Source organism: Streptomyces sp. NPDC048650 (genome assembly GCF_043199095.1).
GTDB lineage: Bacteria > Actinomycetota > Actinomycetes > Streptomycetales > Streptomycetaceae > Streptomyces.
This window is the reverse complement of sequence record NZ_JBICVM010000012.1, coordinates 111,990-166,337: the sequence shown is the minus strand read 5'-3', so window position 1 is coordinate 166,337 and position 54,348 is coordinate 111,990. Positions and strand designations below refer to the sequence as shown.

At 70.0% G+C, this 54,348-nt stretch carries 59 protein-coding genes and 1 pseudogene (1 of these 60 cut by a window edge); 23 read left to right on the top strand and 37 right to left on the bottom strand.

Annotation, left to right across the window (positions count from 1 at the left end):
• From ACGFML_RS29265 to ACGFML_RS29235, 7 genes are all read right to left on the bottom strand, one after another.
• Positions 1–856, bottom strand: the 5' portion of a protein-coding gene (locus ACGFML_RS29265; protein WP_393548600.1) for a class I SAM-dependent methyltransferase. The gene continues 23 nt to the left of window position 1, outside the view; only the first 856 of its 879 coding nucleotides appear in the window; it begins with the start codon at positions 854–856; its stop codon lies off the left edge, out of view.
• A 411-nt stretch (positions 857–1,267) separates the two neighbouring features.
• Complete coding sequence (locus ACGFML_RS29260; protein ID WP_393548599.1) at positions 1,268–1,534, bottom strand: hypothetical protein; 267 nt, start codon at positions 1,532–1,534, stop codon at positions 1,268–1,270.
• Between the two features lie 503 nt (positions 1,535–2,037).
• Positions 2,038–2,412, bottom strand: a complete 375-nt coding sequence (locus ACGFML_RS29255; protein WP_393548598.1) for a hypothetical protein — start codon at positions 2,410–2,412, stop codon at positions 2,038–2,040.
• Between the two features lie 305 nt (positions 2,413–2,717).
• Entirely contained in the window at positions 2,718–4,232 is a 1,515-nt protein-coding gene (locus tag ACGFML_RS29250; protein WP_393548597.1) for a DEAD/DEAH box helicase, read from the bottom strand.
• A gap of 342 nt (positions 4,233–4,574) precedes the next feature.
• Entirely contained in the window at positions 4,575–4,778 is a 204-nt protein-coding gene (locus ACGFML_RS29245; RefSeq protein ID WP_010985872.1) for a cold-shock protein, read from the bottom strand.
• A gap of 383 nt (positions 4,779–5,161) precedes the next feature.
• Positions 5,162–5,503 (bottom strand): MerR family transcriptional regulator, encoded by a 342-nt coding sequence (locus ACGFML_RS29240; protein WP_393548596.1) that lies wholly within the window; start codon positions 5,501–5,503, stop codon positions 5,162–5,164.
• 845 nt (positions 5,504–6,348) lie between these two features.
• Positions 6,349–7,740, bottom strand: coding sequence for a serine/threonine-protein kinase (locus ACGFML_RS29235; RefSeq protein WP_393548595.1), 1,392 nt, complete (start codon positions 7,738–7,740; stop codon positions 6,349–6,351).
• A 563-nt stretch (positions 7,741–8,303) separates the two neighbouring features.
• On the opposite strand from ACGFML_RS29235, the gene ACGFML_RS29230 reads away from it, so the two are divergent.
• The 4 genes from ACGFML_RS29230 to ACGFML_RS29215 all read left to right on the top strand — a co-directional run bounded on the left by ACGFML_RS29230 (position 8,304) and on the right by ACGFML_RS29215 (position 12,574).
• A complete protein-coding gene (locus ACGFML_RS29230; protein WP_393548594.1) occupies positions 8,304–9,263 on the top strand; it encodes an endonuclease/exonuclease/phosphatase family protein in 960 nt (319 codons plus the stop codon).
• Between the two features lie 494 nt (positions 9,264–9,757).
• Positions 9,758–10,453, top strand: a complete 696-nt coding sequence (locus ACGFML_RS29225) for an SDR family oxidoreductase (RefSeq protein ID WP_393548593.1) — start codon at positions 9,758–9,760, stop codon at positions 10,451–10,453.
• 379 nt (positions 10,454–10,832) lie between these two features.
• Entirely contained in the window at positions 10,833–11,813 is a 981-nt protein-coding gene (locus ACGFML_RS29220) for an alpha/beta fold hydrolase (RefSeq protein ID WP_393548592.1), read from the top strand.
• A gap of 218 nt (positions 11,814–12,031) precedes the next feature.
• The gene (locus ACGFML_RS29215; RefSeq protein ID WP_393548591.1) at positions 12,032–12,574 is read left to right on the top strand and encodes a GNAT family N-acetyltransferase; all 543 of its coding nucleotides are present in this window, start codon (positions 12,032–12,034) and stop codon (positions 12,572–12,574) included.
• Here the strand turns inward: ACGFML_RS29215 and ACGFML_RS29210 are convergent.
• The 9 genes from ACGFML_RS29210 to ACGFML_RS29170 form a co-directional block, all read right to left on the bottom strand.
• Entirely contained in the window at positions 12,490–13,242 is a 753-nt protein-coding gene (locus ACGFML_RS29210; protein ID WP_393548590.1) for a VC0807 family protein, read from the bottom strand. The two genes, ACGFML_RS29215 and ACGFML_RS29210, sit on opposite strands and share 85 nt — an antisense overlap.
• 224 nt (positions 13,243–13,466) lie before the next feature.
• Positions 13,467–13,703, bottom strand: coding sequence for a hypothetical protein (locus ACGFML_RS29205; RefSeq protein ID WP_393548589.1), 237 nt, complete (start codon positions 13,701–13,703; stop codon positions 13,467–13,469).
• A complete protein-coding gene (locus ACGFML_RS29200; protein ID WP_393548588.1) occupies positions 13,700–14,146 on the bottom strand; it encodes a hypothetical protein in 447 nt (148 codons plus the stop codon). Before ACGFML_RS29200 ends, ACGFML_RS29205 begins: the two co-directional genes overlap by 4 nt.
• Positions 14,147–14,318: 172 nt before the next feature.
• Positions 14,319–14,477, bottom strand: a complete 159-nt coding sequence (locus ACGFML_RS29195) for a hypothetical protein (protein WP_393548587.1) — start codon at positions 14,475–14,477, stop codon at positions 14,319–14,321.
• Positions 14,478–14,718: 241 nt separating this feature from the next.
• Positions 14,719–16,209 carry a sensor histidine kinase gene (locus ACGFML_RS29190; RefSeq protein WP_393548586.1) on the bottom strand — a complete coding sequence of 497 codons (1,491 nt, stop codon included), beginning with the start codon at positions 16,207–16,209 and terminating at the stop codon, positions 14,719–14,721.
• Complete coding sequence (locus tag ACGFML_RS29185; protein ID WP_393548655.1) at positions 16,206–16,934, bottom strand: response regulator transcription factor; 729 nt, start codon at positions 16,932–16,934, stop codon at positions 16,206–16,208. The genes ACGFML_RS29190 and ACGFML_RS29185 overlap by 4 nt, the downstream gene beginning before the upstream one ends.
• 240 nt (positions 16,935–17,174) lie before the next feature.
• The gene (locus ACGFML_RS29180; protein WP_393548585.1) at positions 17,175–17,720 is read right to left on the bottom strand and encodes a hypothetical protein; all 546 of its coding nucleotides are present in this window, start codon (positions 17,718–17,720) and stop codon (positions 17,175–17,177) included.
• A 163-nt stretch (positions 17,721–17,883) separates the two neighbouring features.
• Positions 17,884–18,354 carry a hypothetical protein gene (locus tag ACGFML_RS29175; protein WP_393548584.1) on the bottom strand — a complete coding sequence of 157 codons (471 nt, stop codon included), beginning with the start codon at positions 18,352–18,354 and terminating at the stop codon, positions 17,884–17,886.
• A 75-nt stretch (positions 18,355–18,429) separates the two neighbouring features.
• Positions 18,430–19,116 carry a hypothetical protein gene (locus ACGFML_RS29170; RefSeq protein ID WP_393548583.1) on the bottom strand — a complete coding sequence of 229 codons (687 nt, stop codon included), beginning with the start codon at positions 19,114–19,116 and terminating at the stop codon, positions 18,430–18,432.
• 808 nt (positions 19,117–19,924) lie between these two features.
• Here ACGFML_RS29170 and ACGFML_RS29165 point away from each other — a divergent pair.
• Both ACGFML_RS29165 and ACGFML_RS29160 read left to right on the top strand, forming a co-directional pair.
• Positions 19,925–20,872 (top strand): hypothetical protein, encoded by a 948-nt coding sequence (locus ACGFML_RS29165; RefSeq protein WP_393548654.1) that lies wholly within the window; start codon positions 19,925–19,927, stop codon positions 20,870–20,872.
• Positions 20,869–21,345 carry an ABA4-like family protein gene (locus tag ACGFML_RS29160; RefSeq protein ID WP_393548582.1) on the top strand — a complete coding sequence of 159 codons (477 nt, stop codon included), beginning with the start codon at positions 20,869–20,871 and terminating at the stop codon, positions 21,343–21,345. The genes ACGFML_RS29165 and ACGFML_RS29160 overlap by 4 nt, the downstream gene beginning before the upstream one ends.
• A 297-nt stretch (positions 21,346–21,642) precedes the next feature.
• Here ACGFML_RS29160 and ACGFML_RS29155 read toward each other — a convergent pair whose 3' ends face one another.
• Genes ACGFML_RS29155 through ACGFML_RS29140 form a run of 4 tightly spaced genes read right to left on the bottom strand, consistent with a single transcriptional unit; the run spans position 21,643 to position 24,016 of the window.
• A complete protein-coding gene (locus ACGFML_RS29155) occupies positions 21,643–21,864 on the bottom strand; it encodes a hypothetical protein (RefSeq protein ID WP_393548581.1) in 222 nt (73 codons plus the stop codon).
• A gap of 4 nt (positions 21,865–21,868) precedes the next feature.
• Complete coding sequence (locus tag ACGFML_RS29150) at positions 21,869–22,708, bottom strand: SDR family NAD(P)-dependent oxidoreductase (RefSeq protein ID WP_393548580.1); 840 nt, start codon at positions 22,706–22,708, stop codon at positions 21,869–21,871.
• Positions 22,705–23,394, bottom strand: a complete 690-nt coding sequence (locus ACGFML_RS29145) for a VC0807 family protein (RefSeq protein WP_393548579.1) — start codon at positions 23,392–23,394, stop codon at positions 22,705–22,707. The genes ACGFML_RS29150 and ACGFML_RS29145 overlap by 4 nt, the downstream gene beginning before the upstream one ends.
• Before the next feature lie 25 nt (positions 23,395–23,419).
• Positions 23,420–24,016 (bottom strand): TetR/AcrR family transcriptional regulator, encoded by a 597-nt coding sequence (locus ACGFML_RS29140; protein WP_393548578.1) that lies wholly within the window; start codon positions 24,014–24,016, stop codon positions 23,420–23,422.
• Positions 24,017–24,408: 392 nt separating this feature from the next.
• On the opposite strand from ACGFML_RS29140, the gene ACGFML_RS29135 reads away from it, so the two are divergent.
• A complete protein-coding gene (locus tag ACGFML_RS29135) occupies positions 24,409–25,050 on the top strand; it encodes a GNAT family N-acetyltransferase (RefSeq protein ID WP_393548653.1) in 642 nt (213 codons plus the stop codon).
• 252 nt (positions 25,051–25,302) lie between these two features.
• Here ACGFML_RS29135 and ACGFML_RS29130 read toward each other — a convergent pair whose 3' ends face one another.
• From ACGFML_RS29130 to ACGFML_RS29115, 4 genes are all read right to left on the bottom strand, one after another.
• Positions 25,303–25,857 (bottom strand): hypothetical protein, encoded by a 555-nt coding sequence (locus tag ACGFML_RS29130; protein WP_393548577.1) that lies wholly within the window; start codon positions 25,855–25,857, stop codon positions 25,303–25,305.
• A 103-nt stretch (positions 25,858–25,960) separates the two neighbouring features.
• Entirely contained in the window at positions 25,961–26,395 is a 435-nt protein-coding gene (locus tag ACGFML_RS29125) for a GNAT family N-acetyltransferase (RefSeq protein WP_393548576.1), read from the bottom strand.
• Between the two features lie 93 nt (positions 26,396–26,488).
• Positions 26,489–27,430, bottom strand: coding sequence for an aminoglycoside phosphotransferase family protein (locus ACGFML_RS29120; RefSeq protein WP_393548575.1), 942 nt, complete (start codon positions 27,428–27,430; stop codon positions 26,489–26,491).
• 681 nt (positions 27,431–28,111) lie between these two features.
• Positions 28,112–28,738 carry a TetR/AcrR family transcriptional regulator gene (locus ACGFML_RS29115; RefSeq protein ID WP_393548574.1) on the bottom strand — a complete coding sequence of 209 codons (627 nt, stop codon included), beginning with the start codon at positions 28,736–28,738 and terminating at the stop codon, positions 28,112–28,114.
• Positions 28,739–28,922: 184 nt separating this feature from the next.
• Here ACGFML_RS29115 and ACGFML_RS29110 point away from each other — a divergent pair, with 184 nt between their 5' ends.
• From ACGFML_RS29110 to ACGFML_RS29100, 3 genes and pseudogenes are all read left to right on the top strand, one after another.
• Positions 28,923–29,693, top strand: a complete 771-nt coding sequence (locus ACGFML_RS29110) for a ScbR family autoregulator-binding transcription factor (protein ID WP_393548573.1) — start codon at positions 28,923–28,925, stop codon at positions 29,691–29,693.
• Positions 29,694–30,461: 768 nt separating this feature from the next.
• Positions 30,462–31,693: pseudogene (locus ACGFML_RS29105) on the top strand (cytochrome P450).
• A 349-nt stretch (positions 31,694–32,042) separates the two neighbouring features.
• A complete protein-coding gene (locus ACGFML_RS29100) occupies positions 32,043–32,489 on the top strand; it encodes a hypothetical protein (protein ID WP_393548572.1) in 447 nt (148 codons plus the stop codon).
• Between the two features lie 52 nt (positions 32,490–32,541).
• Here the strand turns inward: ACGFML_RS29100 and ACGFML_RS29095 are convergent, their stop codons facing one another.
• From ACGFML_RS29095 to ACGFML_RS29080, 4 genes are all read right to left on the bottom strand, one after another.
• Positions 32,542–32,907, bottom strand: a complete 366-nt coding sequence (locus tag ACGFML_RS29095; RefSeq protein ID WP_393548571.1) for a hypothetical protein — start codon at positions 32,905–32,907, stop codon at positions 32,542–32,544.
• An 18-nt stretch (positions 32,908–32,925) separates the two neighbouring features.
• Positions 32,926–33,378: a sterol carrier protein domain-containing protein gene (locus tag ACGFML_RS29090; protein ID WP_393548570.1), complete on the bottom strand. Its 453-nt coding sequence runs from the start codon at positions 33,376–33,378 to the stop codon at positions 32,926–32,928.
• Between the two features lie 183 nt (positions 33,379–33,561).
• Positions 33,562–34,155, bottom strand: a complete 594-nt coding sequence (locus ACGFML_RS29085) for an NAD(P)H-dependent oxidoreductase (RefSeq protein WP_393548569.1) — start codon at positions 34,153–34,155, stop codon at positions 33,562–33,564.
• 365 nt (positions 34,156–34,520) lie between these two features.
• Complete coding sequence (locus ACGFML_RS29080; RefSeq protein ID WP_393548568.1) at positions 34,521–34,703, bottom strand: hypothetical protein; 183 nt, start codon at positions 34,701–34,703, stop codon at positions 34,521–34,523.
• Between ACGFML_RS29080 and ACGFML_RS29075 the strand changes: the two genes are divergently transcribed.
• The 3 genes from ACGFML_RS29075 (at position 34,702) to ACGFML_RS29065 (ending at position 35,802) form a co-directional block, all read left to right on the top strand.
• Positions 34,702–34,875 carry a hypothetical protein gene (locus tag ACGFML_RS29075; protein WP_393548567.1) on the top strand — a complete coding sequence of 58 codons (174 nt, stop codon included), beginning with the start codon at positions 34,702–34,704 and terminating at the stop codon, positions 34,873–34,875. The genes ACGFML_RS29080 and ACGFML_RS29075 overlap by 2 nt on opposite strands.
• The gene (locus tag ACGFML_RS29070) at positions 34,872–35,138 is read left to right on the top strand and encodes a DUF4190 domain-containing protein (RefSeq protein WP_393548566.1); all 267 of its coding nucleotides are present in this window, start codon (positions 34,872–34,874) and stop codon (positions 35,136–35,138) included. The genes ACGFML_RS29075 and ACGFML_RS29070 overlap by 4 nt, the downstream gene beginning before the upstream one ends.
• A 211-nt stretch (positions 35,139–35,349) precedes the next feature.
• Positions 35,350–35,802: a hypothetical protein gene (locus ACGFML_RS29065; RefSeq protein WP_393548565.1), complete on the top strand. Its 453-nt coding sequence runs from the start codon at positions 35,350–35,352 to the stop codon at positions 35,800–35,802.
• 827 nt (positions 35,803–36,629) lie between these two features.
• On the opposite strand, the gene ACGFML_RS29060 is transcribed toward ACGFML_RS29065, so the two are convergent.
• On the bottom strand, positions 36,630–36,824 hold the full coding sequence (locus ACGFML_RS29060; protein WP_393548564.1) for a S1 RNA-binding domain-containing protein: 195 nt from the start codon (positions 36,822–36,824) through the stop codon (positions 36,630–36,632).
• 737 nt (positions 36,825–37,561) lie between these two features.
• On the opposite strand from ACGFML_RS29060, the gene ACGFML_RS29055 reads away from it, so the two are divergent.
• A complete protein-coding gene (locus ACGFML_RS29055) occupies positions 37,562–38,077 on the top strand; it encodes a GNAT family N-acetyltransferase (RefSeq protein WP_393548652.1) in 516 nt (171 codons plus the stop codon).
• A gap of 18 nt (positions 38,078–38,095) precedes the next feature.
• Here the strand turns inward: ACGFML_RS29055 and ACGFML_RS29050 are convergent, their stop codons facing one another.
• Complete coding sequence (locus ACGFML_RS29050) at positions 38,096–39,160, bottom strand: NAD(+)/NADH kinase (RefSeq protein ID WP_393548563.1); 1,065 nt, start codon at positions 39,158–39,160, stop codon at positions 38,096–38,098.
• A 535-nt stretch (positions 39,161–39,695) separates the two neighbouring features.
• Between ACGFML_RS29050 and ACGFML_RS29045 the strand changes: the two genes are divergently transcribed.
• Positions 39,696–40,379, top strand: coding sequence for a hypothetical protein (locus ACGFML_RS29045; protein ID WP_393548562.1), 684 nt, complete (start codon positions 39,696–39,698; stop codon positions 40,377–40,379).
• 117 nt (positions 40,380–40,496) lie between these two features.
• On the opposite strand, the gene ACGFML_RS29040 is transcribed toward ACGFML_RS29045, so the two are convergent.
• Positions 40,497–41,330: an alpha/beta fold hydrolase gene (locus tag ACGFML_RS29040; protein ID WP_393548561.1), complete on the bottom strand. Its 834-nt coding sequence runs from the start codon at positions 41,328–41,330 to the stop codon at positions 40,497–40,499.
• A 91-nt stretch (positions 41,331–41,421) separates the two neighbouring features.
• Between ACGFML_RS29040 and ACGFML_RS29035 the strand changes: the two genes are divergently transcribed.
• Both ACGFML_RS29035 and ACGFML_RS29030 read left to right on the top strand, forming a co-directional pair.
• Entirely contained in the window at positions 41,422–41,985 is a 564-nt protein-coding gene (locus tag ACGFML_RS29035; RefSeq protein WP_393548560.1) for a CGNR zinc finger domain-containing protein, read from the top strand.
• 190 nt (positions 41,986–42,175) lie between these two features.
• Complete coding sequence (locus ACGFML_RS29030; protein WP_393548559.1) at positions 42,176–42,673, top strand: FBP domain-containing protein; 498 nt, start codon at positions 42,176–42,178, stop codon at positions 42,671–42,673.
• A gap of 293 nt (positions 42,674–42,966) precedes the next feature.
• Here the strand turns inward: ACGFML_RS29030 and ACGFML_RS29025 are convergent, their stop codons facing one another.
• A complete protein-coding gene (locus tag ACGFML_RS29025) occupies positions 42,967–43,584 on the bottom strand; it encodes a TetR/AcrR family transcriptional regulator (protein WP_393548558.1) in 618 nt (205 codons plus the stop codon).
• A gap of 310 nt (positions 43,585–43,894) precedes the next feature.
• Here ACGFML_RS29025 and ACGFML_RS29020 point away from each other — a divergent pair, with 310 nt between their 5' ends.
• The gene (locus ACGFML_RS29020) at positions 43,895–44,899 is read left to right on the top strand and encodes an alpha/beta fold hydrolase (RefSeq protein WP_393548557.1); all 1,005 of its coding nucleotides are present in this window, start codon (positions 43,895–43,897) and stop codon (positions 44,897–44,899) included.
• Positions 44,900–45,360: 461 nt separating this feature from the next.
• Here the strand turns inward: ACGFML_RS29020 and ACGFML_RS29015 are convergent, their stop codons facing one another.
• Both ACGFML_RS29015 and ACGFML_RS29010 read right to left on the bottom strand, forming a co-directional pair.
• On the bottom strand, positions 45,361–45,996 hold the full coding sequence (locus ACGFML_RS29015) for a DUF1524 domain-containing protein (RefSeq protein WP_393548556.1): 636 nt from the start codon (positions 45,994–45,996) through the stop codon (positions 45,361–45,363).
• A 393-nt stretch (positions 45,997–46,389) separates the two neighbouring features.
• A complete protein-coding gene (locus ACGFML_RS29010) occupies positions 46,390–46,950 on the bottom strand; it encodes an NUDIX domain-containing protein (protein WP_393548555.1) in 561 nt (186 codons plus the stop codon).
• Between the two features lie 191 nt (positions 46,951–47,141).
• Here ACGFML_RS29010 and ACGFML_RS29005 point away from each other — a divergent pair, with 191 nt between their 5' ends.
• A complete protein-coding gene (locus ACGFML_RS29005; RefSeq protein ID WP_393548554.1) occupies positions 47,142–48,737 on the top strand; it encodes a glycoside hydrolase family 5 protein in 1,596 nt (531 codons plus the stop codon).
• Positions 48,734–49,135 carry an SSI family serine proteinase inhibitor gene (locus ACGFML_RS29000; protein ID WP_393548553.1) on the top strand — a complete coding sequence of 134 codons (402 nt, stop codon included), beginning with the start codon at positions 48,734–48,736 and terminating at the stop codon, positions 49,133–49,135. Before ACGFML_RS29005 ends, ACGFML_RS29000 begins: the two co-directional genes overlap by 4 nt.
• Positions 49,136–49,567: 432 nt before the next feature.
• Here the strand turns inward: ACGFML_RS29000 and ACGFML_RS28995 are convergent, their stop codons facing one another.
• Entirely contained in the window at positions 49,568–50,173 is a 606-nt protein-coding gene (locus ACGFML_RS28995) for a TetR family transcriptional regulator (protein WP_393548552.1), read from the bottom strand.
• Between the two features lie 132 nt (positions 50,174–50,305).
• Between ACGFML_RS28995 and ACGFML_RS28990 the strand changes: the two genes are divergently transcribed.
• The 3 genes from ACGFML_RS28990 to ACGFML_RS28980 all read left to right on the top strand — a co-directional run bounded on the left by ACGFML_RS28990 (position 50,306) and on the right by ACGFML_RS28980 (position 52,868).
• Complete coding sequence (locus ACGFML_RS28990) at positions 50,306–50,995, top strand: nitroreductase (RefSeq protein WP_393548551.1); 690 nt, start codon at positions 50,306–50,308, stop codon at positions 50,993–50,995.
• A gap of 464 nt (positions 50,996–51,459) precedes the next feature.
• Complete coding sequence (locus ACGFML_RS28985) at positions 51,460–52,326, top strand: GNAT family N-acetyltransferase (protein ID WP_393548550.1); 867 nt, start codon at positions 51,460–51,462, stop codon at positions 52,324–52,326.
• Between the two features lie 107 nt (positions 52,327–52,433).
• On the top strand, positions 52,434–52,868 hold the full coding sequence (locus tag ACGFML_RS28980) for a hypothetical protein (protein ID WP_393548549.1): 435 nt from the start codon (positions 52,434–52,436) through the stop codon (positions 52,866–52,868).
• A gap of 151 nt (positions 52,869–53,019) precedes the next feature.
• On the opposite strand, the gene ACGFML_RS28975 is transcribed toward ACGFML_RS28980, so the two are convergent.
• Entirely contained in the window at positions 53,020–53,874 is an 855-nt protein-coding gene (locus tag ACGFML_RS28975; protein ID WP_393548548.1) for an NAD(P)H-binding protein, read from the bottom strand.
• Entirely contained in the window at positions 53,871–54,335 is a 465-nt protein-coding gene (locus ACGFML_RS28970) for a nuclear transport factor 2 family protein (protein ID WP_393548547.1), read from the bottom strand. Before ACGFML_RS28970 ends, ACGFML_RS28975 begins: the two co-directional genes overlap by 4 nt.
• Positions 54,336–54,348: the final 13 nt, after the last annotated feature.

Below are 54,348 nucleotides of genomic sequence, written 5' to 3'. Positions count from 1 at the left end.
AGTCCTCGTGGAGGGGGTCCGTGGACCGCCATCCCCAGGCCGTGATCATTCCGGGCGACAGGTCGGCACAGTCGGGCGAGTGGAGATACCGCACCGCCTCGTCGACCGCCACGTCGTCCACCAGCCCGGTGGCCACGATCGCCTGCCGCGCCCGGTCCCATGTTCCGGACCAGAAGCGGCTGATGGGGCTTCCGGGTGCCAGAGGCGGTACCTGGATTTCGGCGCCGACGGACCCGAGCCCAGCAGCGCGCAGCAGGTGTGGGTAGTCCAGGACCCAGGAGACGTCGGTGCCGATGCTCTCCCGCAGCCCTTGCCACATGGCCTGCATGACCCGGGTGTACGGCGTTGGGGGCGCCGTCGCGGTGGTCAGGTCGACGGCGTCGCTGAGCACCAGCACCCCTCCGGGGGACAGAAGTTCGGCGAGCTCGGTGATCAGTCGCCTCCGTGCGGGCAGGTGCATCAAAACGAACCGGGCGTGGACCAGATGGAACCGGCCGGGGCGGAAATCCGGAGCGGTGATGTCCGACTCCATGACAGCAAGGCCCGGCAGAGGGTGGGCAGCGAGGAAGCGTACGTCGCGGTCGACGGCGAGCACTGCCGCGACGCCGGCCTCGTGCAGTAGTCGCTTGGCGATGGTTCCGGTGCCGGCCCCCACGTCGAGGCAGCGCCAGCCCGGCCCGGCCCCCAGGTACCTCAGGCGGGCCATCGTCACGTCGTCGTAGGTGAGCGCGCCGAGATCGATGCGATCGTCTTCGCCGGTCTGCTCGGGCCGGAAGACGTCCTCCCCGTAATGGCCTGCTGCGGCGGAGAACGCCGGCGGCTGTTCACCGGGCCCGAGCTGGGCGCGTGCGCACATACGGCGCTCACCGCCTCCTTGCCTTGGAGGCATCATGCGAGCGGCGGGACGCCGCCCGTCGATTCGATGACCGCCGCTTCCTGCGACGGGACCCCTCCAGTATGGCCGGGGTAATCCACACCTTCCTGTCGTAGCCGTGGGTGCGGCCGAGGCTACGAACCGTTCGCAGCGGGCTACGGGCTACAGGTCCGCGGACGGGCGCCGGGAATACGGCCCTCCAGCGGGGCCCGGACGTCCCTGGACCGCCTGCTGGGCATGCACGGTATCCGCGAGTGAGGCGGTCGGTGCCGCCGAGCTGCGGACCGGGCCACAGGGATATGGGTTCCGTTCCGTTCCGTTCCATTCCGTTCCATTCACTTCGCTTCGTTTCGTTTCGCTTCGCTTGGGCATCCGCCAGGATTGTCGTTGTGGTCATGGGATGTCGCCGTGCCAGTCCCACCGTTGCGGGTCCGTCGGGCGGGGTGCATACACAGCTCGCCCACCGGCTCCGTGTGCACCGATCTCGGTGGCCAAGGCCGCACCGTCCTTCAGTTCGGCGCCGCTGCGGCCGGTGACATCGAGCAGCAGGCCGTCCAGCGGGCCGCCCACCAGTTCGCGGTAGCTGTGCCCCGGCTGGGGCCCGGGGTCGGGGTTGTCATGGTCCGCGCCGTAGACCCGGCCGCGCATCAGCTCGTCCATAGCGCTACCTTCGCAGCCACCACTGACAATCGCCCGCCCTCGACGCATGCCGAGCATCCTGTGACTGATGCCTTGGAGAAGCTCTCGCGGGCCAGGGAGTCGGCACGCAGCGCGTCCCCGTCCCCGGGCGCACGTCCGGCCTGCTCGGTCTCCACGAGGTTTCCCTCTCCCGGTCATAGCGGGCCCGGCCGGCGAGCGCGCGAAGTACGCGCATGCGTCTGCCACCGCGGTCGGCGAGGACCTCGACGACGTCGACGAGCCCCTGGACTCCGCCGACGCCACCGCTCACCGCGCCGCCTCTTGCGCAGCCCCGGCGTCCGCCGCGCGGTCCTCAACTTGGCCGGTAGGAAAGCCGCCAGGCTCGGGCTGCCTGCCTCGCCCCGAACCTGGCGGCAACGGAAGAGCGAAGGGGGCTCCCTCCGCTCATGGGAGCAAACCGTGGTGCGAGCGAGGCTCCGGCCCGGCCGAAATCGGCCTACAGCCGGCCGACCGGACCGGAGCGCTCACTGGTCGGAGTAGCTGAAGTCCCCGACCGTCCAGGCGCTCACGTCCTTGATGGCGATCCGGTACATCCCACCCGTTTCGGGGATGCCCATCGGGCCCTGCAGGATCCGGGCGACATGGAAGTGCAAGTAGGAGGGCGGATCGGTCCGCTGAGGGCCCGTATCTTCAGGCAGCGCCGCGAAAGTGCCGGCAAACGGTCCGAGTTGGTCAGAGGCCCTCAGGACCTCGGCCACTCGCTGACTCCACACCGTCGCGGGCACCAGCCGGCCCGTGATGACAGCCCCATGGACCACGACGGTGAGGGGCATCTGATTGGTTTGCTCCGACTCCACCTTGGCGGCGATGTCAACGAGCAGTTCATCAGGCTTCGACATGGACGCTGATTCTATAGGCCAGGCGCGTATCACGCCCGCGCCGGGCGGGGAGTCGTGCCGTTCCCTGGGAGAAGGGGAGTTGACGAGGGTGTGGCCGTTCTCGTCGCCCATGGGGCCCGGTCAGAGGCCCGCGTCAAACCTGGCGGAGCAGGCGCTCGACGCTGCCACCGATGACTACGGACGGGGCCCCAGGTCGACCATCCTGTGGTGGTCGACCTGGGGCCCCGAGGCGTCCATGGCATCACTCTGCGGTCATGCCTGTGCCGCCGACCGTTCATCGGCCTCCGGCCCGGCTCCGACCGCGGCTATGCGGCGGTGTTGTTGTTGGAGGACGGGGAGGAGCGGCGGCGCCCTCGGGCGGGGCGGCTCCGTCGTCCGCGGGTGGACGAGTCGGTGCGCTTGGGGCGTTCGGCGGCCGGGGCGGTGACGGTGACGGGTACGCCCGACGGCGCTTGGGCACCGGTGATACGGCTCAGTTCGGCCTCGCCCGAGCGGACCTTGGTCACCTGCGGTGTGATGCCGGCGTCGGCCATCAGACGGTTCATGCCGCGGCGCTGTTCGGGCAGGACCAGGGTGACGACGGTGCCGGACTCGCCGGCGCGGGCGGTGCGACCGCCCCGGTGCAGGTAGTCCTTGTGGTCGCTGGGCGGGTCGACGTTGACGACGAGGTCGAGGTTGTCGACGTGGATGCCACGGGCCGCGACGTTGGTGGCCACCAGGACCGTGACGTGGCCGGTCTTGAACTGGGCCAGGGTGCGGGTGCGCTGAGGCTGTGACTTGCCGCCGTGCAGGGCCGAGGCGCGTACACCGACGGCCAAGAGGTCCTTGGTCAGTCGGTCCACCGCGTGCTTGGTGTCCAGGAACATGATCACCTGTCCGTCACGGGCGGCGATCTCCGTAGTGGTGGCGTGCTTGTCGGCGCCGTGCACGTGCAGCACGTGGTGCTCCATCGTGGTGACCGCGCCTGCGGAGGGATCGACGGAGTGGACCACCGGATCGGTCAGATAGCGGCGGACCAGGAGGTCGACGTTCCGGTCCAGGGTGGCGGAGAACAGCAGGCGCTGCCCCTCGGGCCGTACCTGGTCGAGCAGTTGGGTGACCTGGGGCATGAAGCCCATGTCGGCCATCTGGTCCGCCTCGTCGAGAACGGTGATGGCGACCTGGTTCAGCCGGCAGTCGCCCCGGTCGACGAGGTCCTTCAGTCGGCCGGGGGTCGCGACGACGACCTCGGTCCCGCCGCGCAGCGCGCTCGCCTGACGGCCGATCGACATGCCGCCGACCACGGTGGTGAGCCGCAGCTGGAGCGACCGGGCGTAGGGGGTCAGCGCGTCGGTGACCTGCTGGGCCAGTTCCCGGGTGGGGACGAGGACGAGCGACAGCGGCTGCCGGGGCTCGGCTCGCTGCCCGGCGGTGCGGGCCAGCAGGGCGAGGCCGAAGGCGAGGGTCTTGCCCGAGCCCGTGCGTCCACGGCCCAGTACGTCCCGGCCGGCCAGCGAGTTCGGCAGTGTCGCCGCCTGGATCGGGAACGGCGCGGTCACGCCTTCGGAGCGGAGCACGGCCAGCAGGCGGTCGGGCAGGTCGAGCTCGGCGAACGCCTCGACGGCCGGCAGGGACGCGGTGCTGGAGACCGGCATCGCGAACTCCCCGTGGAGCGTGGCGGGACGACGGCCATGACCGCCCGATCGCCCGCCCGTGGCCGAACGGGACGGGCCGCCACGGCCCGTGCCCTGCGGGCGTCCGCGGCCCCCCCGACCGGAGCTGGCGGCGGCGCCGGAACGGGACCTGTAGGAGCTGTCGTTCGTGCGAGCAGTGCGGTTCATACAGAACCTTCCTCGATGCGGCACGTATCGAGGAATTACCCCCAGCAGCATGAGCCGCATGAGGATTCGCAAGACCGAGCCGAAGAAAAAGACCAACAAATCCGGGCCGACGCTGGCACTCGGTTTGTCTTGAAAAGAGCACCGGAATACGAGCCGAAAAGGACGGCATTCGGTATTCGGGCGCGAAGGCCGGGCCAGATTGTTGCCCGGTCAAAGAATGAGGCGATACGGCAGATACTGCTGCCGTTCACGAGCCCCGTCGAACCCGACGGGCGCAAGCAAGGTAACGAGCTGGGGCCCGCACCATGGGTGTGGGCCCCAGCTACGCGTTACGCGTCAGCGTCAGGCGGGAACGATGTTCTCGGCCTGCGGGCCCTTCTGGCCCTGCGTGACGTCGAAGTTCACCTTCTGGCCTTCCTGAAGCTCACGGAAGCCGGAGGTGGCGATGTTCGAGTAGTGGGCGAACACGTCAGCGCCGCCACCATCCTGCTCGATGAAGCCAAAACCCTTTTCCGCGTTGAACCACTTCACGGTGCCAGATGCCATATTGAATCTCCCTTGGGGGCAGTGCCCGGAGTCCGCACCTTGCGAACCCGGAGTCGCTGCGATGATTTCCCCTCCGGAAACCCGGAAATGAAAAGGGCACTCGTCGACGGAGTCGGTGAGCACCTGAAGTCTCTGGGAACCACAACTGCAACTGACGTCAGCCTAGCATGCGCCAAGACGACCAGCGCTATAGCTTTTCCGGCTTGCCCCTCCGGGCCAGAACCGCTCACCATCCATTTCTCGCATTTCTGCAACGGCGACAATAGATATCTGCGTCCGGCCGGCGGACGCCCCGTCGTCGAGCCTGCGGCGGGTACTTACTCGTCGGCGCCGCAGGCTCGGGCGGCAGTCAGGTTGCCGGGTCGCGCTCTTGCTGTTCCGGCTCAGGGGCCTTCGCCGGCGGTGGAGACTTCGCCCTCCCCGCGCATTTCCTCGTTGATGCGCTGAGCCTCTTCGAGCTGGTCCTCGAGGACGACGATGCGGCAGGCGGCCTCGACCGGGGTCCCCTGGTCGACAAGTTCGCGGGCCCGGACCGCGATGCGCAGCTGATAGCGGGAGTATCGGCGGTGACCCCCCTCCGAGCGCAGCGGGGCGATCAGGCGGTTCTCGCCGAGGGCGCGGAGGAAGGCAGGGGTGACGCCGATCATCTCGGCGGCCCGACCCATGGTGTAGGCGGGGTAGTCGTCGTCCTCGAGACGGTCGACGGGGGTACTGCGAGGGGGCATAGAACCTCTTCTTCCAGGGACGCATCGAGGGGCCCGGGCGCCTTACCGGCACCCGGGCCCCGAGCTTTCAACACCATCTGCCGACTGGCTTACGTCGGCCGTCTTTTTCCGCTGGTCCGCCTGGGAGGGCAGAGGAGCGGGGATCGCGAATGCGTGACCGGGGACCACCTTCCGTTCTGGGGCCTGCGGTACCCGAGCGGCTTCTACCTCGCCCGGGCGATCCTGATGGCGTCTGCTCCTTACCTCGTTCGTCAATCGGTCGTACTGCTGGATCCTGCGGGTACTGCGTGTGCGACCCCTGGGGCCGCTCGGCCCGGCAGCCAGCGAGGAGACCCATCACATCCGGCCCCGCCACTCCACTGCCGTTCCGCTCCTGCTTGAACTGCTTGCGCGGCAGTTCGTGTCTGCCGCGTCCTCCTGGACTTCTTGGCTACAAGGAAGACGCTAACCCCTGCCAAGCCCACATGTCTACTCGCGCCACGACAGATTTTCTCCTGCGTCGAACCTGGGGGTTCTGATCTGGGCATTCCCGGAAGAGCCCCCTGCGTGGTCCAGGTCCGGTGGCCTGACACACCACTTCCGTGGCGGTTCCGGCCGGTCCGAGCCGGCGCAGATGCACTTCGACCTGGAACCCGACCGCCGCCTGCGCGCAGGGCAGGCACGCCGGAGCCCGGCCCGCAGCGCGGGCCTCCCTTCGGCCAGGAGGCGAGAGGAGGGCAGGGGTGGGGACCGAGGGGTGGGGGCCTGCGTGGCAAAGCCGCAGCTCGAGCCCGTCGAGAGCCGCTTCGCCGATACCGTCCGCCGTCGCAGCGCACCTCCTGAGGGCATGTCCCCGCGCGGGTCGGTCAGCTTCCGCCGAGCGATGCGGCCCAGTGCTTCAGGCTCGTGAACCAGTGGCCGATCTGGTGGCTCATGGTCCCGCCGTGGGTCACCCAGTCGTGCAGAGGCGGAATCTTCCAGACGGCCACGCCCCCGAGGAGGATCAGCACGGCGAGTGCGAGCGCGGCTTTGAGGAGGATGCGGCGGGGGCGGTCGGCCTTCCCGGGGCGGGTCGGCGATGTGTGGTGATCAGCCCCTGCCTGGGAGGCCGACAGGGCAGCGCCGCAATGCGGGCAGTGCGGCGGAAGGCTGGAGGAATCGGGAAATCCCTCTTCGTCGTGCGCCTGCGGTCGGCCGTCACCCCATGCTGCCGTGGCACCTTTGCCGCCGGCCGTTGCGGGGCCGGCGGCGGTGTCGGTGTGCAGGAGCCGTTCCGCCCCCGCCGGCGCGGCGGCGCCGCGCAGGAGGGTGGGGTGCGGGTCCGGAGGCAGCAGCGTGGCGGCGTCAGCTGTCGACTCGCTCAGCAGGGCCGGTTCGTCGGACTCCGCGATGATGGCGCGCAGGGCGCGGGCGAGGCTTGCGGCGCTGGGGCGTTCGAGGGGGTCCTTGCGCAGGCAGTGCTCGACGGTTGTCCATACCGGTGGGGGGAACCCTGTGGGGCGTTGGGGTTCCTCGCTCTGGTGGCGGTGGAGTACCTCCAGGGCGGTGCCGCCGGCGAAGGGGGTGTGCCCTGCGATGAGTTCGTAGAGCAGGATTCCGGCACTGTAGACGTCGACGGCGGAGGTCGGCTGATGTCCCAGCGCGGTCTCGGGTGCGATGTACGAAGGCGTGCCGACGAACTCGTGAGTGCGGGTGAGGCCGGGGGCGTCGGCCAGCCGGGCGATGCCGAAGTCCGTGAGCATCGGCCGTATCTCGCCGGCGTCGTCCGTGTCCGTGTCCGTGTCCGTGTCCGTGTCCGTGTCCGTGTCGGCGAGCATGATGTTCGCGGGTTTGAGATCGCGGTGCAGCACGCCGTCGGCGTGGCTGGCGGCCAGGGCTTCCGCTATCTGCGCGGTGAGCCGGACCGCCCTGAGCGGATCCAGAGGGCCCTTTTCTCGCAGGTATCGATGCAGGTCGGGGCCGTCGATGAAGTCCATGACGAGAGCGAGCAGGTCGCCTTCGACGACCAGGTCGCGGGTGCGCACGATGTTGGCGTGGGTGAGACGACGAAGCGCGGAGTGCTCCTGCAGGAAGCGCAGCACCACGTCGGGGTCGCCGGCCAGCTCTTCCCTGAGCACCTTGATCGCGACTGTTGAGCTCGCCGCTTCATCGTCCGTGGGCCCCTCCTGCGCGTCGGTGGGGCGGGCTCGCCACACGGTGCCGGAAGCGCCGCGTCCGAGCGGCTCTTCCAGCAGGTATTTGCTGCCTACCGGTCGCATGTCGTCCGCTTTCTGGTCGTGGGGGCGGGGCGTCGCGGAGCGCCCGGGGAGGCCGGCCCTCACCGCGTTGTGAAGGGCCGGTCCAGCTGTTCGGGATCTGTGCACAGTGCACCTGCTTCGGCGACCGCTTCCAGTCCGAGTGAGGTGGCCCGTGGCGCAGTCTGCGAGCGCGGTGCCAGCCGGCACGGGGCATCGGCAGACCCGCCGCATCGGGGCCAAGTGACAGCATGACATGCCTTCTACCTGCAACAAAAGAAACGCGAGCTGCCCACCGACGCCGCGTTCCGCTTCCGGCCCGCAGGGCTCCCCGCCCATGGGGCCTGTTGCCGACGGCTGCGCCGTGCATGCACGGGTTCCACAACTTGTTCATACATGTTGCGTCGAGATATCAACTGTCACAGCCCTGCAACAGACCCCCGCGCCCGGCGCGGAAACCGGTTTAGGCCTTCGGCCTCCGGCAAGAGGCGGTGGACGGGAGCCTCATGGGCAGTGACACGACCATCGCCCGGCCCCTTCCCCCACAACTGCCGGTTCTTCCGGCATACGAGAGAAACGAGCACCACGTGAGCAGGAGCGCGAAGCACTCGAACGACCCGAACCACTCGAGGAACAGGCGACGCCTCGTCTTCGGCCTGACCGGCGGAGTGGCGACTCTGGCCGTGGCGGCGACCGCGATGGCCTCCACCGGTGGGACCGGCACGGGCGGGACCGGCACGGGCGGGGGCGCGTCCCCGCAGTCGCTGAAGGTGATGAGTCTGAACACCTGGCACGGTGGCGCGAAGGTTTCGGACGGGGTCAACAAGATTGCACGGCAGGTCAAGGCTTCCGGCGCCGATGTCGTCGCCCTGCAGGAGTCCTCCAGCCCGGTCGCCAAGGAGATCGCGGGCAAACTGGGGTGGAAATACCACACGGCCAGTGGCACGGACGTCGACCTCGTCAGCAGGAAGCCGATCGAGAAGACCGACTCGTTCTCGAAGGAGTCCTCCGGCGCGAAGGCGATCGCCGCGAAGATCGAGGGCGTGTGGGTGTACTCGATTCACCTCGACTACACGAAGTACGGCCCGTACAACGCCTGCTTCGACCAGGACAGCTACGAGCAGATATACGCCGACGAGGCCAGCCGGAAGGCCCAGGCCCAGGACATAGCGAAGTGGACCGGCTCGGCCCCGGGGATCGTCGCGGGAGACTTCAACACGCCCTCCCACCTGGACTGGACCAAGGAGACCAAGTCCGAGCACTGCAACTCGACGGTCGAATGGCCCGCGACCAAGGCATTCGCGGACAAGGGGTTCAAGGACTCCTACCGTGAACTGCACCCGAGCCCCGCGAACGAGCCCGGCAACACCTGGTCTCCCGTGACCAAGAAGAACAGTGACTACGACAACAAGCCGGAGCCACAGGACCGCATCGACTTCATCCTGCACAAGGGCGGTTCGCTGAAGCCCGCCACGTCCCAGACCTTCGGTGGCGGCTCGGACTGGCCCTCGGACCACCTGGCGGTCGTCACCACCTTCCGTCGCTGAGCAACCCACGCCCGCCGGCGCAGCAGCGAGAGTGCCCCCGCCCGGGAGCCCACCGCTGTTCCGGGCCATCTCCCCTTGCCCAAGGTGAGGTTGGCCCGGGAGACGGGACGGAACACACCCACCGGCCCGGCCCAGCGCAATCGGGACGGAGCGCGCAGGCGGGGTGGGCGGTGCAGATCTGTGGCCTCGTAGCCATCTGATCGCGCAGACCAAGCACGGGAGGGCGCGACCGCGGTCTTCGAGCCGCTGTTGCAGCCCTCCCGGGGCACCGCCCCCTCCCTGCCGGACGACCGCGGGAAGGGGAATATCCGGAGCAACTGGCGTGCTGAGGCGTGTAGATGAACCGTCCGGATGCACCTCCCGGCATACACAGCCCGGAATGCACACCCCAGCACAGCACGGAGCCAGACGCCATGCAGGAGACGCCCTCCCCCCTCCACGGCCCTGCCGATCCGGAGCCCCTTCGAGGGCTTCGAGGACTTCGAGGACGCACAGTGGTCCTGATCGGCGGGGGCTCAGGCATCGGCCTGCGCGTCGCACACCAGGCGGTCGCCGCCGGCGCCGACGTCGTCCTCGGAGGGCGCACCCGGGAACGTCTCGCCGCCGCAGCACAGGAATTGGGCGATCGCGTGACCTGGCGCACCGTGGACACCACGGACCGCTCCTCACTCGCCTCCTTCTTCGCGGAACTCGACCGCGTCGACCACCTGTTCACCTCCGCCGCTTCCTACCGCGTGGGCCCCATGCGGGAGTTGAGCGACGAGGACGCCGAGAGCCCCTTCGTCTCCAAGTTCTGGGGCCAATACCACGCGGCCAAGCACGCCGCCCCCAAGCTGGCGCGGGACGGATCGATCGTCCTGATGTCCGGCGCCGCTGGTGCACGCCCGCCGGCCGCCGCGCCCGCCTATGCGGCGTGCAATGCCGCGATCGAAGGGCTTGGGCGGGGCCTGGCCGTCGAACTGGCACCGGTCCGTGTCAACGTCGTCTCGCCCGGCACCATCGACGGGAACCTGTGGGCGCACCGTACGGAGCAGGACCGGGAGGCGGCCTTCGCGCAGTACCGCCGGGACACGCTTCTTCACCGACTCGGCACCGAGGACGAGATCGCCCAGACCGTGCTGTTCCTTTTCACCAACGGTTTCACGACGGGCGCCACCCTGTATCCGGACGGTGGCTACACCCTGCGCTGATCGCCTCGCCCCCGGAAGCTGTTGGTGGCTCCGAGTTGCCCGCAGGCGCGACGGCGAGCCGCGTGGAGCCACGTGGAGCCGACCGGGCGGGTGACCGCTGACGTGGTGAGCCGGACGCTTCCAGGCAGGCACCGCGATGCGCCATGTCGCGATGCGGCGCATCGCGGGGTCGTGCTCCGTGATGCGGCGCATCGTGGGGTCATGCTCCATGGTGCCGCGCACGCCGTCCCTGTCCTTGCCCTCCTCGGCCGGTTTTGCCGAAGTGGCAAGGAACCTCGCGCTCTTCCCGCCGGGCCCGCAAGATCAGCCCTGAGGAGGCGGACCGGGGCCGAGCTGGTTCCGGCGCCTCGTCTTGTAGCGGTTCGAGCCAGGAGGATTCATGTCACAGCAGGCCACGGGATTCACCGACCGAACGGTCCCCTCGCCCGCCGGCCGGATCCACCTGGTGGAGCAGGGCTCCGGGCCGCTGGTGTTGCTGGTGCACGGCTTTCCTGAATCCTGGTACTCCTGGCGCCATCAGCTGCCGGCGCTGGCCGCAGCCGGATTCCGGGCGGTCGCCGTCGATGTCCGCGGCTACGGTCGCTCGTCCAGGCCCCAGGGTGCGTCGGCGTACCGGATGCTCGACCTGATCGACGACAACGTCGCGGTGGTGCACGCGTTGGGCGAACAATCCGCGGTGATCGTCGGCCACGACTGGGGCTCGACCATCGCCGCCAACTCCGCCCTGGTCAGGCCGGACGTCTTCCGCGCGGTGGGGCTGTTGAGCGTGCCCTACGCCCCACGCGGCGGGCCCAGGCCCAGCGATGTTTTTGCGCGCATGGGTGGCGACGAGGAGTTCTACGTCTCCTACTTCCAGGAGCCGGGCCGCGCGGAGGCCGAGATCGAACCCGACGTGCGCGGCTGGCTCGGGGGCTTCTACGCTGCCATGTCCGCCGACACCATGCCCGCGCCCGGCGCACCCGACCCGCACTTCGTCAGCCCCGGGGGGACGCTGCGGGACCGATTCCCCGTCGGTCGGCGGCCCGCCTGGCTCAGCGAGGAGGACCTCGACGTCTACGCCGGGGAGTTCGAGCGGACCGGGTTGAGCGGAGCGCTCGACCGTTACCGGAACATGGACCGGGACTGGGAAGAGTTCGCCGGCTTCGACGGTGCCCCTGTCACTCAGCCGTCCTTGTTCATCGGCGGCAGCCAGGACGCCTCCACCACCTGGATGGCCGACGCGATCGCGGTATACCCCACCACCCTGCCCGGCCTTCGCTCCTCCCACATCCTCGACGACTGCGGCCACTGGCTCCAGCAGGAACGTCCGGCCGAGGTGAATCAGCTCCTGACGGAGTGGCTCGCCTCTCTGCCCCGCTGAACAGCTGAACAGCTGAACAGCTGGACAGCGGCCAGGCCGCGCGGCCGGACCGAGCGCCCGGAAGCGGCGGAGAATCTGCCGGCGGGCGCTCGGGAGCAGCGATGACCGCATGCGATGCCATCCATCCACCACACCGCATAGATGCACTGCATGGACGTACCGCATGGACGTACTAGACGTACTACATGGACGTACTGCATAGATGTACGATTCAACGCATGAATATCCGCCCCGTGTCCTTCGGCCATCCCGACGCCGTGCGGCTCAATGAACGCGTCCAGCTCGAGTACGCCGAGCGATACGGCAACGAGGGCGACGTCACCGTTCTCGCCCCCGGCATGTTCCAGCCGCCGCACGGCCTCTACCTCGCCGTCTACGACACCGCGGGCACCCCCGTGGCGACCGGCGGCTGGCGCTCGCACAACGAGGACGAGCACGCGCACACGGACGGCGACGCGGAGATCAAGCGCATGTACGTCGTCCCGGAGGCACGGGGCCGCGGGCTGTCCCGGCTGGTCCTGGCCGCGCTCGAGAAGGACGCCCGCGGCGCGGGGCGCACCCGGATGATCCTGAAGACCGGCACCAGGCTGCCTGAAGCCATCTCGCTCTACGTCTCGAGCGGATACGAGCCGTGTGCGAGGTTCGGCCGCTACCGGTTCGACGCCCTCAGCCGCTGCTACGCCAAGGCACTGGTCCCGGTCCCGGTCCCGGCCACCACCGGCTCCGGCTCCGCGGCCGTCGCCACGCGCAGGGTGGGCTGACCCGGCAGCGCGGCCGGGACCCGCAGCCCGAAGAGGGGTACTCCGTTCCTGGCACCGAACGCGCGACTGCGGCGCACGGTGAGCACCGCCACCAGGCCGAGGATCGCGAGGGATTGGATTCTGCCGATCACCGGCACGACATCGACGGGCAGGGCCAGTGCCTCCCCGGTGCTCAGTACCGCATCGAGCAACTGCGCGCTGCCCCACAGCACCGTCAGCCCCCGCAGCGCGGCCCGGAAGTCCGGCACCTCGCGCCAGGCGCGCTCCGCCTCCGCTGCCCAGCTCGGCCCGCGCAGCCGGCGCCCGAAGTGGAACGGGAACGGCCGGGAGGTGAAGAGCGAGCCGAGGATCCACGCCCCCAGGGCGGCGGGCAGAGCGGCGTCCTTCAGCAGCAGCACCCGCGGGCTGCCGCTGATCAGCGAGGTGGCCGCGGAGGCCGCGAGCAGCGCGACCACCAGGAGGTCGAAGACGTCGACGCGTCGGCGCACCACCGCTGTCACCAGAGCATGCGCCGCCGGTACGGCACAGCTCAGTAGTAAGGCCAGCCACTGGGCGGTATCCAGCGCCCGTAGTACGTAGTAGACGACCAGCGGCACCAGAATGTTGATGATCAGCGGCACGATCGTTCCGCGCCACCTGTGTGCGCCGCGCAACTCCACAGCTTCCATGAGGGTCTCCAGCGGTCCGCACCGGACGTTCCGGCGCCTCGACGACCTGCATCGACGCTACGGGCCGGGCGGGTGGACAAGCATCGGCCCCAGGGCCGGTCCCCGGGCGGGCGCTCTCCACCCGCCTCCACCATCGGGTGGAGGACGCCTTCGGCCCGACGCACGGAGCCGGAGTGCCGGCGCCTCCGCCGCTGCACATCTGCCCGCGGCGGAGGCGCCAGGTGTCACCCTCCCGAGGTGTCGGCGCTGCCGTTGGCGTCCGCGGCATCGGCGGCACGCTCGGCGGCGTCGACCTTCTGCCGCATCTGCCCGAGCTGGTCCGGCGTGGTCGGGGAGCTGCTGCGCGATGCGGCTGGGGCTGCCCGGTCCGGAGGGGCGACCGACGAGCAGGCCGTGGTGGCCAGGAGCGGCAGGGCGAGGACGGCCGTCATCAGTACGGGCACGAGTCGGCGGGTGGTCATGACGTGGGGGCTGCCTTGTCCTTCGCGCCGCCGTTGTTCGCCTTGCACCAGGTGGCGACGTCCTTCAGGTCGGGCTTCTTCTCCTTGAGTGTCGTCAGCAGGCCCTTGCGGGTGGTGAGGCGGTCACCGAGGAACGCGGCGATGGCGGCGTGGTCGGCCCTCTTGGCGTTGGCGATGCGCCGCTCCAGGAACTTGACGGAGCCGCGCCTACCGACGGGCCCCTCGATGCGCTTGATGCGCCGGTCGATGCGCTTCTCCAGCCTGGGCACCCGGTGGCACAGCTTCTTCGCGCCGTCGCCCTTGGGGCCCTTGGCCTGTGTGGCCGCGGCGGCCGTGGTGGCCGGGCTCGCGCCGCCGGCCGCGTAGGACGGCGCCGCGGCCGTCGTTGTGGCAAGGATGAGGCCCGCGAAGGCCGCGGTCATGGTCGCGGTGCGACGCTGCATGAGGTGTCTCCGTTCTCGGTACGGCCCGGATACTGCCGGCGGCCCGCCCCAGTGGCGGGCGGCATGAGAGGGAAAGTAGAAGCGGTTCTTGTGGTTTCTTTGTGAGCCCGGATCTGGCGTTGGTCACCCGTCCCCTGTGCCCACCGGCCCGGGTAGCGGGTGGTCCCCGGGTTCACCGAGGCGAGGTGGTGGTGCTCGTAACGGGCCCCTCGACGCGCACCCCGCTGGTGTCCGCGGTGACCAGGACACCGCAGACGAAGAGCGCCACCGCCAGGCCGGCCCCGGCGAGCGCGGTGGCGACGGAGGAGGCCCGCCGCGATTCACCCCGCATGGCGCGGCCACATCGTGGCGGGCACGGCACCCGGTCGGGGCCGGTGACTGGATGGCTGGGGTGGCCGACGGTCGGTGCGGGCGCGCACCCTCGACGGGGAGAGGCCCCATGCCCTTGGCCCAGTAGCCCGCGGGCCTTTGGCCCGGCAGCACTCCATGGCCTGGGCAGGGGTGCGATGTTGCCGGTGCGCATGGATTCCTCCTCGTGGCGAGCGGACACGGTGCCGCGCGCAAGGAGGACGCTAGGGACGTACTTTGTGGAATTCCTGTCGCCCGTTTGCGGTGTCCGACAGCCAGTCCCGGTGCTGGGGCACCACCACGCCGGGCCGGCCCGGGTGTGCGAGGGGAAAGGCGATCTCGAATCGGGCCCCGCGACCCCGGGGTCCGTCCAACACGCGCAGCCGCGCGCGGTGCAGGTCGATCTGCTGGGCGACCAGTGTCAGGCCCAGACCCGATCCGGGGCTGTCGGAACGACGGTGAAACCGCTGGAAGATCGTCTGCCGCTGTTCCGGCGGCACGCCGGGCCCTTGGTCGTCCACCGTGAGGACGGCCGTCGGGGCGTCGCGGTCGCCGGCCGCGAGCAGTCGCACGGCGACCTGCGCCCTGCCGTCCGCGGACCTGCCGTGCGCCAGGGTGTTGGCCAGCAGATTGTCCAGCAGCGAACGCAGCCCCGGTTGCCATCCGTGCACCGTCAAGCCCGGCTCACTGTCGAACGTCACCTCTGCCTCGGGATGAGCGCGGCGCAGGTCGGACACGGCCGCATCCGCCAGGTCGGCCAGGTCGACGGGCGCGAACGCGTCCGCCTCGACCAGGTCACCTTGCGCAAGCGCCCGCAGCATCACCAGCAACCCCAGCAGACGTGCGTGCCCCCGCCGCAGATCCGCCACCGTCTCCGCCCGGTCGGCGGGGTCGAGGTCATGAAAGGCGTCGAGGATGTCGAGGTTGGTCTGCATGCTCATCAGCGGGGTCCGCAACTCGTGCGATGCGGCGGCCGAGAAGGAACGGGCCGTGGCCAGCGCCTCCGCGGTGCGGGTGGCCTGTTCGTCATAACGGACGAGGACCGTCTGCAACGTGTGCGCGAGGTCGTCGACCTCGGTGATCCGGGTCGGTGTGTGCGTCAGGCGGGCGGCGCTGGTGCGCGGGTCGAGGCCGCTGGTGCGCTGTTGGAGACGGCGCAGCGGCCGGGCCGCACCGGCGGCGAGCGCCCAGGCCAGGGCCGCGGAGGCGGGTGCGGCGAGCAGCGCGACGGTGATCACCCGGCCGCGTACGAGCTGGATCTGCGCCTGGTTCGCGGCCTCCGGGGAGAACAACCACAGCGTCCCCTGGACCCCGGCCCGGCCGGTGCCCACCGGGACGGCCAGGGCACGCCAGGTCTTCCCACGGGAGCGGACCGTGGCCGGACGCCGCGTCCGGGCCGGCAGATGTACGGCGGGGTCGGGCTGGGGCCCGTCCATGACGGTGCCGTCCGGGCCGGTCAGGCGGATGCCGATGTCCAGGGCCGCGGTGAACAGCTTGCGCTGGCGGGCCTGCTCGATGCGCGGCCGGTCCTGGGAACTGGCGCGGAGCAGGCCGCGGGCCGCGGATGCGACGCTCTGGGCGCGTTCACCGAGCCGTTCGTCGGCCTGCTTGTGCAGATCCTTGCCGACCAGGCCGACCAGCACCCAGCCCGCGGCCACCACCAGCAGGGGCACCACGGCCCCCACCACGATCGCGATCCGGGTGGACAGCCTCACGACCGGTGCTCCCGCTCGCCGCCTGTGCTCCCCTGGTCGTCACGCAGGACGAAGCCGACGCCCCGCACGGTGTGCACGATCCGGGGCCGTCCGCCCGCCTCCAGCTTGCGGCGCAGATAGCTGACGAAGGTGTCCACCGCATCGGTGCGGACCTCGAAGTCGTAGCCCCACACCCGCTCCAGCAGTTGGTCGCGGGTCAGGACGAGACCGGCGTTGCGGGCCAGTACTTCGAGCAGTTCGAACTCGCGCCGGGTCAGCTCCACCAGCGTGTCGTCGAGACGGGCGGCGCGCGCCGCGACGTCGAGCCACAGGCCCCCGACCCGTACGGCGTCGGTGGCTGCCGGTGGCCGCCGGCGCAGCAGCGCGTGCAGCCGCAGCACCAGCTCGTCCAGGGCGAAGGGCTTGACGAGGTAGTCGTCTCCCCCGGCCTGGAGCCCGGCCACCCGATCTGCCACCTCGTCCAGTGCGGACAGCATCAGCACCGGTATGTCGTTGCCGTCCCTCCGGAGGTTCCGGCACACGGCGATGCCGTCCAGGTCGGGCATCGAGATGTCCAGGACCACGACGTCCGGCGCCTCGTCGGCCACCTTCGCCAGCGCGCTCCGGCCCCCTTCCGCCAGGTCGACCGTGAACCCGTTCAACCGCAGACCACGGCCCAACGACCGCCGGATCGCGATGTCGTCGTCCACCAGCAAGACCCGCCCGCAGCTGGTCGTCCCGCCCATTGCCGCCTCCGCCCGTCCCTTCACCGCTCCCGCATCATGCACCACGGCCCACTGCGCCACCCAGCTCGGGCCCGCCGGACGGAAGGCGAAGCCGCTGATCCGCGCCATGCGCGTGATCGGCGTGATCCGCTACGGAGGCGCTTTGTGTCCGATCTGCGCGACGACCCACCGCGCGCCCCGCACCTCTGATGCCGCATGCCGGGTGGCCGCACCGTCAGCGGGCCCGCCGGTCGACACCGCTCAAGATGCCTCTTCCGGCACACCGGGCCCGGCGGCGGACGCCGACCCCGCCACGGTCCAGATCGCCGTGCCCCACAGCGCGAGGGCGGAGATGCCCCCCACCACGAGGCGAACGCTCTCGTCCGGGCCGTCCGTGCACCACACGGTCATGCCTGCCCCACCTGCCAAGGTCAGCAGGGCCGCCGGCACCCGCAGCCGGGCCTGCCCGAACACCGCCGCCAGCGGCAGGAAGTGGAGCCCGACGACAACCGCGACCAGCGGGGGGATGAGCACCGGAACCCCGGCACGGCCACACACCACGGCGATGGCGATGATCAGCAGCCACTGGAGGGCGTTGATCTGCTGGAACCGCCGACGCCGGTCGGCGGGGAACGGCCCGCCTGCCGACGAGGGGAGGAATCGGCGTGCGGCAAGCATCAGCGCCACCGCCACCGCACAGCCGACCACGACCACGACGATGCGCGCCGGCCCGCCGAATGCGCTCGTGCCGAGCAGCCACCAACCGAGCCCGAACAGCGCGAAGAACCCCACACCTGACTTGAACATGATCAGACCTTATATCGCCCCTATGCGGAAAAGAGCCCCGTCGAACGAGAGTTGTCCGCATCGGCGGGCTGGGGCCGGGACTTGGGCAACCGGCCTCACCGGCCTCACGGCCTCAACCGGCCTCTCCCGTACGGAAGGAGCTGCCCGGCTTCGTCGCCGGTGCCTACCGTCGCGGCGGTTCCACTTCGAGGTGGCGGCGCCGGCGCGGCCCCCGGTACTCCAGCGTCTGCCAGCCCAGCCGGTGCAGTGCCTCCGCACAGCGCCGCAGCGCGTCCACTTCCTCGTACGCGGCGCCGCTCCCGGCCGGCCCCACCCACTCGACCTGCGCCACTGCGGGCGCCGCGGCCCGGGACACGCAGTACCCCGTGGCCACCCGCCGGCCGTCCCCGTCGACCGCCGACGGCGCGATTCCCGCCGCCTCCAGGCCGAGAGCGACAGCACGGACCGCTTGGCGCAGCTCCCACTCGGCAGGCACCGCAAGAGGATCGGCCGCCCCGGTGCCCATCAGCCGACGGATCTGCAGCAGCCCCTCGAACGCCACGCGGACCGCCGCCTCCCTCGCCCCGGCCGTACCGGCCGGCGGACGACCGGCACCGGTAGCCGCCTCGAACCCCATACCGTCACCCTCGGACACGCAGCCGCTCCACTTCTGCCGTCGCCATCCTCCCGCGCGGCGGCGCTCCGGCGGAGGTGGGCCGGGCATGGCCGGTCACCCGGCATGTTTGTTGAGGACCGTCACGTCCAGGGTGCATCCCACCGCGCCCGAGGTGTCCTTGTCGATGGACTCGACGGCGATCACGGCGATCCGGTCCTCGCTCGTCCGCACACAGAAGAACTCGCCGTACTTCACCTGTGCGGGGTCCTCGGTCGGGCGGCGCAGTTCGCCCCGGCACGCGTCCAGAGAGGGCTCATCGGCACCTCGCCACCTGCGTACGGCGCTCAGGCTGCCGGGCGACACGGCCACCCGATCCGTCGACCACGCATCGACGGTGCTGACCCAGATGTCGCTGGACGCGCGGTCGCTGTGCCGGGTGGGCGGGATGGTGTCGAGGTCGAGCGGTGCGTTGCCCAGGCTCAGGGGAGAGCTCCAGCGCTCCTCGGCCTGCGCCTCTTGAGCGCCCCGGTCGTTGCCCGCCTCGTCACCGGAGTCACCGCCGACGGGCAGCAGCCAGGCGAGAAGCCCCACGACGAGCGCGAGGACGCCGACCACGCCGCCGATCCCGGTCCACCAGTGGGCGGTCATCCAGCGTCCCAGGCGCCGCCCCGCGGTGGGGGTGTCTCTCGTGCCGGCCGGTTCCGGGGAGGGCTCCTGCACCGGCTCGTCGACGGTGTTGGGCCGGACATCGGGCGCGGGTTCGGGCACGAGGCCGGGCGCGGGTTCGGGTTCTTCGGCCATGTCGACGAGTGTGTGGCGTGCCTGCGGGTGACCGGTCTCCGGTTCCGCGAATTCCACTCCATCAGGTAGGTGCGTCGCGCGCGCCCGACAACGTCCGCGGGGTGCCGGGCACGGCCGAACCGGACACGGCCGAACCAGGTGGTATCGGACCGGGTGCTGACGAACCGCCTCCATATGACGTCGCCGCACGGCGGAAAGGACATGTCAGGAGCGGGAGTTGGGGGAGCGCAAGGGGGCGAGCGGGTCGCCGGTCCGGTACCTCCGGACCCCGGAAGAGGCACCACCGCTGCACGCCCAGGACGAAGCGGCAGGCACATGCGCCCGGACCGGCGGCACCTCCGTGAGGGGAACCGCGCCGGGTCGCCGGCACGCATCGCGGCGGCGGGCTCGGCACGATCGACGGGAACGGGGACGTGGTCCTTCCCGGCGGCTCCCGCGGACACATGCAGCCACTCCAGCTGCGCACGTAGCCGGCCCGCCTGAGCGCAGGCGGGCCCGAAACCCGGCCCTCTTCGGGGCCGACGCCCGGTCCTCTTCGGGGCCGACGCCCCCCATCCGACCGAGCGGCCCTGCCCCGTCCATCACCCGGCCCGCCTCACGACGCACGCCCGGCGTGCAACCGCCGCCCCCCTGCCGCGCACCTGGTGCCGACGCACCCATACCTCAACACCCTTGTCCGGCACCGGCCTTGCCTTCCCGACCCACATCATGGATAGTCCAGCTATCAGTTAGTGGAAAGTGCCACTATCCATACTGCTAGGGGATCCGCATGTCCAGATATCGTTCACTGCTCGCCTTCTCCTGGGCGATGGCCGCACTGGCCGTCGTGGCCGCCGTCGGGCTGATCGCCGACGACCGGGTACTGGTGGGAGCGCCGATCTGGTTCAAGCCGTTCAAGTTCGCGGTCTCGTTCGCCGCCTACGGGCTGACTCTCGCCTGGATGCTGTCCCGACGGGCTCCGAGCCGCATCGGCACCTGGGCCGCACACACCGTCGTGGCGGCCGGACTCGTCGAAATGGCGATCATCACCGGCCAGGCAGCGCGCGGCCGGCGCAGCCACTTCAATATCGAGACCCCTCTGGACCGGGCCCTGTTCGTCACGATGGGACTGACGATCGTGGTCCTGTGGGTGGGCACCCTGGTCATCGCGCTGCTGCTGTTCCGGACCCGCCTCGGCGACCGGGCCGCGACCTGGGCGATCCGCCTCGGCGCGCTGATCGCGCTGGTGGGGCTGCTGCTCGGCGGGCTGATGGTGCTGCCCACGCCCGAACAACAGGCCGCGGGCGCGCTGCGCACCGTCGTCGGCGCACACAGCGTGGGTGTCCCGGACGGCGGCCCGGCCATGCCACTGACCGGTTGGAACACCACCGGCGGCGATCTGCGCATCCCGCACTTCGTCGGCATGCACGCACTCCAGGCGCTGCCCTTGTTCCTGTACGCGGTGGAGGCGCTGACCGGACGGTTCCCCCGGCTGCGGTCCGAACGCGTACGGCTGCGCCTGGTACTGGTCGCGGCCGGCTTCGCCACCGCGCTGCTGGCGGTGGTGACCTGGCAGGCGCTGCGCGGTCAGGCGCTGATCCGCCCGGACGGGGTGACGCTCGGTGCGCTGGGGGCCGTCGTGGTGGCCACGGCCATCGGGACGTACGCGGCACTGCGCCGCCCCGCGGCCGCCGACACAGTCGGCACCCCGCCCCGTCCCTCGCACACGACCGACAAGTCCGCCTCCCCCATCACCGCACCGGAGTTCACGGCATGAGCAACGACGTCCTCTTCGACCTGGCCTTCGCCTTCGCGGCACCGTTCTGGGCGCTGCTGATCCTCGCCCCGGGGTGGCGCTGGACCGACCGGATCGCCGCTTCGCCGCTCCCGATGGTGCCGGTCATCGCGGTCTATCTCGCCCTGGCCGTACCGGTGTTCCCGCAGTTGTGGGCCGCCGTCAGCCACCCCGATCTGGCGGGGTTCCAGGAACTGCTGCGGCTCGACGGCGGGGCGGGCGCGATCTGGGCACAGGTGATCGCCTGGGATCTGTTCCTGGGGCAGTGGATGTACCGCGAGGCCCGTGCGCTGCGGATCTCTCCGCTGGCGATGGGACCCCTGCTGGTACTGACGGTCCTGCTCTCCCCCATCGGCGTACTGCTCTTCCTCGGCGTGCGCGCGGCCGTCCGACTCAGGGAGCGCCGAGCCTCGCACGGCCACGACGGTACGCACCGACGACCTTCCACTCCTTGACAGGAAAAGCCTTCGGTAGCCCTCTGGGGACGTGATCGATGGGGCAGTGACCGAGCCGCGCACGGTCGGGGCTCGCGTCCCGGCCGTGCGCGCCACCGGGGCCGACACATGGCCGCGGTCCGGGCCGATGGCCCTCGCCGAACGCCTTGCCGTCCGGGCCGGTTGACCGGGGTGAAGCGTCGGTGCGGTGTCTACCGCCGGTGCACGGCACGTGAGGCGAGGATTCGGCGGCCCTCGCTCTGCGGCGCATGGCCAGTCCGGTCAGTCCGGTCAGTCCGGTCAGTCCGGTCAGTCCGGTCAGTCCGGCGGGATCCCCCACACCTCGGGGCCGCCCTCACGCCAGTCGAACTGCGCCTCGTCGTTGAGGTCGAAACGGTCCCGGTCCAGGCCCGCGCAGCGCAGAAACTCCAGGAGATCCGCCGTGCGGTAGGCGACCCCCAGGTCCCGTCCGTCGATGAGGACCCGGCGGCCACCGCCGGAGGCCGGGGGCTGGACGGTCACGTGCAGGCGGGGATCCATACCGTCAATCCTGCCGCCGACGGCCGGCCCGCGCGTCTTGGGAGGCGTGGCGGAGCGGGCTCCGGCCCGGGAGCGGCGCGGCCAGGCCCGGTGTGTCGGGTAGTGGATCCTCGGGGTTCCCCACTGCGAGTGGAATGTCGGGGGCGTCGATCGGAGCGGCGGGGCGGCCTGCCTGTACGACCCAGGTCCGCCCGGTGTGGCGGTCAGCGAGGATGGTTTCGACGGCTACGGCGACTTCCTCCGGGGCGGCGAGCCGGAGCCCATGCGAGTGCAGGGTGGTTCGCCATGGCGCGAGGACGGGGGTGTCCACCAGTCCGGGGCAGACGGCGTTGATCCGCACGCCGTCCCCATCCAGGAGCGGCGCGGCCGAGCGGACCAGACCGATGAGGGCGTGTTTGCCCGCGGCGTAGAACAGGTCGGCCGAGGTCGTGAGTCCGGCGATGCTGGAGGTGACGACGATGTCCCCGGAGCGCTGCCCGCGAAGCTGGGCCAGGCAGGCGTGCATGCCGTAGACGACGCCGTCGAGATTGGTCCGCATGGTGTTGCGGTACCGCCGTGGGGTGAAGTCGTGCAGCCCGCACTGCCCCGGAACTGCCGCATTGAGCACCACGACGTCCAGCCGGCCGTACTCCCCCACGGCTCTGGCCACCGCGCGTGCGTTGTCCCGCACCGTGCCGACATCGGTACGGACGAACAGCCCGCCGCACGCTTCGGCGACGTCCGTGCCGCGAGCGGCATCGACGTCGGCGACGACGACATGGGCTCCCTGAGCGGCGAGACGTGCGGCAGTCGCCGCACCGATACCTCCGGCACCACCGGTGATCAGTGCGACCCGGCCGGTCACCGGGCCGGCTCCTCGACGTGGCGGGGAAGTATCTGCACTCCGTCGCGGCGCAGTCCGTGACGGCGCAGGAAGGAACGTCCGTGGAGCCGTTGGAAGAGCAGGATCACCACAACAGTGGCGGCCAGCAGGGCGTCATCGAGGATCGGCACCAGGTCGATCGGCAGGGTCATCGCCATGACGACCCGAAGAACGGTGTCGACCAGGCACGCCGCTCCCCAGAACGCGCTGCAGACCCACAGCAGACGCCGGAACGGCGGATGGCGCTCCCAGTTCAGTCGCCAGGTCCGTCGCCTGTCCTCGTCGAGGACGACCCTGGCGGCCTCGTAGAGGAACGGTCGTCGGGACAGCAGGGTGATCAGCATCCATCCCCCCAGCGCGGCCATCCCCCAGCCGTTGCGGATCAGCATCGCGCGCGGGCTGCCCGTGACGAAGGACATGGCGACGGTCAAGGCCATCGTGGCGAGCATGAAGATCTGCAGCCCGCCGACCCGACGTCGGGCAACGACGCCGTGCACGGCTTCGACGGCCGGGAGGGCGGCGCCGGCGAGCAGCGCGAGGAACTGGTCCGCCCCGAGCCGGCGCAGACCGTAGAACACGACCAGTGGGGCGACCACGTTGATCAGCAGCACGCGGTGGAGCTTCCTGCGAGCCTGCACGGAACGGCGTTCGCCGGGATTCTCGGACACGACAAGACCTTTCTGAGGGCGCGGTTCAACTCGGGCGGGTGGCGAGCGTGAAGGTGGTCACCAGCTCGCGGGTGTAGGCGTCGAAGTCCAGGCCCGGTTCGCCACGCAGCCGCTGCGCCGCGGCGTCGACGGCGGCGCGGATCATCACCGCCATCGACCGGGGGTCGAACGCACGGAACTCCCCGCCGCGCTGCCCGTCGGACAGCAGCGTCTCCAGTCCCCGCACGCTGGGCTCCTGAGCGCTCCGAGAGGTGTACGGCGTACCGGTGTCGTCGCGCACATGGGGTCCGATCTCGGTGAGCGCCGACATCTCCTGCGGGTGCTCGCGCAGGAACTGCAGATTGGCCTCCAGATAGGCGCGCAGCTTGCCGCCCGCGGTCTCCTCGGCCGCCATACGGGCGCCGATGAACTCGGCTCCGGCCACGAACACCTCCTGGACGATCTGGTGGATGAGGTCGTCCTTGTCGGTGAAGTGGTAGGAGATCATCCGTGGGCTGCGCAGCCCGGCCCGTTCCGTGATCCGGGCGAACGACGCCTTGGCATAGCCCAGTTCGGCGATCGTGTCGATCGCCGCCTGCACGATCTGGGCTCGCCGCGCGGCATTGGTGAACGTCCGCTCCATGGCACCTCACTCTCTTTTTTATCTATGCGAATCAAATTTACCTCACCTGGATCATTCTGGCGACACGCACTGCCACCGAGACCCACCGGAGCCCGCTGCGACCGGTCGACCGCCATGCCGGGCGGTGCGCCGGAACCGCCCTCCTCGTTGCGGAGGTGGTGCGCGATCCGACTGCTGCGATCCCCGGAGTGAGGCCCGCGCCCATGCCCGCGCCCGCGCGATGCCCGCGCCCGCGCCCATGCCCATGCCCACCCCCATGCCGATGCCCATCCCCACGATGGACATCAGCCCGCGCAGGCGGGCCGTACCGCGGTCCCCGCGATGCAGGGGATGGCGCTCCGCATCGCGGTAATTCAATGGACGTGCACACACCCCGTTGGCAGTCTCCTGTCATGACAGCTTCTGCATGGCCGTTGTACCGGCTCCGGATCACGACACCACGCCTTGAGCTGCGGCTGCCCGACCTGAACCTCCTGGACGATTTGGCTGCGGTCGCCGCGGGCGGAGTACACGACGCGGGGCGCATGCCGTTCACGGTGCCGTGGACCGACGCGAGCCCGGAAGAGCGTGGGCGGTCGACGTTCCAGCATCTCCTCGGCACCATCGCGCACTGGCACGAGCGGGCGTGGACGCTCAGCCTGGCCGTGCTCCGCGACGGCAAGGTCGTCGGACGCCAGGACCTCACCGCTGCCGACTTCGCCGTAGCCGAGGAGGCCGAAACGGGCTCGTGGCTGGGACAGGGCCACCAGGGCCAGGGGATCGGCACGGAGATGCGAGCAGCGGTGCTGCACCTGGCTTTCGCCGGACTCGGCGCAACTGCCGTGGCCTCCGCCGCCATGACCGACAATCCCGCCTCCCTCCGGGTCTCGGAAAAGCTCGGCTACCTTCCGGACGGCGTGACCGTGGCGTCCGTGCAAGGGACAGCCCGTACTGTGCAACGACTGCGCCTCGATCGTGCGCGCTGGCAGGCGCACCGCGCGGTTCCGGTCGAGATCCACGCCCTTGAACCGTGCCGGGGCTTCTTCGGTCGGTAGGGCATATTTGCGGTCCTCGGTCCGTAGGGGCGCGCTCGCGGTCGACTTCGCGAGGCACCTTCACTCGAGCCCGAAACCGCCCCGGAGGAGGAGTCGCCCGACTCGCCGCGGCCGCTACGCGGTGAGCCGGAATTCGGCCGAGCCGGTCCTCAACACCCCTGCAACTGGGCCCTGTTGTCGTGACCGAGCGTGCGCGAGGGGGCAGGGCCCCATACTGCGCGAATCGGCAATCCGACCCGGTCGGCTCCGGCCCTATCGGACCCGCGCCCTCCGCCACTCCACTTCGTCGGCAGTCATCGAGGCATGAATGCTGTATACGTCGCCGACCCGTAGGTTGTCCGGTGTGGCGTACTCACCGCAGACACCTATGACGGAGACCGCCACCTGGGAATCGGGCTGCCAGAACGTCCGGTAGTACGGTGCGTTCGCCGCGCTTTCCGGGATCTCCAGCAGAGGGACACCACGCCGGCGCACGAGGCGTTGCACCTTCTCGAACCGAAGCCTGGGAGCGAAGCGCCCGTACCGGGCGCGGAACCTCTCATTGGCCAGCGTGCGTCCCCCGGAGGCCAACCTGTGCACCTGCAGGGTGAAGTGGTGGCCGGACCAGGGCCGGTCGGCGGAAGCGCGGTCCCAGACGAACTCGGCCAGGCCGTAGTCACGGCACATGCTGCGGTCACCGAGGCTGTTCTCGCCGAAGTCCGGCCCGAGGGCCTCGGTGACCCGGTCGGGAGAGTCCGTCGGACGCACGCCGAGAACGGTGCCGGTGGTGACGACGTCCACGTAGAACGCCAGGGAGTACGGGGTCAAAGGCTGATCCTCGATGCGGTGTGGTCCAACGTGATGTGTATGGGGCGCCCCCCACCGCTCGAAATGACGGCGCTGCAGAAGGGTCAGCGCCTGCTGCCAGCGCTCACTCCGGGGACCTCATGATCATCAGATGGTGCGGATCGGGGAAGGGGATGAAGCCGGCCTTGGCGTAGACCTCGTGCGCGTCGAGGGTGGACAGCAATATCCGCTTCAGGTTGTAGGGAGCCAGGTGGTCACGGATCGCGGTGGCGAGCCAAGTGCCGAGGCCCTTGCCGCGGTGTGCACGGTCGACGTGGACATCGCAGAGCCAGGCGAAGGTCGCCGAGTCTGTGATGACACGTGCGTAAGCCACCTGGTCACCGCGGGCGTCACAGAGACCGAAGTTGAGAGAGGCACGGACCGACTGCTCGACCGTCTCGCGGCTGCGGCCCAGCGCCCAGAAGGCATCGGTCGAAAGCCAGTGGTGGACCAAACCGATGTCGAGACGGTCCGGATCGGTAGTGATCTCGTATCCGTCTTCCCTGCGGGTAGTGATCATGGTGCTGCATGGTACCGACGGGTGCCCCACGGAGTCTGGGACAGCCGGCCCGTAGCCCGTGCAGGCCGTAGGCGTCCTACGCCCCGGCAGAGCTCAACCGATCGCGGCACCTTCCATGAGCAACTCCGCAAGCCGGTCTGCGAACTCGGTGAGCCGGTCCACCTGTGATCCGCTGCGGACCATGCGAAACCCGTGCCGACGCCCCCAGAACGCAGCCTGGAGGGCGTGCAGTTGGGCCCAGCGCTGGACGCGTGCTCGATCGAGTTCCGCGACCTCGGCGAAGACGTCCAGAACGCGGTGGGCAGCCCTGCCCGGATCGTCCGCTTCGAGGAGGGTGAACGCGCGCGACATGAGCAGCACGCCGGCGTCGTAGGCGGGGTCTCCCGCGTACCCCTTGGGGTCGACGGCCAGCCATGGCTCGCGGTCGGCGCGCAGGATGTTCCTGGCATGCAGATCGCCGTGGATGAGAACGTCCGGCTGGCTGTGGCCCAGCTCACGAACGGTCGCCACAGCGGCGTCCACGACGCAGCGGGAGACCGTGAGCGTCAGTTCTTCAGCATCCCTCAGCAGCTGCTCCTCCCAGGCGTCGGCCTGGTCCCGCAGCCGGGGCAGTCCGGGCGGCCCGGGGACGGCAAGGCGGCGACTGATCCGCGCCGCCACTGTCACCACCTCATCGCCGTCCTCGACCTCCGCCAGGGTCGATGTGTGGACCCGCTCGAGCAGCATCGCGAAGTTCTCGCCGTCGCGCTCGTGCAGCAGGACAGCTCCGCGCCCGCCCCATGCCGCGAATGCGTCCGGCTCGTGGACGTTGCCAGGATGCGGAAACGACACCTTCAACACAGCGGCCTCCTCGGCCCGCCGTCGCACCGGGACGATGACCCCGACGCCCCCGTGCATGACGTCGCCGTCCGGCACACACTCCCAGCGTGCCGGCAACTCGTCCACGATTTGGGGCAGTTGGGCGAGCCACGTCGCTCCGGGCTCCCCTTCGCGCTCGACGGTGCCCTGTGCGAACGTGTCCGGGACCAGGATCATCAGCGCACTCTACTCGCAGCCAATGGCCCACCGGCCTCGAGTCGGAAGCAGTCGTCACGAGGAGAGTCACGCGGCATTCGGGCAGACAAGGGCATCCCCGACCGGAGCCACGTTGATCGTGAACGTTGATCGTGAACGGTGATCGTGAACGGTGATCGTGAACGGTGATCGAGGTGCGGTCCGCACCTTGCCTGGTGGGGAAAACCAAGCGGGCGGCTCTGCATATCCCCGGATGACGCGAACGCCCGTCACCGTCCCATCGAGCAGCCCCGGCACCCTCGGGCACCGCACCCGGCCACCCGCGGCGGCGCGGTACAGCCGCGCAGCCGCCGGGAGGCCGAGGAAGCAACGGAGCCCGTGTGGGGCACGGGTACCGCCGGGACGTTCCGGGAAACAGCCGCAACCCTCCGAGCGCCGGAAGCCGTCCCAAGAGCGCCTGAACAGCCTGAACAGCCTGAACAGAGGCGACTTGACGGCATGACACATGGCGGAGGCCACAAGACCGGCCGGTCGACGTCCCGTCCAGGGCACGCCAAGGCCTGACCGGCCCCGCGTACACAACGGTCAGCCCGACGGACCCGACGCCGATCACCGTGATCGGACCGACGGTGCAGCTCCGCCCGGCCGAGCCGCAGGCCAAGAGGGTTGCCCAGCCCGCTCCGGCCTCCTCGGCTGCGCCTCTCAGCCGGCGACTGGTGTCTCCGCGCCCGGGACGCTGAAGGCTCCTGCCATGGCGGCGTGGTAAGCGGCTTCGGCGCTGAAGTGGGCGACTTCGTCGTCGAGGGGGCGGTGGGTGATGAGGAGCCGGTAGTAGAACGGTGCGCTGAGCGCGGCGATCACCGCAGCGGCGTCGGTGTCCGGTCCCAACTCGCCCCGCTCCATCGCCCGGTTCACGAGCTCCGTGACCTGCTCGATGCGGGCGGTGTACGTATCCCCGATGGCTTCGGCCAGGCTGGGATCGCGGGCCGCCGCCGCGACCATTCCTTCGACGAGATGGCGGTTGCGCTGACTGTCGAGGAATTTCAGAATCACGCGTGCAAGCGCGTGCAGATCTTCACGGAAGGATCCGGTGTCGGGCGCCGGGAGTGTCGATTTATGCAGTTCCAGCAGGTCCGCGACTATTCCCTCGACGGTACGCCAGCGCCGGCGGAGCGTCGTCTCATGAACCCCGGATTGGCGCGCGATCAGATCGAGGCTGAGTTTCCCGAACCCGTGCCCCTCAAGCAGCTCGGACGCCGCGTCGAGTACGGCCTGGCGCACCTGCGCCGTACGGCCACCGGGGCGCGCCGTGCCGTGCCGCTGTTGCATTGCCATGATTGCCCGTCACCCGGTGCCGACACGGCCGACGTTGCCGGAGCCGTCGTCAGCCACGCACCCGGTGCTACCTCCCTTGCCTGCAGGTGTTTTTCGTGTTGCACATGCGCTTGGACACACGATAGCGTGACCCAACTCTTAATGCAGGATTTCAAGCGTTAGAGGGGGAGGTGGGGCGATGCGCCGCCAGAAGCGGGGGCGCATCGAAGGATCTTCGCCCCGCCACCCCTCAACCGTCGCGATGGATGGTGGGGGCGCAATGCACGAGCGAGCACTTCGGACGTATGCGAAGCAGGACCGCGCGATCCGGACGCGACAGGCGATCCTGGCCGCGGCGGCCGAAAAGTTCGCGGAACACGGATTCGGCGGGGCCACGATCGCCGACATCCTGCAGCGCGCCGGGTGCACCAAGGGGGCTTTCTATTTCCACTTCGCCACCAAGGAACAGGTGGCGGAAACCCTGCTCGACGACTTGGACCTCGACGAACTCACCGCACCCCAGAAGAACAAAATCCAGGAATGGGTGGATGTGGGCATGAAGTCGGCCCACTGCCTACAGCACAGTCAGGGATTCCGCGCGGCCATGAGGCTGGCAACGGGCTCGACGAAGGATCAGTTCGGCTCGGTGTGGGATGAGTGGGCCAGGCTGGTCAACCGCCCGCTCTTCGAGGCAAAGGAGCGTAATGAACTGCGGGACGACGTGCAGCCCGCAGAGCATTCCGAGTCCGTCATGCTCATCCTGGCCGGCGCCGCCATTCTTGGTGCCGACGGCGAGGGCGACGAGCTGGAGCGGGTGATCTCCAACTACTACGCGCACCTGCTGCCCTCGATCGCAGGTCCTGGCAAGTGGCCGGACCTCCACCCGGGCCGGGGCCGTGAATTGCACCGGACCCGGCACAGCAACGAGGCGGACGGCGCCGGTTCCGCCCTGCTGAGAAGGATTGCCTGACGCCGAAGCGCCGTGAGCGACGGGCGGAGCGGGCAGCGCACAGCCGTACCGCCGCAGCGGTGGCCGCAACGGGTCGAAGGCGTGGCCGGTGACCGGTCACGCAGCAATTCTTCGGACGTAGCGGGCCTTCCCCGTAGCGGGCCTTCCCCGCAGCGAGCCTTCCCCGCAGCGAGCCTTCCCTGCAGTGCCTCGTCCGCGCGGCGTGGGCCGGTTACGCCGGCGCTCCCCTCAGGGCGCTGAAATCGACAGCCTCCTCCGCGCTGCGCAGAGCCTGTTCGGCGACAGTACGGGCTTCGGCCGGGACGTCTCCCCGTTCCTCGACGAGGCCGTCATAGATGGGAGCCCCAGTGCTCTCCGCGGTGGTCACGTCGAAGTGCCTTTCCCCAGGTGATGTGATGTCTTTCACTTCCCGCCGGAGGACGCCGACGGCGAGGTCAGAGTGTACGGGGCGCGGAACACCTGTGTTGTTGGCGGGCCCGGACAGGGCGGCCGCGGGCGGGCGCGGCAGTCCCCCGATAGGGCGAGTGGTCGGGCAGTAAGCGACTCGGTGAGCGGGCGGCGGGCCGCCCGTCCGGGCCACCCCCGCCCTTGGAACGGCCCCGCGGCCCCTGCCCCCGGAACACTCGGGCGGGTCGGACCGCTCGTACCGCCCTCGGCCATGACGCCCCGCCGCCACCGTGGCTGCGCGGCGCGGCCCAACTACCCTTCCCTGTGACCGACTTCACCATCCTGTCTGCGACCGACTTCACTATTCTGGAGACCGTCCTGATGACCACCACCATCAACACCAGCACCGGCCGCATCGCACTCGACCCCTTCGTCAGCGACCTGGAGGCGGAAACCGCCCGGTTACGGGCCGAAGGCCCCTTGGCCGCCGTGGAACTGCCGGGCGGCGTCCCCGTCTGGGCCGTCACTCACCATGCAGAGGCCCGCGCTCTGATGACCGACCGGCGGGTGGTGAAGGACATCTCCTTGTGGACCGCGTGGCAGCGCGGCGACATTCCCGAGGACTGGCCCCTGATCGGGCTGGTGAATCCCGGCCGCTCCAGCTCACTGTGGACGGCGAGGACCACCGCCGGCTGCGCACCCTGGTCGCCCAGGCCCTCACACCGCGGCGCGTCGACGAGATGCGGCCGCGCGTCATGGAGCTGACCGAGGACCTGCTCGAGGACCTCGGCCGCCGCACACCCGGGGAAGTGGTGGATCTCAAGGCGGCGTTCGCCTACCCGCTGCCGATGCGGGTCATCAGCGATCTGCTGGGTGTGGCCCGGGCCGACCATCCCCGGCTGAAGGTCCTCTTCGAGAAGTTCTTCTCCACCCAGACGCCGCCCGAGGAGGTCGGCGCCACACTGGCCGAGCTACGCGGGATGACGCTCCGGATCATCGAGGCGCGTCGCCTGACACCCGCCGACGACCTCACCAGCGCCCTCATCCATGCCTCCGAAGACGGCGACAGACTGACCGACGACGAGATCCTCAGCACCATCGGGGTCATGATCGCCGCAGGTCACGAGACCACGATCTCGCTCATCGTCAACGCGGTCGTCAACCTCTCCGGCCACCCCGAGCAACTCGCACTCGTCCAGGCGGGGAAGGCCGGCTGGGACGCGGTGATCGAGGAGACGCTGCGCTGGTCGTCGCCCACCTCGCATGTGCTGATCCGGTTCGCCTCGGAGGACGTTCCAGTGGGCGACAAGGTGCTCGCCAAGGGCGAAGCCGTGATCGTCTCGCACGCAGCCATCGGTCGCGATGAACAGGCACACGGTTCCTCCGCGAACGCCTTCGACATCACCCGCTCCCCCAACCGCCACCTGGCCTTCGGGCACGGCCCCCATGTCTGCCCCGGCGCCGCCCTCTCCCGTATGGAGGCCGCCGTGGCCCTGCCCGCCCTCTACGCCCGCTTTCCTGGGCTGCGCCTGGCGGTTCCCCGATCCGAACTGCGCAACAAGCCTGTGGTCACGCAGAACGAGCTGTTCGATCTGCCGGTGCTGCTGGGGTGAGGGCGGGTGCAGGGATCCCGGGCCGGCGTCGTCCGGGATCTCGTACCGTCAGCGGTCGCCCGCGGGAAGACCGACGAGGCCGCTGTCACCCACGACGCTCGGCGTCCGACGGGAACCCGCCGCCACCGGGTGGGAAGACCGTGTGGGACGACAGGTGGCTTCGCTCAGCGTCTCGATCTCGAACTCCCCGTGAATCGCTCGCATTTGGCGAGTATCGGGGCAACTCGGCGGTCGCCGGGGTGGGGGCGGGAAGGGCTGTTCCGAACACGGCATGACGGATCGGACACGGCGTCTGCGGATGCGGAGTGTCGGCCTCCCTCAGCCGCCCCCAGGCTCCACACTCCTGCGCATGACCAAACCCCTCTCGCTCGTGCCACCCCCCGCACTGTCGAAGGCCCAGGCAGCTCTCAATGAGCTGCTCGCGGCGCGTGACCGGTGGGCCCCCGATCTCTTCGTGCCCCGAGGGGCCGACTGGAGCCGCACCCGAACGGACTGGGTTCTGGAGGACTCCGCGGGCGGCCGCGACTACGTCGGCGCCTACCCCCTCCTGATCAGCCCGGACTCCGGAGATGCCATCACGGTGATCTTTGCCTACGCGCAGGAGGCACACGGGCATTGGTGCGCCGAACACCGCCCCGCCGAATTCACGTTTCCGCTGAGCCTGCCAGGTGTCGAGGCGCTGCGCCGGGCCCTGCCGCTGATCGAGTCGTACCCCTTCGACGCGGAGGAGGCGATTGCCTGCGCCTTCCATGGGCCCTGTTCCCTCGCTTTCCGGCGGAAGCGCACGTCGCAGTAGCGGCTGGCGCCGGGGGCATCGTGCACGTGGCGCCGCGAGTCGGCGGGCCCGCTCAATAGCGTCTGTCGAGCGCTTCGACGAGGCTCCGCAGCTCGCGCGCCCGGCGTCGGGACATCGCCGGCAGCACCGCTTCGAGGTGGTCGCGGGCCTGCCACGGATCGCCACAACAGGCCCACTCCGTGCAGCCCCCGCTCTCGTCGTACTCCCACAGTCGTCGGTTCGGCTGGTGGACGAAGCTTCGCCAGCGCACCATGGCCTGCCCGATCGCGCCGGGCCACAGGTACTTCTTGCGGTGCTCGATCCGCCGGACTTCGGCGAGGGCTGCCGCGGACAGCCCCGGGATCATCGTGATGTCGTCGTGCATCCGGCGCCGGCGCGGTAGCTCGGTACGGACGCGGCCGGGCCGTCTACGCGGCATCGGCCCTTCGGCTGATCGTCATGCCGACCATTTTGCCACCATGCGCATCCCCGCGACGTCGCGCAGCCGCGCACGGGTGCGCTCCGGTCTCAGTGGAGCGGAATCCTCAGTAGAGGGGGAAACCTCAGTAGAGGGGAAAGGCCCAACCGCCGGGGTAGACGGGTTCCCGATCGCCGCGGAAGGCCGTCGTGCCGCGGGCCAGCGCGCCCGGTCGCAGTTCCCGGAGCTGCCCGCTGCTGCCAGGGACGCCGGCGTCGTGCCGCCCAGGAAGGCGGCACCCAGTGCCGATACGGAGACGTGCAGGTCGGCGGGGGCTGTGGTGCGGTCGCAGGTGACCAGGTCGCCGTCGGCCCGCAACCGGTGGCGTCCGGTGTTCCATGGGCAGAAGGGGTCCTCGACGTCGAGGACCCCTTCTGCCCATACCTCGAATTCGTCGGTGGTGATGGGGCGGAGAGGATACGCATCTGTCACCCGCGTCTGTACAGCGGGGTTCGAGCCGTCGGGCGATCAGGTTTTTCGCCGTGGGTGAGCGGCCGGTACGGGCCGGGAGCCGATGGCCTGATCGGCTGAGGGCCCTGGCGCATCGGCAAGCGGCCGGCCCTGCCCGGCCTGCTTGGTCCGGGGTTCCGTATCGGGCCGGCCGGTGGTGCGGCGTCAGGCCAGCAGGGCGGCGGCTTCCCTACGTGCCTGGCGCAGCCAGGCCGCCCGCGCCTCTTCGGTCGAGTCGGTGACCGTGCGGAAGACGACCCGGCGGAAGTCGTCAACTCCCGTGTACGGCAACACACATGACGACCAGATGCGCTGCAGCGGGTCCCCGAACTCGTTCGCCTCACGGTCGGCGGAGGTATCGGAGGTGTTCAGGACGAGAGCCCGGCCCGCCTTCAGCAGCCCTGCGGGCTCTCCTTCGGCGGTGTCCAGTTTGTACGCGACGCCGGGCACGAGTACGCGCTGCACCCACCCGGTGAGGACGGCGGGCGGCATGCCCCACCAGTTCGGATGCACGAACACCAAGGCGTCGAGGGTGGCCACCTCCGCCCGGTGCTGCGCCACCTGTGCGTCATCGGTGAAGGCGGCCGATCGGACCGTCTCCGTCTCCTCGGCGGACAGCATGGGGTCGAATCGCTCGGCGCAGAGGTCGTGGGCGAGCACCTCGCACCCTCGGTCACGCAGTTCGTCCGCCACCGCGGCGAACACGGCATGGTTGAAACTGCCCTGCCGCGGGTGTGCGAGATAGACCCCGATGCGCATTGTTCGTCCCCCTGTTGGTACCGCACTGACGCTGAAAGATGTCGAGATTCCAGATCAAGGGGAGTGGGACGGCTGCCCCTCCCCCGCCTGATCATCATCTCCGGTGCGGCGCCGCGCGGGAAGCCCGACCTCTGCATTGCCCGGGCCTGCCGCGCCGCCACCGGGCTCATGGAAGGAGGGAAGGGGAGGGTAAGGGGAAGAGCCGGCTCTGAGTCCGTCGGGACGTTCCCCTGAACACCCGTGGGCGTTCCCCTGAGTGTCCGTGGGCGTTCCCCTGAATGCCCGTGCTGCGGCGGCGAATGGGAGCGCTCGGGGGTGTCGCGCTCTGCTGAGCGCCCCTGCCTACGGGGGCGTTGACCGTGCCCCTACATGCGCCCCTCCAGCACGCGCAGGTGACCGACAGCCGCTTCGTCCAGCGCGGCGCCGTCCCATACACCCGCGCCGTTGGGGTACGAGGGGTGATGCAAGCCGCCGCAATGGAGCGGCAGGTGTCCGTCCAGGCCGGTTGCGCGGTTCGGCCAGCCGGCCTCGTAGGGAAAGGCCACCATGCTCTTCCTTGTTGTAGCCCTTTTCCTCTTCGGTGTGCTGTTGGGTACTGCGGGTCATGTCCCGGTGCCGCTCACCGTCGTCGCCGGAATCGCCATCACGACCTGGCTGGCGGTGTTCTTCGTACGCGAGCGGCGTAAGTCGGCGACCACGACGAAGGGAGCCCCTCGATGACCTCCACCTTGATCCCGCTGAAGACCGGCCCGCATCCGCAGGCCGACCGGATGGCCGTGGCCTCGTTCGTCTGCGGCCTGTTGGGAGCGCTGGTCTTCAATGCGTTCCTCGGTCCGTGCGCGGTGGTCTTGAGCGTCCTGGCTCTGAGCCGCGGAACAATCCGGCGCCTGCGGGCCTGGCTGGGGCTGGTCTTCGGCGTCCTCGACGTCGTACTGCTCATCGTTCTGTCGTCGGTGAGCGGAACGGTCAGCTGGCACATCTGACGACCCGGGTCGGAGGGCCGGTGGCGGTTCCCCGCCCGATGCGCCCGGCCGCCGCCTCGGCGGCCCGGCGGGCCGCCGATGGGAGCGCCAACCGGGCACAGTACAGGCGCTGCTGGCGCCGTGCGCCCGCTCCGGGCCGGAGGCACCACACTTGGCGGTTCGGGGGACGAAGGCGGTACGAGACGGCGGTGCGGTTCGTAGAGTCCACCGTATGGAGAACCCCGGCACCGTTTCCGACCCCGCCGCCCCGGACCCTGACCCTGGCGCCGACCCCGGCAGGCACCAGCCGCCCGGTCCTGACGGGAGCCCGGCCCAGGTTCCGACCCCAGCTCGGAAGCGGGTCACGAACCGCCGCACCGCCGCCGACTGGACATGGCAACTCGTCCTGGCCATGGCCGTACTGGCGGCCGGGGTCCTGACGGGAACGACAGGACCGCTGATGGCCCTCGCCTGCGATACGTGCCAGGACGGTATTCGCGGTCCGCTCCCCTTCGGCGAGGTGCTCACCGACATCGCGCGCTACGCGGTGCCGCTCACCACGCTGGGAACGATCTTCGGCATTTTCCTGTCCCGCCACGCCGCCAGGGCGGGCGGCATCGGCCTGGGTGTACTGGCGGCGTTGCTGATCGCGATGACGGCCCTCGGCCGCTTCACGGGCCGATGACGTCGGTCGGAAGGCGGCTACCGGCTGTACGGGACCGGGATCACCGCCCGTAGCGAACCGACCGGCGCTCTGCGAGAGTTGGGGATCGGCCTCGATGAGGTGAGCCGGATCTCGACGAGGTGCGCCGGATCCGGACAGCGGGACGCTGGTCACCGAGGTGGCTGCCGCATGTCGCCGACGGGCAAGCCGCCACCTGTCGCCGCCGGGCAACCGGCGTCGAACGGCGCATCACGCGGCCCGTGCGGGACACAGTGCCCGCCGGGCCGTCCCACACCCGGCCGGCCGCCCCGGTGCGACCTCCGCCGCGCGTGGGCCGCGAACGCCGGCGTCCTCGCACGCTCCCACCGGAACGCCGTCCGGCGCACCGGTCAGGGGGCGATTCAAGGCTCACACCCGGATGGTGACGCATCGATACAATCTGACACTGTGGGTGATATTTCCGCTTTGTCTGAAATTTCATGCATTTTTGCTTGTGGGAGACAGATCGGCGTCGTAGCTTGGGAGTTGACGCAGCCTAATCGGGCTCGTCGACAAGGAACGGATCCAGGGAGGCAATCATGAGCTTCCGGATAGTTTTCCCTCGCAGGCGCCGGCGTGACTGGGACTGCGACAGAGGCTATGGCGGCTGGCGGCGTCGGAGGCACGGTCGTCGGCACAACCGGCGTCGTCACGGTCGCTACTGACTGATGGCGTAAGCCCTCATTGCGAGGCGGACCCGCGTCCCACGCGGATCCGCCTCGCAGCGCGACGCCTGATCCGGACGCCACCTCGGCATCCCCTTCACGAGCGCGCACAACCGCAAGCGAGGCGTCGCCCCGGTGGCGCCCTCAGCACTGCGGGGGTTTCATGAGGGAGAGGCCGATGCGACGGCGCCCCAGATCCACGTCGAGGAGGGTCACATGGACTCCTTCCCCGACCTCGAGCGCATCCTCGGCACTCCCGCCGTCGGCACCGGAGCGCTCCGCGCGAGGGATCAGACCCTCGACGCCTCGGGCGACACGGCCGAACACACCGAACGGCACCCGCCCGGTGACTCATCGGTTCCGGTGCGGTGCGTGCGTCATCGCGCCTGTGGCACGCCGTCGACATCCGGCGGCACCGCGTCCAGCAGAGGGTGACGGGCGGTCGACTCCAGCGGAATCAACGCAGCTCGCCGACCTGGCCCGCCGCACACCACCAGCGCCGACCCATTGCCGACCCATTGTCCCGGCCCATCCACGACTCCGCGACTCGAACCCTGCGGAACCCTGTCCCGGCGCTCTGCTCGACCGGCATTCACGATGCTCTCGGTCCAGGATGCCGGCCCGGACCGCATCGATGTTCCCGCCCAGGTCCGGCCACACCACCCGCCGCGCCCGAGGCCTCAGGTCCCCGCGCACGGCCTCGACCTCACTCGCGGTGGTCAGGCGGTACCAGCGACAACCGTTCCCGATGGAGCGCTCCCCCAGGAGCACCGCACCGAGCTCGACCGCCAGGGCCGCGGCGCGACGCCTTCCCGGGAGTCGTGACGCCTTCCCGGGAGTCGTACGGTACGGCGGGGCCACGACGCACCGGCTCCTTCGGCCCGCTCGGGTCGTACGGCCCTGACACACGGGAGGTTCCGCTCGGCCGACTCGCCCCCCTATCCTTCAGTTTCCTTACCTATGAGCAGAGTTGATCAAGTCGCCACGGCCTGACCCCAGTGCCCGCCTCGCCGAGAGCGTGGCCCGCGACGTGGCTCCGGCACGAACACCGCCATGAAACGGATCTCCGCCCTGTGATGCAGACACACCACCAGTGGTTCACCCGCGTCGAAACCGGCGCCGACATCCCCACCATCCGCGACATCGTCCGCGCCGCGTTCGACACCTCGGCCGAGGCCGACCTCGTCGACGCCCTCCGCGCCGACCCCTCCTGGATCGGGGGCCTGTCCCTCGTCTCCACCGACGAGCACGGCAACCTCATCGGCCACGCCCTGCTGACCCGCTGCCACATCGACGACACCCCGGCGCTGTGCCTGGCCCCCGTCTCCGTGCGGCCCGGCCGGCAGAAGAGCGGCGCCGGCTCGGCCGCCGTCCGAGCCGCGCTCACGGCAGCCAAGGACATGGGCGAGCACTACGTCACCGTCCTCGGACACCCGGCGTACTACCCGCGCTTCGGCTTCACCCGTGCCTCCGCCCAGGGCATCGGCCTGACCGTCGACGTCCCGGACGAGGCCCTGATGGCCATGACTCTGGATGCCGCCCACCCACTGCCCACGGGCACCGTCCGCTACGCGGCACCCTTCGGGATCTAGGGCGCCAGGGCCGGATCCTCAGTCGGCCCCTGCGGGCAGCGGCGGAAGGTGCAGGTGTGCGAGGTCGTCGGGAACGGGGCTGGTACGGGGCCACAGCGGAGCGAGGTCGGCGCCGGCGGCCGCGGGGGCGTCGGTCAGCCGCATGCGCTCGCGCAGCCTGCCGTAGAAGTCCTTCGGTTCGAGCCGGGCCACCCGCAGACGCCGTGGGGCCGCGTAGACGCCGATCCAGTCGCCCGGATCCAGGACGCCACGAAGCTGGCCGTCGACACTCACCGCCGCGCGGCCGGAGCCTTCCAGGACGCGGAGGGCGACGGCCTCGTCGGGGGCGGCCACCACCGAGCGGTTGAAGGTCATGTGCGGTGCGACGGGAGTGAAGACGATGGCGTCGGCGGACGGAGAGATGACGGGGCCGCCGGCAGCGAAGCTGTAGGCGGTGGAACCGGTGGGCGTGGCCACCAGGACGGCGTCGGCGGCGTAGGAGGCGAGGAGCCTGCCGGACAGATACACGCCGATGGAGACCTGCCGGTCGCGGGCCAGTTTCTCCAGGACGATGTCGTTGAGCGCGGTCACGTTGAGCGCCACACCCCAGTCGAGGGCGACGGCGCACTCCGGGCGCACCAGTGGTGACGGGAGCGCGGGGCCTCGGCCGTAGCGCAGGAGGGCTTCCATCCCCTCGGGGAGCTCCAGGGGCCGGGATGCGCGCATCGTCAGCATCATCCGGGTCTCGACGCCCGCCCGCCCGTGATGGATGACGTCCAGGGCGTGCTCGACGTCGTCGGCCGGGACCTCGGTCAGAAAACCGAGGGTGCCCAGGTCGACGCCGAGGACCAGCGCGTCGTTCTGCGCCGCCAGCCGCGCCCCGCGCAGGAACGTACCGTCGCCGCCGAGCGTGACGATGAGGTCGGGGTCACCGGCCGCGTCGACCTCCTCCCGTGCGTCCCGCCGCTGCTCGTCCTGGTTCCATACGTCGATGGCGGTGCAGCCGACACCCTGCCGGGCACACCACCCCCGCACGACGTCGGCGGCCCTCACGGCGGTGGGTCTCCCCTCGTGGACGACGATGCCCACCCGTTGCACACTCACGCTGTGTCCTCTCCTCTCGGATGCCTCCGCGATGAAGCCGCACGCCTGTCGCGCGGGCCGGAACACCACCGTCCGGCCTTCTTGGGCACCACCGTGCACCACGCGCCGACGGCGCCGGGCGTTACACGGCCCGTTGTGGGCTCCGCGTGTGGTGCCGGTACGCCGAAGGAGTGGCCGCGGCGACGGCCGACGGGACGCCGTTCGTGGCCTGACTGCGGACGGCGAATCGCGTCTCGGTCGTGACCGACCCACTGCAGTCATGACAGCGGCCGCGGCGCATGATGGACTGAGTCCGAGATCCGGGGCCGTCCCAGTCCTGGACAACTGGCCTCCGGCGAACGGTTGGTGGGGTCCCGTCAGCCACTGCCCCAGTTCGTCCGGCGCCGTTCTGGTATCGGGGGTAGCTGTGCCGGCGGACGAGACCACATCGCAGGGGAACGATGTCGAGGAGCGCACTTCACCAGAAAGGGATCGGGACGGGGATCCGTCCCCTCCGCGGGCGACTGCGGAGGATCCGGAGTCGGCGCGCTCTTCGATGTCACCGCTGCGAGACCGTACGCACTGGGTGACGCTGGTCCTGCTGCCGCTCATCGGCGCTGTCGGCTTCTGGGCCGTGCAGGGGTTGTGGGAATGGGCCTGGAGCGCCATCAGCGGCCCACCCGGACTCACCGCCTTCGCCTCCCGGACGGTCGGAGGCGAGCACCTGTACCTCGACCCGAAGGCGGCGACGGATCCCGCTACGGAGTGCAAGCGAGGCGTCCCCGTCGCCGCGCCGGGCAGACCCGCCAGCCTCCCCATCACGCTGCAGGCCAAGACGGACGAGGCCATCATGGTCATCGGCGTCGAGGTCTCCGTTGTGTCCAGCGAACCGCCCCCGACGGGCGGGGCGGTGGCCGAGCCGAAGGGCTGCCCGGCCGCCCTCAAGGGCCGTGCCTTCGATGTCGATCTCACCCGTGTCCCGTCACCCGTCGTACCGGCTGTCGGCAAAGCCGGTGGCCACCAGGCCACGGCCTTTCCGTTCACCGTTACCGCCGAGAACCCCCAGCAGCTGAACCTCCGGCTCAGCCCGGGCAGCAAGGATGTCCGGTTCACCGTGAAGGTCGAGTGGGTGGCCGACGGGAAGTACGGCAGCGTGACGCTCGACGGAGACGACGAGGAACGCGACGGCGAGGAGCAGGACGGCAAGGTGGGCTACCGCGTCATGGGCCAGGACGGCTGATGCGGTAGTGGTCACCGGCGGGGGCCGTGTGGTCGGGATCGCGGCCGGGGCGCCCGCCGCGGCCCACAACGGCTGACCGCACGACAAGGAGACACCTGAAGCGCCTGAAGCGATCAGTCAGGCGAGGAACCTCAGCAGCGCCTCCGCGACGCCGCGGGGGTTGTCCTCGGGAGCGAAGTGGCCCGCCCCCGGGACGGTCTCCTGGACGGCACCGGGGATGGCGGCGGCGATGCGGTCACTGGTGGCGGGGTCGAGCCACTCGTCGCGTTCACCCCACAGGACCAGGGTGGGGGCAGTGATCTCGCCGAGGCGGGCCACGGCCTCGCGGGTGTCTTCGTGACGGACGGCGGCAACCTGATCGATCCACCGCTGCTGTCCCTCGGGGCCTGCCCACGGGGCGAGATAGCCGTCGGCCGCCTCCTGGGACATGGGCTGGTGGGTGGCTGTGCGAAAGCGAGCGGCGATGACGTCGCCGAAGATGTCCGTCGGCATGGTGCGATAGACGTCCGCGTGACGTTGCTGGTGTTCCGTGAACGGGGTGTTCCACGGGCCGAGAAGGGCGGCATCGAGCAGCACGAGCCGGTGGGCCGGTACACGCTCGACGAGATGTGCTCGTGCCACGACCCCGCCACCGATGTCGTGGCCGACCAGAGCGGGCTCCTCCAGGCCCCAGTGCTCGGTCAGCTCCGCCAGCGTGCGGGCCTGCTGGGCGATCGAGGGAGCGCAGCCCGGGGCGGTGCGAGAATCACCGAAGCCGAGCAAGTCCCATACGTGCACGGTGTGTTCGCGCGCGAGGAGAGGAACCACGTCCCGCCACAGGAAGGACCATGCGGGCGTGCCGTGGACGAGTACCACCGGTGGGCCTTGGCCGAAGACGCCCGTGGCGACCTCTCCTCCAGAGACAGTGACGTACTGGTTCAGTTTCCACGCCGCAGCGGCCTGAGCAGCCATGACACCCACTCCCACGCTAAGGGGTAAAATCGACTTTGTACCGTTACCCTAGCTGGAGTAAGGCGTGAAATTCAACTTTTCCGATTACGCATTGGGGGCTGGGGTCGCCACCGACCTCGTCAACACCTCCCCTCGTGTACGCAGCGCCGGTGACGTGCTGCCCGACCCGGCCGCGCTGGCAGCGTTTCTGACAGACCACGATCTGCATCCGGACGCCCTGGCCGACGAACGTCGGCCGACGCAACGGGATCTCGAGCAGGTGCACACACTGCGTCAGGAGGTTCACGCCGTCCTTGAGACGACGGACGAGCAGGATGTAGTGGACGCCGCAGCCGCGTTGGTCTCCCGAGCGGGCACCGGACCGTCTCTGTTCCGTGACGACGAAGGGCGATGGCAGTGGTTCGTTGCGGCGCGGCCGGACGCCCCCCTCGCGGACGAACTGGCCGTCCTTATGGGCGTCGGCCTGTTGGGCACCGTGCGAACCCTGAGCCATGACCGGTTCCGGCACTGCACGGCCGAGGGGTGCCAGGGCGTGTTCGTCGACACCAGCAAGGCCGGCAGGCGTCGCTACTGCATGCCGGAGGTGTGCGGCAATCGCCGTAACGTCGCCAACTACCGCGCCCGGCGGACCCGCAGCGGCACCGGAGCCCCGTAGGGATGCGCCGAGCGCCCGGTCAGGTTGCGCCTGGGCAGGTCGCACCTGGTCGGATGGGGCCGGGCAGAGCGCAGGAAGGATGACGGGGACGACGGGAAAGACCTGTGCCGACGCCGCATCACGGCGCCCGTTCCGGCGGCGCGAATATTCCCGCGACGTGCGGCATTTGAGCGTGTTAGCTTCCCGAGCCATGGAACCCATCGGTGAAAAGGCGATACGCGCCTCGTTTGTGAACTGCTCCAAGGGCGAGGCGCTCAGGCTCAGCGTGCCGCGGGACCTGCCGGATCTCCCCTGGGCCGACCTGGACTTTCTGGGGTGGCGCGACCCTGGGGCGCCCGATCGCGGCTATGTGGTGACGGAACGCGAGGGTGAACTCGTCGGGGTCACACTGCGCACCCCTCGGCGCATCGCCCGGAGCTTCACCAAGACCACCGCGTGCACGATGTGCACGACCGGCCACCCGGGGTCGGGTGTCTGCCTTCTCGCCGCGCCCAAAGCCGGCGCCTCCGGACGCCAGGGCAATACCGTCGGGGCGTACTTCTGCGCCGATCTGGCCTGCTCCCTCTATCTCCGCGGCAAGAAGCACTCCGGCCTCCTGCGGTACGAGGAGTCGCTCACCCTGGAAGAACGCATCACCCGCACGCTCACCAACGTGAATCAGTTCGTGGACCAGGTCCTCGCCGCCTGACCTCGGACCTCCGCCTTCCGCCACCGGCCGGACCGCTCCGAAGCGCTGGGCGACGGCCTGGCGCTCGGCGGAACGGCCGGCAGCGCGCCCGGAGCCACGTCAACCGGAGACGGGTGCACGAGGCGACCGCGGCCTCTGGCTCCGCTGACAGCGCGGGGAACACCCCCGTCACCGTCCCACCGATCGTCGGAGCGGAGCACCCGATCGGCGCCCGCAATGCACCACGGCGCCGAGACTCCCCCTCGCCAGGTTGCCTCACAGGGCGAATCCGCACGCCCTACTACGCCTACGCCCTACGTCCTACCGGCGGCCGAGGGGGCGCCCTTCGCCCGCCCCAGAGAGTCCGCCACCGTGGTGCAGGCGATCCGGACGACGGCACGTAGCCCGGCGAGCGGCATGCCGGCGCGACTCAACACGGCCAGCGACTGGTTGACCGCGACGACGTACAGGGCGAGATCGTCCAGTTCCGGTCCGTCGACGCCGGGGATCGAGAGGCCGGCACGCACGCGATCCCGTTGCTTGCCGAGCAACGCCTCCACATGGCTTCGACTTTCCGCGTTCAGTGTCGCCGACTGGGTGGCCGCCTGCGCCAGGAGACATCCGTCGGGTACCAACGGGTCCGCGAGGCGATCCAGGGTGACGTCGAAGAATGCCTCGATCGCACGGGCCGGGTCCTCCGGGTGGGCCGCCATCGACCGCTCGTACCGACCGCCGTACGTCGATACGTAACGGTCCAGGCACATCCGGAACAGTGAGTCCTTGCCGCCGAAGGTCCCGTAGAGCGACCCGCGGCCGAGGCCGGTGGCGGAGCCGAGCAGGTCGAGCGAGGTGTCCGCGTATCCGCGCTGCCAGAAGACCCGCATCGACTGCCACAGGGCTTCGTCGACGTCGAACTGCTTTCGGCCTGCCATGACGCACCTCTCCGTGCCGTGTGTGCCTCAACGATGCTAACGCCTTCCTGGACCGATCAGTCAAAATAACTGATGATGTTGGACTGAGCGATCCAACATGGTGCTAGCGTGGGCCACGCGCCGCTCGACAGACGCCCTTCCGTCAGCACGGGGACCCGCCACCGCCCGGACGCCGCCGCCCCCTCATCGACTCCCCGCCCGGACACACCGACCGACGGCGGAACCCCCGCGCGCCTCCCAAGAATCGAGAACCCACATGCCCCCGACCACCCGCACCGCCCGCACGAGCGCCTCCCGGAGACCGACCCACATGAGCGCGCCGCCGGGTGGCCCGGCCTCACCCGAGGGCCCCGGCTCGACCTCCGGGGCACCCCACCTGCCACCAGGGTTCGCCGACATCTTCACCAGTCGTTACGTCGACACCGGTGAACTGCGTCTGCACGCGGTCACCGGCGGCGACGGGCCTCCGCTGCTGCTGGTAGCGGGGTGGCCCCAGACCTGGTACGCATGGCGCCTTGTCATGCCGGCGCTGGCGACCAACTACCAGGTCGTCGCCGTCGATCCACGTGGCGTGGGGCTCTCGGACAAACCCCGCGACGGCTACGACACCGGCACCCTCGCAAGTGATCTGGTGGCCCTGATGGACGCGCTGGGACACCGGCGCTTCGCCATGGTCGGCCACGACATCGGCATGTGGACCGGCTACGCCCTGGCTGCGGACCATCCGGACCGGCTCGCCCGTCTGGCCGTCGCCGAGGCGGCCATCCCGGGCCTGTCCCCGTACCCGCCGCTGGTCGGGAGCCGAGACGCGAACACCCGACTCTGGCACTTCGGCTTCAACCGGCTCGACGGCATCAACGAGCAACTGGTCAGAGGGCGTGAACACCTCTTCTTCTCGCATCAGTTCGCCTCGAAGGCGGCGAGCCCGACCGCCCTGCCGGACCATGCCGTGGACCTCTACGTCGGGGCTCTTTCTGCCAGCCCCGAGGCCCTGCGGTCCAGCTTCGAGTTCTACCGCGCACTGGACGTGACGATCGAGCAGAACGAGCAGCGCGCCGAGCGCCGACTGACGCTTCCGGTCCTGACCATCGCCGGAGCACAGTCCACGGGCGAACTGGTCGGGACCACAATGCGACTCGCCGCCGACGACGTACAGAGCGTGATCCTGCCCGACTGCGGCCACTACCCCGCCGAGGAAGCACCCGAGGCAACGCTCTCCGCACTGACGGCCTTCCTGGCTCCATACCTGGACGCGCAGTCGGCACCCGAAGCCCACACCACCGACACCCCTGGAATGCACCGGAGTTCCGGGTGACCGGTGTCCGTGGGACCCTGCGACCCTGCGACCCCGCGACCCCGCGACCCCGCGACCCCGCGACCCCGCGACCCCGCGACCCCGCGACCCCGCGACGACACCATCGGCCGGTCGGCGAGCATGCCGAACCCCACGGCGTCAGTGGCGGCCGGAGAAGTCGGGACTGCTACTTCCACCAGGGCGAGCGGGTTGGCACCCCCTGGAAGGCGAGCGCCGCGCAGCTCCGCGCGTCTGGCGACCCGCCGTTCGTCCTGATCCGCCGGAACGCGAAGGCGCCCCTCCCGCATGGCAGGGGCGCCCTGTTCAGCGCGTTCAGCCCGTTCAGCCCGTTCAGCCCGTTCAGCCCGTTCAGAACATGCAGCAGACGGCTCTCCCGGCCGCCAGGGTGTACGAGCCGCAGGTGTCCGTGTGTGGTGAGGCATCTGCCGGCGTCCAGCCGGGCAGGCTGACGGCCCTGCCGGTCAGTTGGTGCCGCAGGTGTCCAGCATCGAGGTCAGGGCGGACTTCTCCGCGTCGGTGGTGGTGAGCTTCCAGACGGACTTCACATGGGTGTAGTCCTTGGCGTAGGTGCACCAGAAGCTGTGGTTGGTGGGCTTCCAATCAGCCGGCCCGCTGTCGCTCTTGGAGCTGTTGGAGGACTCGGAGGCGACGAGGAGCTGCGGGTCCTTGAGGTCGTTGCCGAAGGCCTTGCGCTGGTCGGTGCTCCACTTGTCGGCGCCGGAGCGCCAGGCTTCGGCGAGCGGGACCATGTGGTCGATGGTGGCCTGGGCGACGACGGTGACCGTGGTGTCGTCGTAGGCGGAGTACCACTTGCCACTGGTGGGCTGGCAGGCTTCCTGGCCGTCCGCGACGGCCTTGGCGTCACGGGCCAGAACGTCCTGGCGGGTGGTGCAGCCATCGGGCTGGTGCGACCATATGTCGAACTTGTCGCGGGCGTAGCCGTCCATGGAGTGCGGTGCGGCGACGGTGAGGGCGCCGAGTTCCGCCCGGGCGGTTGCTTCCGACGGCGGGGCCGGCGGCTCGGCGAGCGCGGGAGCTGCGGTGAGCCCGACCAAGGTCAGGGCTGCGGCGGACAGGCCGAAGAGGGCGCGGCGCATGAAGGTCTCCTGATGTGTGGGGGGAAGAGACGCTTCAGAAAACCGCAGAAACCCCGCCGGGCGCTACGCGCGTTGACTGAACATGACAACACTATTCCCTGCGCATTACCTGCCCGTTGGAGAACAGCCACCAACCGCCACGGGTGGCCGCCTCACACCGGCCGCCGCTCGGCGCTCGATGCTCGGCGCTCGGCGCTCGGCGCTCGGCGCTCGGCGCTCGGCGCTCGATGCTCGGCGCTCGGCGCTCGGCGCTCGATGCTCGGCGCTCGATGCCCGGCGCCCCTCTCCCCCGGCGGGCAACCGCGCTTCCGTGAGGCGCATTTGTGGATCCGGCCGATGGTGACGGTATGTCACTTGCGGTGGCGCGCCGTGTGAGGCGGACCGAGCGAGCACTCACTCGTCCGCGATCGCCGTGGCCGTCGGCGTCGTTGCACCGGGGTCCGTGGCGTCCGCATGCCTCAGGAACGTCCAGAGTGCGTTCTCGCCGCCCCCGATGAAGGGCAGCCGGTCCTGCGCGACGCGGATCTCCTCCTCGGTCGTCCAGCCCCACCAGGCGACCTCGCGCGGGTTGGGGGCGATCGAGGCGATGTCTGCTGCGCCCAGCCTGACATCGTGCACGGCCATCCAGTACGGGCCTTGCTCCTCCTGGTAGATCCGCTTGAAGACCATCCGCGGTGGCGCCGAGAGCCGGACGCCCATCTCCTCCTCGAACTCCCGGGCGGCGGCCTGTTCGTAGCTCTCGCCGACATCGACACCGCCGCCGATGACGGTGTCGTAGTGGCCCGGATAGCGACTCATGCGGTCACCGCGACGGTGTACCAGGACGCGGCCCGCGCCGTCCCGGCAGACCACCACCGCTATGCGGTGCATCAGCCACTTCCGGACCGCCTCATCGCGTTCCACCACATCGATCACACGGTCCTGCTCATCGACCTGCTCGACGTATTCGCTCATGGCTGCCACCCTGTCATGTCCGGCACAGCCGTGACGTGGCCCGATGACGGGGCTGCCTCATTGCCGCCGGTACGCGGAGGCCGGGACGGCGGCGGGCCGGGAACAGGTTCGGGTGCTCCTTCTCTTGCAGGTTCGGTGCCGCGCTGCTTGGCTCACCGGCACCTCGTGACCAATGACGGAGGAGTGCTGCCATGGGCAGGGTCAGGTCGGTCGTCCGCGGCGCGCTCGCCACCCTCCGACGCGCCGCACCACCCCTGGCCCTGGCCTCGGCCTTGGTCCTGGCCCCGGGCGCGATTCCCGCCTCCGCCACTGCCGCCACCTCTGCCGCCGCCTCCGCCTCCCCTGCCCTACGGACCGGCCAAGAGCACGACATCCCCCCATTGCTCGACGACGACGGTCGGACCCTGACCGTGCACGGCTGGAACGTCGAGGACAAGGAGCACCATGGGGACGCCGCACTGTCCGCCATCACGGAGCGCCAGTTCCGCGATCTGCGCTCGCACGGCTTCAACTTCGCGCGGCTGCTGATCTTCTGGGACGACCTGGAACCGCGTCGGGGCCAGTACAGCCCACGGTATCTGGGCAAGATCGAGCGCATCCTGAACTGGGCTGAGAAGTACGACGTCCAGGTCCTCATCGACGCCCACCAGGACGTCTTCGGCCCGGCGTTCGGGCACCGGGGCATACCGGCGTGGGCGACCCGGACCGATGGGCTGCCCTTCACACCGCACCCCGACGACTGGTTCGCCGAATACTACGAACCCGCCGTCCAGCGTGCCTTCACCCACCTCTATGCCGATCCGGACCTCCAGCGCGCCCAGGGACGCATGTGGCGCCTCTTGGCCGACCGCTTCGGCGGTCACCCGGCCGTGTTCGGGTACGACCTGATCAACGAGCCGATGGGTGAGTTGCGCAAGGGTGAGGAGCTGCCCACTGCGGCTCGTCGCATCGAGGCCCGGCAGATCACTCCGATGTACAACCGCCTCACGCGGTACATCCGAGCCGTCGACCGTGACAGCCGGCTCTTCATCGAACCGACGCCGATCGTGGGCGAAGGGGTACCGACCGGACTCGGCACGGTGCGCGACCGCCACGTGGTGTACGCACCGCACTTCTACAACGCCGCCATGGAGGCGGGCGCCGACTACGACCCGAAGGCCGGATGGATCGAGTCCTACGAGGCGGCCGTCACCCGCTACCCCCGGCGACAGCGCATCCCCGTGGTGGTCGGCGAGTGGGGTCCGCTCAACAACGACCTCCCGAACATGAACCGCTTCTACCGGGACGCGCTCGCCTCCCTCGCCCGCTACAGCTCGGGGTGGGCCGGGTACGTGTGGTGCTACGGCGGCGGATACTGCGCCGCCGACCGGGAGGGCAGGCTCCGCACCAACAAGGAGCTGACGGCCGCTCCGTACGCGGCAGCGGTGGCGGGGCGGGCCCGTTCGCAGGTCCACGACGCCGGTCGCGGCCGCTACCGTCTGGTCTACGACGCACACCCGGGCGGCCGGACCGAGATCTCGCTGCCGCCGGCGGCCCGGTTCCGGATGGTGGCGGTGAGCGGCGGGGCGTGGAGCGACACGCGTGCCGTACCACCGGGAAGGCCGGCCGTGGTCACCGTACGGTCGCCACGGCGGACGCGGGTCATCGTCACCGTGTCCACGGCCGGCGACGGGCACTTCGTACGGCCGGCCGGCGGGCTGCTCCCAGACCGAGACGCGCCGGCGGCGCTCGCCCGTGAAGGGGTGGCGCGTGTCGTCCGGGTGGCCGTTGTCGTTGTCCGATCATGAGCATGCCTTCTCTCGCCCGGCGCATCGCCGGTGCATCGCTGACCGCCATGACCCTCGTCTCCCCCGTGTGCGTCTCGCAGACCGCGAACGCCGCGGGCGGCGGACTCCACCTGACCGTCTCCGGCGGCGAGAACACCTGGATCCGCGGCGTCGCCCTCCGATGCCCGCCCGGCCCCGGCAGTCACCATCCTCGGGGGCAAGAGGCCTGCGCGGCGCTGAACGCGGCCGGCGGAAACCTCGATGCACTGCCCGTGGGGCCGACGGTGTGCACACAGGAATACTCCCCCGTCACCGCTACCGCGTCGGGTGACTACCGGGGACATCCGGTGAGTTGGCGGAAGACGTTCGCCAACACCTGTGTGATGCAGGCCGAAACGGGGCCGGTGTTCGCTTTCTGAGACCGTCAGCATCTGCGGGTGCGTGTTGGCCGGCCCCCCTGGCCGTGTCTGACAGTTGATCTTGTGGCGGGGGCGCGGTGAGCTGCCGGATGTGGCGTGGGAGCGGATACAACCGCCGCTCCCAGCTCTTCGGTGGCCGTCGCACCCACACCTCGGCTGCCGAACCCACGTTCCGCCAATCGGCCAGGGAGCCGACCTCGCTGCCGGTCCAGCTGAACCAGCTTCCGCAGCGCAGTCAGAACGAACAGTGATATCACGATGACGAGTACGACGAGAGGGCCTGTCAGTACGCTCAGCATGCGCTGGCAACGCGTGGTGAGGCCGCCAAGTTTCACTCGCAAGATCATTTGTCCAGCGGGACCTTGGCCTTTTCGTTTGGATCACCAACGCGCCACCGGCCCGTCGACCACGCCTGCCCCGCCATCTTCCTCGTCAGCTCTTTCTCGGCAGAGCCTGATCGAGGAGGACTTCCGCCGCCGCCCGCGCGTGCCGGCCGTAGTCCGCCTCGTCCAGCACCATGGCGCGGCTGGCCGCCCCGTCCGCGAGGGTGGCCAGTTGCTCGGCAAGTGAGAGGGGTTCACGGCAGCCCAGCTCTGCCACCAAGGCACCGATCAGTTGCACCATGCGCAGCTTCTGCTCCCGCGCGTAGGAGTGCACGGCGCTCTCCGGGTCGGGGAACTCCGCGGCAGCATCAATGAACGGACATCCGCGCACCGGAACCGCGTCCGCCCCCGGCTGATCGAACAACGCGAGAACCCGGTCACGCGGAGGAATGTCCTCGCGGGTCAGCACGCCTTCCAAGGTGGCCCCCGACAGTGCGAGGCCCTGCAAATGGGCGATGACCAGATCGTTCTTGGTGCGAAAGTGCGCGTAGAGCGTCCGCTTGGACACCGGCGCTTCCTCCGCGACCTGTTCCATGCCGGTCGCGGTGATGCCCTGGGTCGCGAACAGCCGCGCGGCGGCAGCCAGAATGCGCTCCCGCCCGCCACGCCCCCGCCGCTGGGAGGCCGTTGCCGCCGTACTCACAGTTGCATCCATGAAGAAAGTATACGCACTCGTTTACTTCGCTCGCCATGTCGCGCTAAGGTGACTTTCGCATGTAAACGCTATCGTTTACATAACCCGTTTACATAACCCGTCTACATAACCTCTCCGTCGCCAAGGAGTCCCATGAGCAGGTTCGTTCCCACTGAGCTGAGCGGCTGCGCGGAGAAGCTGATATGCGGCCGGCACGCGACCCGCGCGTTCCGTCCGGAACGCGTACCCGAGGACACGATGCGCACGATCTTCTCGCTGGCCGGCACCGCGCCGTCCAACTCCAACACACAACCGTGGCAGGTGGAGGTGGTGAGCGGCGCGGCACGTCAGCGCCTGGCCGATGCCTTACTGACGGCCCACGCCGGCAGACGCACCTCGGTGGACTTCCCGTATTCCGAGGGGATGTACGCACAGATGCACCAGACACGTCGGGCGGCGTTCGGCGCCGAACTGTACGGGGTGCTGGGCATCGGCCCCGACGATCACACGGCGCGTGCGGCCTACGACGCGGAAAGCCTGCGCTTCTACGGCGCGCCACACGCGGCGTTCCTCTTCGTCCACGGTGGCGGAGAGGCGCGGCTGGCCGCGGATGTCGGCGCCTACATGCAGACGCTGCTCCTGGCGATGACCGCGTACGGCGTGGACAGCTGCCCACAGGGGCTGTTGAGCTTCTACGCCGACACCGTCCGCACCGAACTCGGCGTCAACGGAGGCAAGTTGCTCGTCGGCATCTCCTTCGGCTATGCCGACGAGACCGCGCCGGTCAATCGAGTCAGGACCGAACGCGCTCCACTCGAGTCGACTACGGCCTTCCACGGCTAGGCCATTTCGTTTGGGTCATCGTGCGGACCAGAGAAGATGCCCGCGATGTGCAGTCCGGCCAGGTGGATGGTTGCGGTCTTCTCGTAGCGAGATCGACCTGGCCTGTCTGGACCCTCAATGAGCGGTGTGCATCGTGAAGGTGCTGGTCACGGGTCTGGCGTGACGGGTCTTCGGCGCACTCGTGCTGGTCGTGAGCGGCAGTCTGAGGTGTAGATCGTAGATCGTCCGGCAGGTGCGGGTTTTGCGATTTCTCGCCCGTCGTCTCGGGTTGCGCTCGTACGCTCCGGCGCATGGTGGACCGCAAGGTGCATGAGCGGATCACCGCGCGCCGCGCAGAACGGGGGGGGCACCGAAGCTGCTGGGCTACTGCGGGAGCAGAAGCTCTTGGTCGGGCCGCTGCGGGAGCAGCGTCCGACCCGGTTAATCGGTTGCGGGCCTTCGGGATGGAGTGTCTGCTCCCGGCTATGACGATTGTGCTGGGTACGCCGACTGTCGACGGCGTACGCGAGGCCATGGCCGCGCTGCGGGAGTGGCAGTACGACGAAGCGCCGATGCAGTTGCATTCCGGGGACATCGGCTGGAACTACCGGTTCGGAACGGCCGAGACGGCCGCGGTGGTCCGGACCTGGAGTCGGGGCGGGCGGATTCTCGCGGTCGGGATGCTCGACTCGCCGAGGCTGGTGCGGATGACGGTCGCTCCGGACGCTTTCCAGGATGAGGACTTGGCGCGGCGGCTCGTCGAGGACTTCTCGCTGCCTGAGCGTGGCGTACTGCCGGAAGGAACGGTGTCCGTCGAGGCCCCGCTGGGCCTGCTGCTCCACGACCTGCTGAGCAAGGAGGGCTGGGGCGTCGACGAGCCGTGGACGCCGCTCTTCCGCGACCTCACCGAGCCAGTGCAGGACCCCGGCGTGCGGATCAAGTCGATCGGCCCGGAGCAGGCGCAGGACTTCGCCGACGTCCTGCGGTCGGCGTTCAACACCTTGCGGCCTACGCGTGAGTACTGGCACGCGATGTCGGCGGGACCGTTCCATGCCGACGCCCGATGCCTGGGCGCCTATGACGACCAGGGCAGCGTGGCGGCGGTGGTGACGGTGTGGTCGGCCGGCCCGGGGAAGCCGGGGCTGGTCGAGCCGATGGGCGTCCACGAGGACCACCGTGGTCGCGGATACGGCCGGGCGATCACCGTGGCCGGGGCGGCCACGCTGCGGGAGATGGGCTCGTCGAGCGTACGTGTGTGCACGCCGAGTTCCCATGTCGGCGGCGTCGCCACGTACAAGGCGGACGGGTTCGAGGTGCGGCCGGAGGTGCGGGACCGGATCCGGGCGGCGTGACGCCGGGGATGCTCGGTAGGGCGGCAGTCTGGGGCGTGGATCGTCCGGCAGTGCGGGTTTTCGGTTTCTCATCCGCCGTCGCGGGTTGCGCTCGTACGCATCGGCGCATGGTGGACCCCGAGGTGCATGAGCGGATCATCGCGCGCCGCGCGGAGCTGGATGAACTCGAAGAGAAGCTGGTCAAGCAGCTGTCCGAGGTACGGGCCGAGCGGGACGAGCCGGCCGTGGCGGTGCGGGTGCGGCAGCGGATGAGCGAGCAGCTCGCTGACGAGCGGGCAACGGTCGGGTCGCCGGTGGTGCAGGTGGCGGGTCGGTCGGTGCGGCTGGTCCCGGACCGGGCGTCAGGGGTGGCCGAGTCCGCGCTGCCGGCGGACTACCAGCGCATCCTGGCTGCCGTGCGGCAGGCCGGCGGGCCGGTCGCCACCCGGGCCGTCGGTGAGGCGTTGGGTCTGGACACTGGGATGCAGGGCACGATGTTCTGCAGAGCCTGGGAGATGGCCGCGCCCACCCTGCGGCCGATCGCCTTGTCGAGTTCGTTGTAGGCGTGATTCGGTCGATAGGGCCAGTCCTGGATGTTGGCGCAGAAGTGCAGCACTGCGGCGAGTGTGCTGCCAGGCAGCGGCGCGGTCACCACGCCGTCCGGTCGGTGGTGATGTCCTCCCCCGCGAATGCGGTACCGCCGGCCGCGAGGGCTTACGGCATCACCGCCCACTCCTTCGCATGCTGGTCGACGAATTCGGTGAAAGTGCGCGGCGGGCGGCCGGTCAGGCCCAGCACGTCGGTGCTGACCTGGTCTTCCCGACCGCCCCGGATGCTGTCTTCCACGGCCGCGAGGGCATGCGCGAACTCGGCGGGGATGCCTGCCGCGCGGTAGTTGGCCGCCTGTTCGTCGGCGTCGATGTGCACCACGCGCACCGGCCGGCCAGTGCCGGTGGTGATGGTCGCCGCCGCGTCCGCGTAGCTCAGTGCCTTCGGTCCGGTGAGCAGGTAGTCACGGCGGCCGTCGAGTTCGACGGCCGGGTCGGTCAGCAGAGCGGAGGCGGCGGCCGCGATGTCCCGCACGTCGATCCAGCCCACTCGTCCCTCCCCGGCGGCGGTACGGATCTCGCCGTGCCGACGGATCCGCTCGCCCAGCGGGTGTGGGCGCAGGAAGTTCTGCATGAACCCGGACGCGCGCAGCACGGCCCACCCGGGCTGCGCCCGCACCCGCGCGACCAGCTCCAGCGCACTGGGGGCGTTCGGCAACACGATGGCAGAGCCGAGAAGCACCACCCTGCGCACGCCGAGGCGCTGCGCCTCGGCCAGGAACGGTCCGACCAGTGGCAGCGGATGCACACTCTGGACCGGTGGCACCAGGAACACCCGGTCCATTCCGCGTAGTGCGGCCGGATGGGTCCTCGGGTCATTCCAGTCGAATCGGATCGCGTCAGGGTCTCCGGCAGCCGGGGTCCGGCCGGCCACCCGGACCGGCACGCCCTGGCCGCGCAGCAGTGCCGCCAGGACGCTCCCGGTCTTCCCGGTGCCGCCGGTCACCAGCACGCCGGTCATCGGGCACCCTCCGGGCGCAGCGAGTCGAGCAGTTCGGGCAGCGTGCCGGCCGCAGCAGCGGTGGCCAGCGGGCTCCAGTAGTCCCGGTAACAGGTGATCAGGCCGTCCTGGACGGTGAGTACCACGATGTAGTCCAGCCGATACGGTTCTCCCGTACGTACTGTGGATCCGGTTCCCGTGAACTCCACGACGAGCGTGTCCGGCCGCTGCGTCTGGTACACGGTCATCGAGGGGATCTCCCGTACGTCCATCCGCTCAGGGAGGCGGGCCAGGTAGGCGCGGATCTCGTTCCGCCCGGTCAGTCGGCGCGGTGCGGTTCCCGCGGCGAACGGGAACTCGGCGACGCCGTCGTCCGCCCACAAGTCGGCGGCAGCGTCGGTGTCGCCGGCCGTCATCAGGTCCAGCATCCGTCGGATTGTTGCTTCGGGGGTGCTCTTCGCTTCTTCGCGTGTGCTCGGCATGGTGTCCTCCGGT

Bases quoted from the DNA above. Each gene is read 5' to 3' on its own strand.
- ACGFML_RS29135 (WP_393548653.1), top strand. From the start codon at position 24,409: ATGACAGCTTCTGCATGGCCGTTGTACCGGCTCCGGATCACGACACCA.
- ACGFML_RS29235 (WP_393548595.1), bottom strand. From the start codon at position 7,740: ATGCGACCGGTAGGCAGCAAATACCTGCTGGAAGAGCCGCTCGGACGC.
- ACGFML_RS29245 (WP_010985872.1), bottom strand. From the start codon at position 4,778: ATGGCATCTGGCACCGTGAAGTGGTTCAACGCGGAAAAGGGTTTTGGC.
- ACGFML_RS29185 (WP_393548655.1), bottom strand. From the start codon at position 16,934: ATGGGCGGGACGACCAGCTGCGGGCGGGTCTTGCTGGTGGACGACGAC.
- ACGFML_RS29020 (WP_393548557.1), top strand. From the start codon at position 43,895: ATGAGCGCGCCGCCGGGTGGCCCGGCCTCACCCGAGGGCCCCGGCTCG.
- ACGFML_RS29165 (WP_393548654.1), top strand. From the start codon at position 19,925: ATGGCCGCACTGGCCGTCGTGGCCGCCGTCGGGCTGATCGCCGACGAC.
- ACGFML_RS29120 (WP_393548575.1), bottom strand. From the start codon at position 27,430: ATGATCCTGGTCCCGGACACGTTCGCACAGGGCACCGTCGAGCGCGAA.
- ACGFML_RS29085 (WP_393548569.1), bottom strand. From the start codon at position 34,155: ATGCGCATCGGGGTCTATCTCGCACACCCGCGGCAGGGCAGTTTCAAC.
- ACGFML_RS29095 (WP_393548571.1), bottom strand. From the start codon at position 32,907: ATGCCGCGTAGACGGCCCGGCCGCGTCCGTACCGAGCTACCGCGCCGG.
- ACGFML_RS29000 (WP_393548553.1), top strand. From the start codon at position 48,734: ATGAGCATGCCTTCTCTCGCCCGGCGCATCGCCGGTGCATCGCTGACC.
- ACGFML_RS29170 (WP_393548583.1), bottom strand. From the start codon at position 19,116: ATGGCCGAAGAACCCGAACCCGCGCCCGGCCTCGTGCCCGAACCCGCG.
- ACGFML_RS29250 (WP_393548597.1), bottom strand. From the start codon at position 4,232: ATGAACCGCACTGCTCGCACGAACGACAGCTCCTACAGGTCCCGTTCC.
- ACGFML_RS28970 (WP_393548547.1), bottom strand. From the start codon at position 54,335: ATGCCGAGCACACGCGAAGAAGCGAAGAGCACCCCCGAAGCAACAATC.
- ACGFML_RS29055 (WP_393548652.1), top strand. From the start codon at position 37,562: ATGCAGACACACCACCAGTGGTTCACCCGCGTCGAAACCGGCGCCGAC.
- ACGFML_RS29255 (WP_393548598.1), bottom strand. From the start codon at position 2,412: ATGTCGAAGCCTGATGAACTGCTCGTTGACATCGCCGCCAAGGTGGAG.
- ACGFML_RS29025 (WP_393548558.1), bottom strand. From the start codon at position 43,584: ATGGCAGGCCGAAAGCAGTTCGACGTCGACGAAGCCCTGTGGCAGTCG.
- ACGFML_RS28990 (WP_393548551.1), top strand. From the start codon at position 50,306: ATGAGCAGGTTCGTTCCCACTGAGCTGAGCGGCTGCGCGGAGAAGCTG.
- ACGFML_RS29155 (WP_393548581.1), bottom strand. From the start codon at position 21,864: ATGGATCCCCGCCTGCACGTGACCGTCCAGCCCCCGGCCTCCGGCGGT.
- ACGFML_RS29125 (WP_393548576.1), bottom strand. From the start codon at position 26,395: ATGATCACTACCCGCAGGGAAGACGGATACGAGATCACTACCGATCCG.
- ACGFML_RS29080 (WP_393548568.1), bottom strand. From the start codon at position 34,703: ATGGTGGCCTTTCCCTACGAGGCCGGCTGGCCGAACCGCGCAACCGGC.
- ACGFML_RS29260 (WP_393548599.1), bottom strand. From the start codon at position 1,534: ATGGACGAGCTGATGCGCGGCCGGGTCTACGGCGCGGACCATGACAAC.
- ACGFML_RS29205 (WP_393548589.1), bottom strand. From the start codon at position 13,703: ATGACCACCCGCCGACTCGTGCCCGTACTGATGACGGCCGTCCTCGCC.
- ACGFML_RS29015 (WP_393548556.1), bottom strand. From the start codon at position 45,996: ATGCGCCGCGCCCTCTTCGGCCTGTCCGCCGCAGCCCTGACCTTGGTC.
- ACGFML_RS29110 (WP_393548573.1), top strand. From the start codon at position 28,923: ATGCGCCGCCAGAAGCGGGGGCGCATCGAAGGATCTTCGCCCCGCCAC.
- ACGFML_RS28980 (WP_393548549.1), top strand. From the start codon at position 52,434: ATGGTGGACCCCGAGGTGCATGAGCGGATCATCGCGCGCCGCGCGGAG.
- ACGFML_RS29065 (WP_393548565.1), top strand. From the start codon at position 35,350: ATGGAGAACCCCGGCACCGTTTCCGACCCCGCCGCCCCGGACCCTGAC.
- ACGFML_RS29030 (WP_393548559.1), top strand. From the start codon at position 42,176: ATGGAACCCATCGGTGAAAAGGCGATACGCGCCTCGTTTGTGAACTGC.
- ACGFML_RS29195 (WP_393548587.1), bottom strand. From the start codon at position 14,477: ATGCGGGGTGAATCGCGGCGGGCCTCCTCCGTCGCCACCGCGCTCGCC.
- ACGFML_RS29100 (WP_393548572.1), top strand. From the start codon at position 32,043: ATGACCAAACCCCTCTCGCTCGTGCCACCCCCCGCACTGTCGAAGGCC.
- ACGFML_RS29220 (WP_393548592.1), top strand. From the start codon at position 10,833: ATGTCACAGCAGGCCACGGGATTCACCGACCGAACGGTCCCCTCGCCC.
- ACGFML_RS29160 (WP_393548582.1), top strand. From the start codon at position 20,869: ATGAGCAACGACGTCCTCTTCGACCTGGCCTTCGCCTTCGCGGCACCG.
- ACGFML_RS29010 (WP_393548555.1), bottom strand. From the start codon at position 46,950: ATGAGCGAATACGTCGAGCAGGTCGATGAGCAGGACCGTGTGATCGAT.
- ACGFML_RS29070 (WP_393548566.1), top strand. From the start codon at position 34,872: ATGACCTCCACCTTGATCCCGCTGAAGACCGGCCCGCATCCGCAGGCC.
- ACGFML_RS29140 (WP_393548578.1), bottom strand. From the start codon at position 24,016: ATGGAGCGGACGTTCACCAATGCCGCGCGGCGAGCCCAGATCGTGCAG.
- ACGFML_RS29240 (WP_393548596.1), bottom strand. From the start codon at position 5,503: ATGCCCCCTCGCAGTACCCCCGTCGACCGTCTCGAGGACGACGACTAC.
- ACGFML_RS29180 (WP_393548585.1), bottom strand. From the start codon at position 17,720: ATGTTCAAGTCAGGTGTGGGGTTCTTCGCGCTGTTCGGGCTCGGTTGG.
- ACGFML_RS28975 (WP_393548548.1), bottom strand. From the start codon at position 53,874: ATGACCGGCGTGCTGGTGACCGGCGGCACCGGGAAGACCGGGAGCGTC.
- ACGFML_RS28985 (WP_393548550.1), top strand. From the start codon at position 51,460: ATGACGATTGTGCTGGGTACGCCGACTGTCGACGGCGTACGCGAGGCC.
- ACGFML_RS29115 (WP_393548574.1), bottom strand. From the start codon at position 28,738: ATGCAACAGCGGCACGGCACGGCGCGCCCCGGTGGCCGTACGGCGCAG.
- ACGFML_RS29200 (WP_393548588.1), bottom strand. From the start codon at position 14,146: ATGCAGCGTCGCACCGCGACCATGACCGCGGCCTTCGCGGGCCTCATC.
- ACGFML_RS29215 (WP_393548591.1), top strand. From the start codon at position 12,032: ATGAATATCCGCCCCGTGTCCTTCGGCCATCCCGACGCCGTGCGGCTC.
- ACGFML_RS29005 (WP_393548554.1), top strand. From the start codon at position 47,142: ATGGGCAGGGTCAGGTCGGTCGTCCGCGGCGCGCTCGCCACCCTCCGA.
- ACGFML_RS29210 (WP_393548590.1), bottom strand. From the start codon at position 13,242: ATGGAAGCTGTGGAGTTGCGCGGCGCACACAGGTGGCGCGGAACGATC.
- ACGFML_RS29075 (WP_393548567.1), top strand. From the start codon at position 34,702: ATGCTCTTCCTTGTTGTAGCCCTTTTCCTCTTCGGTGTGCTGTTGGGT.
- ACGFML_RS29040 (WP_393548561.1), bottom strand. From the start codon at position 41,330: ATGGCTGCTCAGGCCGCTGCGGCGTGGAAACTGAACCAGTACGTCACT.
- ACGFML_RS29045 (WP_393548562.1), top strand. From the start codon at position 39,696: ATGTCACCGCTGCGAGACCGTACGCACTGGGTGACGCTGGTCCTGCTG.
- ACGFML_RS28995 (WP_393548552.1), bottom strand. From the start codon at position 50,173: ATGGATGCAACTGTGAGTACGGCGGCAACGGCCTCCCAGCGGCGGGGG.